Genomic DNA, 57,671 nt, shown 5'->3' on the forward strand with positions numbered 1-57,671 from the left:
CGGGGTTTGTTTATTCTAATTTACGAATTATATCGCTGATTTACAAGTATTTGTGTGTATCTGAAAGTGCCTTGTTAAAAACTATTTTTAAAAGTAGAAAACGAACACACTAAAAATAGTAAGTTGAACTCATCCCGAAGCATTTCGGAATATTATCTATCAATAATTCAATTATAGATCAAATTTTATACCCTGTGCTAATGGTAATTCTGTTGTATAATTAATGGTATTGGTTTGTCTACGCATATAGACTTTCCAAGCATCAGAACCAGATTCGCGTCCGCCACCAGTTTCTTTTTCGCCACCAAAAGCACCTCCAATTTCTGCTCCTGAAGTACCTATATTAACATTGGCAATGCCACAGTCTGAACCTAGAACAGATAAAAAAAGCTCAGCTTCGCGTAAATTATTTGTCATAATTGCAGAACTTAACCCTTGAGCTACTTCATTTTGAATAGCAATGGCATTTTCAACATCTCCAGAATATTTTAATAAATATAACACAGGAGCAAAAGTTTCATGCTGTACAATTTTAAATTCTGGTTTAGCTTCTGCAATAGCAGGCTTTACATAGCAGCCACTTTCATAACCTTCGCCAGAAAGCACACCGCCTTCAACCACAATATTTCCGCCTTCTTCTACAACTTTTTCTAAAGCATTTTTATACATATTTACAGCATCGGTATCAATTAGTGGACCAACGTGATTATTTTCATCTAACGGATTTCCTATTCGAAGTTGCTTATAGGCGTCAATAACAGCTTTTTTAACTTTATCGTAAATGGATTCATGAATAATTAAACGACGTGTAGATGTACAGCGTTGTCCCGCAGTACCAACTGCTCCAAAAACAGCACCAATTACAGTCATTTTTATATCAGCATCTGGGGTAACTATAATGGCATTATTGCCTCCTAATTCTAAAAGTGATTTTCCTAAGCGCGCCGCAACTGCTTGGGCTACAACTTTGCCCATTCTAGTAGAACCTGTTGCTGAAATTAAAGGAACTCGAGTATCTTTGGTCATAAACTCACCTACTTTGTAATCGCCATTTATCAAACAACAAATACCTTCTGGTAAATTGTTTTCTGCAAAAACCTCGGCAGCTATATTTTGGCAAGCCACACCACACATTGGAGTTTTTTCTGATGGTTTCCAAACACAAACATCGCCACAAACCCAAGCCAGAGCGGTATTCCAAGCCCAAACAGCTACGGGGAAATTAAAGGCTGAAATAATTCCAACGACTCCAAGCGGATGGTACTGCTCGTACATGCGGTGTCCTGGTCTTTCAGAATGCATCGTTAATCCATGTAGTTGACGTGATAAACCCACAGCAAAATCACAGATATCAATCATTTCTTGTACTTCACCCAAACCTTCTTGATAACTCTTTCCCATTTCATAAGAGACCAGTTTTCCTAAAGCGGCTTTCTTTTCTCTTAATTTTAACCCGAACTGACGCACAATTTCTCCACGTTGTGGTGCGGGCATTGTTCTCCAAGTCTTAAAAGCCGAAGTAGCCGCATCCATCACCTTTTCATAATCAGCCCTAGTCGTCGTTTTTACTTTTCCTATTAATTGTCCATCAACAGGTGAAAATGATTCAATAATCCCTCCGTTAGAGAAACTTTTTGAACCTGTTGAAGTGCCTTCATTTATATCTTTTACACCTAAAATTTCAAGTGCCTTATGTATACCAAAATCAGTTGCTATCGCCTCCATAATTATTGATTTAATATTTATATTGTATTTATTTGCGAATATACTAATAAAAAGTTGTTTTTGTTAAAGTTTATCCGAGATAAATCTGTTAACTTTAGTGCTCAAATTAATTGTACTTCCCATGAGAGAAATCATCCCTCTTGCCTTAACCCTGTTATTTGTTATTTCGTGTAAACAAGAGAGCACATTAGAAACACAAAACATTCAAACCGAACCTGAAAAGGCACAATTCTCAATAATAATTCACGGTGGAGCAGGGACCATAAAAAGAGAAAATATGTCGCAAGAAAAAGAAGTTGAGTATCGTAAAAAACTTGAAGAAGCCATATGCACTGGATATAATATTTTAAAAAAAGGAGGCTCAAGTCTTGATGCTGTTCAAAAGACAATAATTATACTAGAAAATTCCCCTCTATTTAACGCAGGAAAAGGTGCTGTTTTTACTTATGAAGGGACTAACGAACATGATGCGTCCATTATGGATGGCAAAAACTTAAATGCTGGTGCTTCCGCTGGAACAAAAACAATAAAAAATCCTATTAATTTAGCTCGTGCCATTATGGATAATTCTCCACATGTTATGCTTTCTGGCGTTGGGGCTGAAACTTTTGCAGAAGAACAGGGTTTAGAGATTGTAAAACCGAGTTATTTCTCTACTGAAAAAAAAATGAAATCATTAGAACGTGTTAAAGTTTCCAAAAACAATAAAGTGGCTTCGTTTTATGATGCAGACCTTCTAGATTCAAAATTTGGCACTGTAGGATGTGCTGCGCTTGATAAGCATGGCAATTTAGCTGCAGGAACTTCTACAGGAGGGATGGCCAATAAACGTTGGGGACGTATTGGTGATTCGCCCATAATTGGTGCAGGAACTTATGCTAATAACAATACCTGTGCCGTTTCAAGTACAGGTTGGGGCGAGTTCTTTATTCGTGGCATGGTAGCACATGATATTTCTGCGCTTATGGAATACAAAGGATTAAGCTTAAAAGAATCTGCTGCTTTAGTTATTCAGAAAAAATTACCAGAACTGGGTGGAGATGGTGGCATTATAGCCGTTGATAAAAATGGCAATATGGTTATGGAATTTAACACCCAAGGTATGTTTAGAGCCACTATGAATGATAAAGGCGAATTGTATATCGGGATGTTTAAAAACTAATAACACAATGTCTTGCACTTATGGGTTGAACTCAGAATAAATTATAATAAATGAAGCCAAACGCCGTTTTGAAATTTCAAATTAACGTTTTAATGCAAAATGAGCTTTAAACTCTTTTCTTTCACCTGAATTAGGTTCGTTATATTCAACAATAAACCAATAATCATCACTAGACATTTTAACCCCATTATAAACACCATTCCAGCCTTCGCCGGTAGGATTAATTTGTTTTAATAGTTTTCCATATCTATTATATATATAAATCTCTGCAGATGCTAGGGAATTTATGGGACTAGTAGGTCCAACAATATTCCAGGTCTCGTTATAGCCATCTCCATTGGGAGTAAAATATTTAGGATATCCAATAATAAATACAGTTCTACTACTTTCAATACAGCCTCTTTTATCCCTAACCGTTACTATATGCTCTCCTATAGAAACATTATTGAAAATAGGTTCGTCTTGCCATGAAGCAGCATCTAACTGATATTCAAAATCTCCAATACTTATTGTTGTAATCTCTATGGTTTGGTTTTTTGTAAAAGCATCAGTAGTAACATCTGCTTCAAAATTGGGCTCAGTAAGTACTGTTACTAAAGTGGAAACCATTTTTGAACACATAGTACTTAAATTTTGTACAATAACTTCATAATTGCCTCCAGTAATTGGTATATAAGTTCCATGATTTGCACCAGCTATTATGACCCCATTTAATAACCATGTGAAATTATACATGGTAGTATTTAAACCAGTATCAATGGTTATTGGAGATACAATAGCTGCATTTAAATCAAAACAGAGGAAGTATTCATTTTGTAAGGAAAAAATAGGGTTTTCAAACACATCAATAGTTAAACTGACCTGGGAAGGACAAAACTGAGGGTCTGGTGTAAATATATAGGTGGTTGTAATAGTGTTGTCCAAAGCAGGACTCCACATTCCTGTTATGCCTTCATTGGATGTTGTTGGTAATGCTGATAAAGTATCACCACTACAAATAGCGGGTATTTGATTAAAGGTTGGTGTTCCTATTGGATTGACTGTAATGGTCATGGTTTGATTCAAAGCACATTGTCCTATCCCTGATGTAAAGGTATATGTTGTTGTAGTTGTATTGTCCAATGCAGGTGTCCAAGTTCCAGTTATGCCTTCATTAGATGTTGTTGGAAGTGTAGCTAAAGCATCTCCATTACAAATAGCTGATACTTGAGTAAAAGTTGGAGTCGTTATCGGATTGACCGTGATAGTCATCATTTGACTCCCAGCACATTGCCCTGCATCTGGGGTGAAAGTATATGTTGTTGTAATCGTGTTATCCAATGCTGGACTCCAAGTTCCTGTTATCCCTTCGTTGGAAGTTGTTGGTAGTGCTAATAAACTATCGCCGCTACAAATAGAGGATACTTGATTAAAAGTTGAAGCGGTTATCGGATTGACTGTGATAGTCATCGTTTGACTCGCAGCACATTGCCCTGCATCTGGGGTGAAAGTGTATGTCGTTGTAGTTGTATTATCTAATGCAGGATTCCAGACTCCTGTTATCCCTTCGTTGGAAGTTGTTGGTAATGCTGATAAAGTATCTCCATTACAAATAGCTGACACTTGAGTAAATGTTGAAGCGGTTATCGGATTGACCGTGATAGTCATCATTTGACTCGTTGCACATTGCCCTGTATCTGGAGTAAATGTATAAGTAGTCGTGGTTGTATTGTTCAATGCTGGACTCCAAGTTCCAGTTATACTTTCGTTGGATGTTGTTGATAGTGCTACTAAAGTGTCTCCACTACAAATAGCTGGTACTTGAATAAAGGTTGGAGGTACTATAGGGTCAACTGTAACCTGATAAACGTCGGACAGTGTATTGCATTGTGAATTATTCAATGTAATAATAGATTCAGACACTTTCGACCTATAATACATGGTGCTTACAACACCTGAAATTGCTATAGTTTGATTTGTTTCTCCAGTAATATCTGTCCAAGTATTACCATTTGTGCTTTCTTGCCATTGATAGAAATGAGTTGAAAAAACTGAATTATCTGGAATTGCTGTCAAAGTATCGGCATATGGTGTTAGAAGTCCACAGACAATATTACTATTGTTATTAGAAGTATCTTCAACGGTTGTTAAATCACCACAAGTCTTAAACTCAATATCATCAATTGCTAAATCATTACCGCAACCTCCAGACCCATTATTTACCATCTTAAGTATAACAGTATTTTGACCGGCTAAAGTTTGAAAAACCAAACCGTATTCTAGCCAATTTGGAGTTGAAGTTTCTAAAATATTACCTGTATTCCCACTTGCCAATAAATTAGTATCTGTACTGTCGTATATTTCAAATCTTACATTTATTGGTATAGATCCTCCTGGTTGCGAGGAACAAAAAGAACCTGCTATTACCAGATTAATTAACCAAGAAGAAAACTCATAAGTTGTATTCTCACAAAGTCCTGAAACTGTTGTTCTATAAAATTCTCCAGCTGATGCTGCTGCATTTACAACAAGGCACTTACCATTAGTATCCCCAGGTGTGCGGTCTTGTATTTGATGCCAATCAAATCCATTACTAATAGTACCATTAGAAATGGTATACTGACCATCGTTAGGAAATCCGTTTAAATAATTATATGTAGTTGTTCCTGCTGGTAACGAGTTATTAGTTACTCCTACTCCAAAATTTTCTGTAAAAATAGAATCTCCTGAATTACCGGAACAAAAGCCTAATTGGGCGTAAATCTTAATTGTAAAAACACTCGATAAAACCAGACCTAATGTGATGATCTTTTTAATGATAGCTATAGTTTTTTGGATGAATTAATAATAAGGATATAATAATACCATAAAATGCTTATATTAATTGAAATAGCACCCATACAAAAACTATACAGCTTTAAAGTATTGCTAAGATTATTCAATCTTTATTTTGATAGAACGCCTTATTTATGTTCGTTTCAATGGAATAACCATAAGCTTATTTTTATTACTGTTCACTCGTTTTTAGGAAGCGAAAAAAAAGCGGATATTGAAAAGACGCTCATTAGAAGCTTATGCCATTTTGCGCTATGCAGAATTAGTATAAAATATATTCTAACATTAATAATGATAAACAATATGACCAAATTGCATTTTTATCGTAGTTAAAATCTAAAATTACTGCTTATGGTGTGTTTGATTTTGATGAGGTGTTATTCCCTGATTTATGGCAAAATAGTGTGCCTAATTTTAAAAAAACATATGAAATATTATATTTCGGACCACAGACCTATTTGGATTCAGATGGAGCTGTAATTTTAGTTTCTAACCACCGTTTTAACCATACTATGGTCTGATTTAAACGTGCTGATTTTCTCAGCATTTAAAATTTCTAAATCTTTTGAAACCCAAATATGGTCTAGAGAAAGTAACGGAATATTCCAAAACCAAGTTTCTCTAAAACCATTTCCTTTTTCATTAAAGGCATGATTAAAATTAGTTTTTATTTCTTTAAGAAATTTAGATTCATACGGTAAGTTGAAATCACCTAAAACCACTGTTTTTTCGTTTATGTCAATAGATTCGCTTACAAATTTTAGTTGCTGCTTTCGAGATATATGTAAACTTGATGAAACATCGACTGCATAAAAATTAATTTCAGAAGTCGTAAAACTAATGACCTTAGATTCATCATCTGAAATTAAAATGGCTTTTGAAATTATAGGTGTTTTAGAAAAAATTCCAATTTCGCTTTCAGGATGCCAATAAAAAAAATAGTCTGGATATTTAACTTTAATATGAGCTAGTTCCTCGGCATGATATTCAACCAAAACCACAACATCTGGTAATGTTTTAACTTTATCAAATACATGCTGGAATTCTCTTTTATGTGTAGCATTCCAAAAAACAATCTCAACATCAGTTTCTGTTATATTATCCGCACTATTAATCTTAAAGCTTCTACCAATCCAAACTATAGATAAAATTAAGGCTAAAATTAAATGATACCTTTTTTTATTCTTTCTTAAAAATGCAGAAAACAATATTATTAAACCAATAATTATTGGTAATGGAAAGATATAAAATAGCAGAGAAAAGATATAATTACTTTCTCTAAACACAAAATGAATTAATAGTAATGCAGTGATTAATATGCTATTAATTAATAAAAAATAGGGCTTACTCTTTTTAAACATTATCGTAAAGAATATCCTTTAGCAGCCCACCAAGGATGAATTTCAATTTCTAAGCGTCCTGCTATAACCATAGGGTCAGAATTGGCTAAACTGTCAGCCATCTTTAAGGTTGGTACATTGTATATAGTTACACCCCTCATCTCGCCATCATCACCAAAAGGGCCAGAAATATCGGCATAACCTAAGTCATACATTTTGGTTAAATGCTCTAAATGTAATGCTTGAAGTTCCGCAGATTCTTCTTCATTTTGTCCACGTATAGGGCCTTTTTTTAAAAATGCCATAAAGTATTGTTGCATTAAAATGGTATCTTTTGTTTTTTCATTAACAAAATCAAATGTTTTATAACCTTTAGCGGTTAGTTCTTCTTTTATTTGCTTTGTTGATTTTTTTAAAGGTGCTTCAATAATTTCGGTGGTTACTGAATCTATAACTTCTTCTATTGCTTCGGTAGTATCTTCTTTTATTTCAGAAATTGATGCCTTTGTTTCTTCTTTACATGAAAAAAGAACCATAGATAATAGTATGGATAAAAATAGTTTTTTCATAATATATGTTTAAATTATTCCCAGCTGTTATAGGGTTTTTTACTTAATTGCGAATTATAATATTTGATTTGTCCTGTAACGTCTTCACCTAACCAATTTGGTTTTTCAAAAGTTTCATTTTCACTTTTAAGTTCTACTTCTGCAACGACTAAACCTTTGTTGTCTCCAAAAAATTCATCTACCTCAAAAATATGGTTTCCTGCTTTTATGTCATAACGTATTTTATCAATTATTGTTGGTTCGCAGAGTTTTAAAAGTGATTCTGCTTCTTGTTTAGTAATTTCTTTTTCCCATTCAAACCTTGACAAACCATTATTTGTGGATAGCCCTTTTACTGTTATAAACCCTTTTTCATCTCTCAACCTTACACGAACTGTTCGTTCTTTGTGGGTGTTTAAAAATCCTTGGCTAATTCTTGTTTTTCTATATGCTTGGTCTTTAAAAGCATCAGAATTTACCAAAAATTTACGTTCTATTTCTATCAAATGTAATCGTTTTTAATTGTTTATTATGAAATTTGCTAAATGTAACCAATGCCATTATCGCTCCAATGGTTGCGTATAGCATGTCGGATTGTGTGTCCCAAATATAACCTTGGGTTCCTAAAAAAGAATCGCCACCTTCTCCCATACCTAAAGATACACCCCATTCTATAAATTCGTAAGTGGCACTAATAGCTAATGCTATACATACTACAATAAAATTTAGCCAATTGTGTTTTAATACGACCTGTTTACGAATTAGTAATTCTCTAGTAATCATGGCTGGAACAAAACCTTGGGCAAAGTGTCCTAATTTATCATAATTATTTCTGCTTTGATTAAACGTTTCTTGAATCCAATCAAACAATGGCACTTCGGCATAGGTGTAATGTCCACCAATAATTAAAATAGTACAGTGTATAAAAACAAGTATATAAATAAGGTTTGAAAACCTGAATGATGTAAAAGTGAAAACCAAAATTAATATTCCAACAATGGCAGGCAAGATTTCCAAAAACCAAGTAAAATATTCAAAAGGTTTAATGGCGGACCAAATAAGCAATAAGATGGTTAAGAAAAGAAGTGTATAAATTAGTTTCATCCTTTGGTATAATCTCTATCAAAGATATCTTATTTTTGATAGATACAACAATCAAGCATGTCTGCCGATTTACCAATACGAAAAATTATTCATGTAGATATGGATGCGTTTTATGCATCCGTAGCGCAATTGGATAACCCAGAATTAAAGGGAAAAGCCATTGCGGTTGGCGGGGGTGGTAAACGTGGTGTAATAAGCGCGGCGAGTTACGAAGCTAGAAAATTTGGAGTTAAAAGTGCTATGTCTGGAAGTTTGGCAATAAAACTTTGCCCTGAACTTATTTTTGTAAAAACACAATTTGATAGATATACTGAAATTTCTAAAAAAATCAGAAAAATATTTTATGATTATACCGATTTGGTAGAACCGCTCTCGCTTGATGAAGCATATTTAGATGTTACTGAAAACAAAAAAGGTAATCCAAGTGCGTCTTTAATTGCTCGTGATATCAGGGAACGAATTTTTAATGAAGTTGGTTTAACGGCTTCGGCAGGTATTTCCATTAATAAATTTATTGCGAAAGTAGCCAGTGATTACAATAAACCTAACGGACAAAAAACGGTAAATCCTGAAGAAGTGATTCCGTTTTTAGAGCAACTTGATATTCGAAAGTTTTATGGGGTTGGAAAAGTTACTGCCGAAAAAATGTATCAAAAAGGAATTTTTACGGGTTTGGATTTAAAACAGAAATCTATTGAATATCTAGATGAAAACTTTGGAAAATCTGGTCGCTATTATTACTACGTGGTTAGAGGGATTCATAACAGTGAAGTAAAGCCAAATCGCATTAGAAAAAGCTTAGCTGCTGAGCGTACATTTAGTGAGAATTTATCGTCTGAAATTTTTATGCTTGAAAGACTACAGCATATTGCTGAAGAGGTTTCGCGAAGATTGACCAAAAGTAAAGTGGCTGGAAAAACGGTTACTTTGAAAATAAAATACAGCGATTTTACTTTGCAAACTAGAAGCAAAACTTTGCCGTATTATATAAGCGATAAAAGCGTTATTTTGGAAACAACTAAAGATTTGTTATATCAAGAAAAAATGAGTAACTCTGTACGTTTATTAGGTATTTCTATATCTAATTTGAATACAGAAACCAAGAAAATTTCAGTAAAAAAAAGTGTGAGTGTGCAGTTAAAGTTTGAGTTTTAATGTTTAATTGGTATTATTAGTGATTAAGAAATTACTTGATTTAATAAGAAAAAAACGATAACTCAGTTTAACAGACCTCTTCAAAAATAAAATGGCTTTTGGTTTAAAAACACTAGCTAGAAAGTAGTTGCGTTAGCGATTGAAACCCTTCGACTTCGCTCAGGATAAACTTATCCTTTTAAATAGAAAAAAACTGCTTTTAGGCAGCTTTTTTCTATTTAAAAGATATAATGAAACATTTATGTTCATGAATTCTTTAATTTAAGATAAAAACCCATGAATAAAAGCGCGACCTTTAGGTAACGCCCAAATATTTATAATGCTTTTAGAAGTTACAGGTTTCAATTTCGGTAACACGCAACGTGTTTACCATGCCTTTTTCTTTCATTGGCATAGCGGCTAAACTAATTAGCATATCGCCAGCATCTAAATAACCCATTTTACAGGCTATAGCATTTACGTCTTCAATAGTTTCGTCTGTACTCACAAATTTGTCGTAGTAAAAAGCACGAACGCCCCATAGTAAACTCAATCTAGTTAAGATACGTTTGTTTGATGTAAACACTAAAATATGACAAGATGGTCTCCACGCCGAAATTTGAAATGCCGTGTATCCACTATTTGTAAGTGTAGAAATTGCTTTGGCGTTAATTTCGTTTGCCATATTAGCAGCGTGGTAACATATAGATTTTGTAATGTAACGGTTGGTACGAATATGAGGTGGCAGTTGTGGAACTTGAATTAATTTTGAGTTCTCTACACTTTTTAAAATATTTGCCATTTGCCTAATGACCTCAACAGGATATTGACCTACAGATGTTTCACCAGAAAGCATTACGGCATCTGCACCATCCATAACCGAGTTTGCAACATCGTTTACTTCGGCTCTTGTTGGTGTTAAGCTGGAAATCATGGTTTCCATCATTTGTGTAGCAATAATTACTGGAATTCTAGCTTTTTTAGCACGTAATACCAATTGTTTTTGAATAAGAGGCACTTCTTCTGCTGGAACTTCTACACCTAAATCACCACGGGCAACCATTAAGCCATCACAATGTGCAACAATTTTATCGATATTTTCTACCGCTTCTGGTTTTTCAATTTTTGCTATGATAGGAATTTTATGCTCGCCATGTTTTGCTATTAAATCACGCAATTGCATTAAGTCTTCTGCATGACGAACAAAAGAAAGGGCAATCCAATCTACATCTAAGCTGATGGCAAAAATAGCGTCTTCAATATCTTTTTCCGTTAAGGCCGGTTGCGAAATATCTGTATTTGGAAGGTTTACACCTTTTTTAGATTTTAAAGGGCCACCTTGAATAACTTTTGCCTTTACTTCTGATTTTTTATCAGTAGAAACGACCTCGAAAAGTAATTTTCCATCATCTAAAAGAATCCGCTCACCAGGTTTTGCATCTTGAGGAAACCTATCGTAGGTCATGTAAACACGCTCTTTTGTGCCTTCAAAACGCTCGCCAGTTGCAAATATTATTTCATCACCTGGGTTTACAACAACTTCCTCTTTCATTACGCCTACACGCAATTTAGGGCCTTGTAAATCAGCTAATATTGCTGCTGTAAAATTATGCTCTTCGTTAAGTTCGCGTATCATTTTTATACGCGCTTCTACATCTTTATAATCGGCATGAGAAAAGTTAATTCTAAATACATTTACACCTTCTTCAAGCATGGCTTTTAAAACTGCTTTAGTGCTTGTTGCGGGTCCTAAAGTGGCTACTATTTTGGTTTTTTTTCCTATTGACATTAGCTAAAAATTAAATTGTCTTTTGATTTTAATTGACTAGAATCTATGCTGTAAGCTGTTGCAATCTGTGATATGTTTAATATACTATCTAAAATATATTTTTCTTTACTGAAACTGAACTCGCTATCTATTTTTAAAAAATAATTTACAGTCTTATATTCTGTCAATAAATGACTTGTTTTTATAATATTTTGTTGTGTGTCGAATAACGACTTATAATCTATTTGTTGAAGTGTTTCTGTTTTACTTATATTAGAAACCAAACTCCATGTTACTAATTGTTTTTCATCTTCCCATTCATAAATTGAATATGATGCCTTTCCGTTATTATAATCTAAATCTGATGTTCGGATAAGCGCAATACCTAAATGTTTGTTTAAAAGATAAGCTAAACGGTAATCCTCAAGCGTGCAATGCATTCCGATTAAAGTGTACAACACTTCATCAAAAGCATCATCAAGATTAAGTTTGTGAACAGCCATACCTATTATTTAAACTTGGTAAAGATAGTATTTATAAAATTTAGTTCTATTAAGTTTGTCTAATCTTGATATGAAATGTAACTAAATCGTTGTAGTTGATTCGTTAGAAATCAGGATAGTTTAAATCATTTTAGACATCCTACTTTGGAATACAAAAAAAGCACGTTTTGAAGCTTTTTCTTCTGCTTTTTTCTTTGAAGTGGCTCTGGCTTTTGAAACAATTTTTTCGTCTATGGATAGTTTAACAGAAAAATGTCTAACATCATCATTCCCGGTATCTTCATAAACATTATAGCCAAAAGTTTTCTTTTCTTTTTGACACCACTCTATAAGCAAACTTTTGTAACTAATCACTTTGCCTTCTAAAGTTTCAATGTCCACATAAGGAATAATAACTCGTTTGAAAATGAATTTTTCAGCGTATTTGTAACCCTTATCTAAAAAAATAGCACCTACTAAAGCTTCAAATAAATTACCATGAATGTTATCTCCAAATTGTCCTTGCGGTATTTTACTTTCTACTAAATCAATTAGTTTTAAGTCTTTACCTAACTCATTTAAATGCTCTCTGCTAACTATTTTAGAACGCATTTTGGTTAAATAACCCTCATCGCCACTTGGAACTTCAAGATATAAGTGTGATGCAATAACCGAACTAAGCATGGCATCACCCAAAAACTCTAAACGTTCATAATTAAAGGGGTTTCCTTTCCCATCTCTTATGTTCATGGAACGATGTGTAAAGGCTTTTTTGTAGTATTTAATGGCTTTGGGTTTAAACCCAAGGATTTTAGTTAATTCCATAAAAAAATTCCCGTTGCGTTTAAAACGGGAATTTAATATGTTACGAATGTTTTTCATCTGATAAATAATATTTTATTTTAATGTCAGATAGAATAAACCATGTTTCATTTTACTGTAAAAATTAATTTATCATTATGGTTTATTTCATTCGGGAATTAATCTATTTTTTTGAATATTACACAAGCGTTGTGACCGCCAAATCCAAATGTATTACTCATTGCTACTTTTACGTCGCGCTTTTGTGCCTTATTTAAGGTTAAATTTAATTCAGGATCAATGTTTTCATCTACTGTAGTGTGGTTTATTGTTGGAGGCACAATACCGTGTTCCATAGCCAATATAACCGAAATAGCTTCAATAGCTCCAGCAGCACCTAAGAGGTGTCCTGTCATTGATTTGGTTGAATTAATATTTATGTTCTTAGCGTGACTTCCAAATACCTCTGAAATTGCTTTAAGTTCTGCAACATCACCTAAAGGTGTAGATGTACCATGTGTATTAATATGGTCTACATCTTCCGGCTTTAAGCCTGCATTTTCCAAACAATTCTTCATTACCGCAATAACACCAATACCATCTGGATGTGGAGCCGTCATATGATAAGCGTCAGAAGATAAACCTCCTCCGATACATTCAGCATATATTTTAGCGCCTCTTGCTTTTGCGTGCTCATATTCTTCTAGAATTAGTGCGCCTGCACCTTCACCTAAAACAAAACCATCTCTTGTGCCATCAAATGGACGAGAGGCTGTTTCTGGGCTTTCATTTCTAGTAGAAAGTGCATGCATGGCATTAAATCCACCCATACCAGCAATAGTTACTGCTGCTTCGCTACCTCCTGTAACAACTACATCACAATGTCCTAAACGTATAGAGTTTAAGGCATCAAACATAGCGTTTGCAGAAGATGCACATGCAGAAACCGTTGTGTAATTTGGCCCCATAAAACCATGTTTTATAGAGATGTTTCCTGGTGCAATATCAGCAATCATTTTAGGAATAAAGAATGGGTTAAATCTTGGTGTACCATCACCAGCAGCAAAGTTTAAAACTTCTTGCTGAAAGGTTTCCAATCCACCAATACCTGCTCCCCATATAACACCAACACGCAGTTTGTTAACGGTTTCTAAATCTAGTTTAGAATCTAAAATAGCTTCATCTGCTGCCACCATGGCATATTGTGCAAACTTATCCATTTTTCGAGATTCTTTTCTGTCAATAAAATCGGTAACAGTAAAGTTTTTCAATTCGCAAGCGAACTTTGTTTTAAACTTTTCGGTATCATAATATGTTATAGGCGCAGCACCACTTTTACCACTTATTAAGCCTTCCCAGTATTCATCTTTGGTATTGCCTATTGGTGTTAAAGCCCCTAATCCTGTGACTACAACTCGCTTTAGTTCCATAAAATTAATGCTTATTTAGCAGCTTCTATATACGATATAGCTTGACCTACTGTTGCAATGTTTTCAGCTTGGTCGTCTGGAATTTGAATATCAAATTCTTTTTCGAATTCCATAATTAATTCTACAGTATCTAAAGAGTCTGCTCCTAAATCGTTTGTGAAGCTCGCTTCCGTTACAACTTCGTTCTCATCTACTCCTAATTTGTCCACGATAATGGCTTTTACTCTTGATGCAATGTCTGACATAATCTTTTAATTTTAAGTTTTAATTAGTTGGCAAAAATAAAAAACTTTATTTTTAAAACACATCTTTACTTTAAAAATGTGGTCGTAATTTACTAAAATAACTTTTAAGTATTTAGATTTTACCTGCTAATTGTTAATATTTATTCTTTTTTTTGTTTGAATAAACTAACATTATTGTCTGTAAAATGAAACGAATAGTAATTTTTGCGTCCGGAAGTGGTACTAATGCTGAAAATCTAATTAAGTTTTTTCACAACAGAGAAAATGCGTCTGTTATTCAGGTACTCAGTAACAATCCCCATGCCAAAGTTTTGGAGCGTGCCAAAAAACTAAAGGTCAGTGCGCTGTCTTTCAATAAAATAGCACTCTCACAAACAGATGATGTGCTTAATATCCTAAAAGTTTCTAATCCAGATTTAATTGTTTTAGCAGGATTTCTCTGGAAATTTCCTGATCATATTTTGAATGAATTCCCAAATAAAGTCATAAATGTGCATCCTGCTTTATTGCCAAAATATGGCGGAAAAGGAATGTATGGCATGAACGTGCATAAGGCTGTTGTTGCGAATAAAGAAAGTGAAACGGGCATAACAATTCATTATGTAAATGAACATTATGATGAGGGAGCCATCATTTTTCAAGCTAAATGTGATGTTAATGCTTCTGATACAGCTGAAGATGTTGCAGCAAAAATCCATGAATTGGAGATGGCCCATTTCCCGAAAGTAGTGGAGAGCTTATTAAAAAAGTAGATTTTTTAAATTAAATTCAAATGGTTCTCACTTTCGCGAGAATGACAAAAAATGTCAAAAAAGAAAAATAAATACTATACAGTCTGGAAAGGGCATCTCACAGGTGTTTTTGAATCTTGGAACGACTGCAAAGCCCAAATAAAAGATTTTCAAGGCGCACAATATAAATCGTTTCCCACTTTTGAAGCTGCTAAGGCCGCTTTAAAAGGTAATTATTTTGATTATATTGGAAAAAATAAAGATTTTAAAAGTGAATTATCGCATGAACAGCTTAAAAAAATAGGGCGACCCAACTATAATTCTATTTCAGTGGATGCCGCTTCAAGTGGAAATCCAGGAATAATGGAATATAGAGGCGTGGATACCAAAACCAAAAAACAATTATTTATTCAAGGTCCGTTTGAAGAAGGGACTAATAATATAGGTGAGTTTTTAGCTTTAGTACACGGTTTGGCTATTCTTAAAAAAAATAATAGTGATAGAATTCTTTATACCGATTCTAGAACAGCCATGAGTTGGGTAAAAAAGAAAATCTGCAATACAAAGCTACAACGTAATGAAAAAAACAAGCCGCTTTTCGATTTAGTCGATAGAGCCATAGATTGGCTAAAAAATAACACATATAATACGGTTATCGTCAAATGGGAAACCAAGGCTTGGGGAGAAATACCTGCCGATTTTGGAAGGAAATAACGCAGCTTTTTGCCGTACAACTCATTCAAAAAATATTCTTGAATTAGTATTTAAAAGACTTATATTTGCAGCTTAATTTCATGCTTTTTTATGAGTAAATTAGTAATTGTTGGTACCGTAGCCTTTGATGCTATTGAAACACCTTTTGGTAAAACCAATAAAATTCTTGGTGGCGCTGCAACTTATATAGGTTTATCTGCTTCTTACTTTAATATTGATGCTGCTGCTGTTTCAGTTGTTGGTGGCGATTTTCCAGAGGAATATCTGGACTTATTATCCAATAAAAACATTGCTATTTCTGGTATTGAAATTGTTAAAGATGGTAAAACGTTTTTTTGGAGTGGCCGCTATCATAATGATATGAATTCTCGGGACACTTTAGTAACAGAATTAAATACCCTTGCGGATTTTAAGCCTGTGGTTCCAGATAATTATAAGGATGCCCAAGTGGTTATGTTAGGAAATTTACATCCTATCGTCCAGTCTAGTGTTTTAGATCAAATGAATAGCAAGCCAAAGTTGGTGATTTTAGATACCATGAATTTTTGGATGGATTGCGCTTTAGAGGATTTACATAATGTTATAAAGCGTGTAGACGTAATAACCATAAATGATGAAGAAGCGAGACAACTTACAGGAGAATACTCTTTGGTTGTTGCGGCTAGAAAGATTTATGAAATGGGCCCGAAGTTCGTAGTGATTAAAAAGGGAGAGCATGGGGCATTGCTGTTTCATAAAGAGCATGTGTTTTATGCACCTGCTTTACCACTAGAGGAAGTTTTTGATCCAACTGGAGCAGGAGATACATTTGCTGGTGGATTTGCTGGTTATATTGCTCAAACAGGTGATATTTCTTTTGAGAATATGAAGAACGCCGTTATATATGGTTCAACGTTAGCGTCCTTTTGTGTTGAGAAATTTGGAACTGAACGCATGCAAAATTTGTCAAGTGATGAAATACATAAACGCTTGCTACAGTTTAAGCAACTAACGCAATTTGAAATAGAATTAACATAAACCAACGCGCTCTAAAATAGAGTGCGTTTTTGATTAAAAATAAAACTCCAAAATGATTTTTTATTTTGGTATTAAAAAACTTATCATTCCTGCGAAGGCAAGAATTAAAATAATTTAAATTCCGCTTAATTAAAGATTCATGAATACATTAGTATTCGAACTGAATTAACGAGAAAAAGCGAAAACATTTACAATATGAGTGATGCCTTAAAACACGAATGTGGAATAGCTGTTATTAGACTTTTAAAACCGTTAGAGTATTATAAAGAAAAATACGGTAGCGCATTTTATGGTGTAAACAAAATGTATTTAATGATGGAAAAACAGCACAACCGCGGTCAAGATGGTGCTGGATTAGCAAGTATTAAATTAGATACAAAACCTGGGGAACGCTATATAAGCAGGGTGCGTTCTGTGGCACAACAGCCTATTCAAGATATTTTTGCGCAAATTAACGATAGAGTTAATAAAGAATTTAAGGCACATCCTGAATATATGGATGATGTAGCGGCGCAAAAAAAGAACATTCCTTATGTGGGAGAACTTTTATTAGGTCATGTGCGTTACGGAACTTTTGGGAAAAATAGCGTAGAAAGTGTTCATCCGTTTTTAAGACAAAACAACTGGATGCACAGAAATTTAATTATGGCGGGAAACTTTAACATGACTAATGTTAAAGAGTTATTTGCCAATCTTATTGAATTAGGGCAGCATCCAAAAGAGTATACGGACACCATTACTATAATGGAAAAAATAGGTCATTTTTTAGATGATGCCGTTAGTAAAATATATAAAGATTTAAAAAAGGAAGGTTATAATAAACAACAGGCGTCACCACTTATTGCCGAGCGTTTAAAAGTAGCTAAAATTTTAAGACGCGCTGCAAAAAATTGGGATGGAGGTTATGCTATGGCAGGGCTAATTGGTCATGGTGATTCGTTTGTTTTAAGAGATCCTGCAGGAATTCGTCCTACTTATTATTATCAGGATGATGAAATTGTTGTTGTAGCATCAGAGCGCCCAGTGATTCAAACCGTTTTTAATGTAAAATTTGAAGATGTAAAAGAATTAGGGCCTGGTCAAGCTATTATTATCAAAAAATCTGGAGAAGTAAGACTAAAACAAATATTGGAACCTTTAGAAAGAAAGTCTTGTTCTTTCGAACGTATTTATTTTTCAAGAGGAAGTGATGCCGAAATATATCAAGAGCGTAAAATGTTGGGTAAATTATTAATGCCCAAAGTGCTTGAAGCTATTAATAATGATACTAAAAATACGGTGTTCTCTTATATTCCTAACACCGCTGAAACGTCATTTTATGGAATGGTTGAAACTGCTGATGCATTTATCAATAAAACAAAAACAGCAGCGATTTTAAACGGGCAACGCTCTTTATCGGCTGCTAAGGTTAAAGAAATTTTATCTGAACGCGCTAGAATAGAAAAAATAGCAATTAAAGATGTAAAGCTTAGAACTTTTATAACGGAAGACAGTAGTAGGGATGATTTAGTGGCGCACGTTTATGATGTTACCTACGGCGTTATTAAACCAACAGACAACTTAGTAATTATTGACGATAGTATTGTACGAGGCACGACTTTAAAAATGAGCATCTTAAAAATGCTAGACCGCCTAAGCCCTAAAAAAATTATTGTAGTGTCTTCTGCTCCACAAATTCGTTATCCGGATTGCTATGGAATTGATATGGCTAATCTCGAAACATTAGTGGCTTTTAGAGCAGCTTTAGAATTGTTAAAAGATGCAAACTCATACCATATTGTTAAAGACGTATATAATAAATGTATTGAGCAAACTGATTTGGACGATAAGCATGTTCAAAATTTTGTTAAAGAGATTTATGATCCTTTTACAGATGAACAAATCTCGGATAAAATTTCAGAATTACTAAGTGATGAATCCATTAAAGCTGAAGTGAAAATTATTTTTCAACCCGTAGAGAATTTACATAAAGCATGCCCAGAGCATTTGGGCGATTGGTATTTTACAGGAAATTACCCAACGGTGGGCGGAAATAGAGTTGTAAATAGAGCATTTATCAATTTTTATGAAGGCAACAATGAACGTGCCTATTAATTATCAAATTGTTGATTTTTATTAACCAAATCTGGTAAAAACACATTTAATCTGATAAATTTGCGGTTTGTCTAAAAAATAGTCAGAATATCTAAAATACACATAAATTGGTCTCACCATAACATAAGTAGGTTAAGTTCATGGTAGATTTGGGGCAAAAAAAGGTGAACATCTGTTCGCCTTTTTTTATGCGATTTATGGATCAAGCAATATTTTTAGGAAAGCAGTAAAAATTAAGCATATAATTTAGGGAACCTATAAAGGAAGATTTGGACACCTCTAAACTGTGCCCTAAACTCTTTAATTTTGGACTTGAAACAAAAAAGTGGACAATTAGTTGCGGGATTTAAGAAGCTACATTTTGGTTATACATTTCTGTTTCAATTTCATTAATAGTTTTATACCCTAAAGTAGAGTGTATGCTTCTTTTATTATACCAAGTTTCAATCCAAGAAAGGATTGATAATTCGGCTTGACACCTATAATTGTATTTATGGATGCTATTTGTGGATATCTTAAAATTACGCTTTCTTCTAGCTAACAAATCATTTACTTTCATTAGTCTGGCTACTCTAGGTCTTAAAATTTGAATTTATGATGTTTTATAAACTTAAATTTTACATGTCGCTCTTGGAGAAGATGCTCACCATCTTTTCTAATATCTCGTGTTCTTCTGAAATATCTTTTAATTGTTTCTTTAAATAAGCTATTTCTTTTTGTTCGTCTGTCAATTTTGGCTTAGCTCAATTTGGAAAGCTGTTCTTGCCAGAATCTTATGGTTCTTTTTGCCAACGATGCAATACCTAATAAGGAATGTCCAATTCTTCGTAAACTTGTTTTACATGACCACTGGATTAACTCAACCCTACTGCCATTTGCTTAAACGATGTACTGTAATTTCTGTTTCTTTTTTTTATGATTCAAAGTTAATTCTTGTAACTTTAAATCTCGCAACTTTATGTCCAGTCTAATATAGTAAGTCCACGCAAACTATTTCTGAAAAATTAAACTTCTTATTATTTCAACAAAGTTATGGGTGGTGGACACGAATTATGTCAAATTCCGTTTGACCAATTAGATACCATAATGCAGTTTTTTGAGAAAACAATATTTAATTCTGAAACCATTCAAACAAAAAAAGGTATTTAAAAACTGATGTTAATTTAATAACATATCTAGCGTAGCTACTGTTCTAAACCCAACATGTTCTGCCGAGGAATCTAAACTTGTTCCCATTCTAGAAGATATTCTATAACTGGCACAATAGGAATCACTACATAAAAAAGAACCACCTTTTATGACTTTCTCTTGCGAATATGGCTGACTTGGGTTGTAGGCTTTATCTGCACCTTGTGGATTAATTACCTGAGCGTTTCTAGCTGCAAGTTCCTTATAGTAATTCATATTATACCAATCTGACGTGAACTCCCAAACATTCCCAGCCATATCATACAAGCCAAAATTATTGGGCGAATATGCTTTTACAGGTGCTGTTCTTTCAAAACCATCTTCTAATGTGTTATTTACAGGGAACTCACCTTCCCAACTATTTGCCATTTTAGAAAGCAGAGATCTATCATCTCCCCAAAAATAAGTAGTACTTGTTTTGTTACCTCTAGCGGCATACTCCCATTCTGCTTCCGTTGGCAAACGTTTTCCTGCCCATTTGCAAAAGGCTTGTGCATCTTCATAACAAATATGCACTACAGGATGATTGTCTTTACCTTCTAAAGTGCTGTCAGGACCACTAGGGTGTCTCCAATTCACACCAATAGACCAGCGCCACCATTGCGAAAAATCATATAAATTAGGGACTGAAGATTTTGTCTTTTTAAACATTAAAGAACCAGGTTGTAAAATGCTATCATGTGGTTTTGGTGTGCCTTCAGGAAGTTGTTTTTTCATGTCTTCCCAATCTATCTCGCGTTCAGCAACCGTTATATAATCAGTTTCATCTACAAATTTTGAAAACTCTGCATTGGTTACCTCAGTAATATCCATGAAAAATCCATCTACAGAAACAGGATGTAGTGGTTTTTCATGACTCATAGCCATTTTATCTTGAGGTACTGCGCCCTGTAAAAAAGAGCCAGCAGGAATCCACAACATGCCATTTGGAGGATTAGCAATAAGACTATCCTTTATTTTTTGCGAAACAACTTCATCTATGGTAGTTTCATCATTTATCTGATTCGCGATGTTAGCTTTGTCTTTTTTTTCTTTACAAGCCAACACCATCAAAAATCCAATAATAGCGAAACTTATATATTTTATGTTATGCATTAGTAATCTTTAAAAAAAATATTTTCGTAAAAGTATCTATTATTTGTTTAAAACCCACTTATACCTATTTAATTTTAAAATGTCGTATTAATACAATTAAAGTATTTATTTTACATCCACTTATCTGTTTTCTATACATATGGTTTTAATTACCTTTGCATAACTTAATACACTCGTTTATGATATATTCAATGACAGGTTATGGAAAATCTGTTTTGCAATTGCCCACAAAAAAAATAACTATAGAACTTAAATCTTTAAATAGCAAAAATTTAGATTTAAATGCCAGAATGCCTTCCATTTATAGAGAAAAGGAATTAGCAATCAGAAAAATTCTTGCTGATAAATTGGAACGTGGTAAAGTAGATTTTTCTATTTATGTGGAAGCTACTGCTGAAGATACCTCTACACAAATAAATACGCCTGTTGTAAAACAATATATTGCACAATTGAAAAATGTAGTAGATGGTGATGATATTGATTTTCTTAAAATGGCCGTGCGTTTTCCTGATGCATTAAATACGGTGCGTGAAGAAATTGATGAGGATGAATGGAAAACAATTGAAGGTGAAATCAATACCGCTATAAACGATTTAATCAATCACAGATTAGATGAAGGCAAAGTACTGGAGCAAGATTTTAATAACCGTGTGGTTTCTATTGAAAATATTCTAGAACAAGTTGTAGCCATGGATCCTGAACGTGTTGAAGGTGTGCGTGAGCGCTTATTAAAAGGGGTTCAAGAATTAAGAGAGAAATACGACGAAAACAGATTTGAACAAGAGTTGGTGTATTACATTGAAAAGTTTGATATTACTGAAGAAAAAGTGCGTTTAAAAAACCACTTAAATTATTTTATCGAATCTATAAACTCTAAAGATTCTAACGGTAAAAAACTGGGATTCATCAGTCAGGAAATGGGAAGAGAAATAAACACCATTGGCTCTAAAAGCAACTATGCGCCCATGCAACAGTTGGTGGTTCAAATGAAAGATGAATTGGAAAAAATTAAGGAACAATTATTGAATGTGCTTTAAAAATAGTTGGCAGTTTTCAGTAAAATCAAATATGGATAAAAAATCAAAACAAGGTAAACTCATAGTATTCTCAGCACCTTCAGGTTCTGGGAAAACAACCATTGTAAGACATTTATTGGGAATTGAAGATTTAAATTTAGAGTTTTCAATATCGGCAACTTCTAGGGCCAAACGTGGCAAAGAAGAAGACGGAAAAGATTATTACTTCTTGTCTGCTGAAGCATTCAAAAATAAAATTAAAAATGATGAATTTTTAGAATGGGAAGAAGTGTATCGCGATAATTTTTACGGCACATTAAAAACCGAAGTAGAGCGTATTTGGGCAAAAGGAAAAAACGTGATTTTTGATATTGATGTTTCTGGCGGACTACGGATAAAACGTAAATTCCCAGAACAAACTTTAGCCGTTTTTGTAAAACCACCAAGTATTGATGAGTTAAAAATACGTTTAAAAAAACGCAAAACAGAAAGTGAAGATAAAATTAATATGCGTGTTGCCAAAGCATCTGCAGAATTAGCCACAGCACCTTTATTTGATACAATTGTTGTAAATGATAATTTAGAAAAAGCACTTGAAGAAGCTGAAATTCAGATTAGCAATTTTATAAATTCCTAGACTTTAAAAAGATGAAAATCGGTTTATATTTTGGTTCTTTCAATCCCATTCACATTGGGCATTTGGTTATTGCTAATCATTTGGTAGAATACAGCGATTTAGATCAAATTTGGTTTGTAGTCACACCTCATAATCCCTTTAAAAAGAAAAGCAGCTTACTCGATAATTACCAACGTTTAGAAATGGTATATCGTGCTACTAAAGATTACAACAAACTAAAACCAAGCGATATTGAGTTTAATCTACCGCAACCAAATTACACGGTTAATACGCTTGCCCATTTACAAGAAAAATATCCCGATCATGAGTTTGCATTAATTATGGGTGAGGATAATTTAAAGAGTTTTCATAAATGGAAAAACTATGCCATTATTCTAGAAAATCATCATATTTACGTGTATCCTAGAATTTCAGAAAATAATCCCGATAGCTATCGGGATGAAACCCTATTTGATGGGCATAAAAAAATACATTTTGTAAATGCGCCTATCATGCAACTCTCCTCTACTTTTATTCGTAAGGCTATAAAAGAAGGTAAAAACGTTGAACCTATGCTTCCCAAAAATGTTTGGGAATATTTGGATGAGATGAATTTTTACAAGTAACCAGGATTTGACTTTGTAAAATTTTCAGTTACCTTAGCTTAACGTCGAATGTAATTCATTAAAACAGAATCATATTCGCTATATTTTATGTAGTATTAAAACAACAACATGGAAACATTTAGGAAATTTCTGGAATTTGAGCTTATTAGTTTAGGCGAAAACAGTATACGGGTTTATACATTAGTGACTATTTTAATAATTTTTCTGATTACAAAATTAATATTATGGTTGATTAAGAAAGCACTTTTTCGCAAACGTAAGTTTAGAAAACTTGATAGAGGGAGTGTTTATGCTTTATTTCAAATCATTAGATATGTAATATGGGTTATTGCTATTGGGCTTATTTTAGAAAGTATTGGTGTTAAAATTACTGTTTTATTGGCTGGTTCTGCCGCCCTACTTGTTGGAATAGGATTAGGCCTACAGCAAACATTTAACGATGTTATATCAGGAATAATTTTACTTTCGGAACAATCTATAAAAATAGATGATGTCTTGGATATAGACGGCGATATTGTTAAAATTCAAGGTATTGGATTACGAACATCCAAGGCCTTAAATACAGATGATGTTTCTATTATAATTCCAAATTCATTAATTACAACCAATAAAGTTATAAACTGGAGCCATCAGACCATGAAGACGCGCTTTAGAATTGAAGTTGGTGTTGCTTATGGGAGTGATATAGATTTAGTTATAAAGATTTTGGAAGAAAGTGCATTTAAACATCCTGATATATCTGACCGTGAATCGACTGAAGCGCGATTAGTCAATTTTGGAAATTCATCATTAGATTTCCAAGTTTTGTTTTTTAGTCAAAATATATTCCGAATAAGCAAAGTAAAAAGCGATATACGTAGAACTATTAGTCAGAAATTTGTTGAAAACAGTATCGCTATCCCTTTTCCTCAAATGGACTTACATATAAAATCCAATGGTACTGAAATAATGAAGAAAGATGGACAATAACACCATAAAACAACTAAGCTTTATGGTATACAAATTATCAGTGTAAACTAAATTTTATATTTTCTCTTATTTAAAAGCAATGACACAAAAAAGCCAACTTTTTAAGTTGGCTTTTAATCTCTTTCATTCATTCAATTATATTTATTCCCTTTACTACTTTCAAGTAAAATTTAATATAAAAAGCGGGTTCTTGCTCTTAAAACCTTAAAAAGGAGTATTCCCTCCATCATCATCGTCTTCATCACAATCAGTAAGATTAGCTTCAACAAACATGGCCCAACTTTTTCCGCCAAAATCCTCACCTTGAGCCCAAGCAGTTTCTTCTGATGGCCCACTTACCTCTGCGTGAGCGGCAAAACATAATTCGCCATTAATGTTAATCTCATTTAAATCGAATACATATGTTACCTCGGTTACATCTTCATCATGACTACTTGAATATTCAAAATTACCAATTTTAGGGTTATTGCTTCCCGTTAAAGGAAAACCATCTTCTTCGCAATTAGTAATATGTAAGTGTGTCGCATCAATAGTCCAGTCGGAATTTGTTTGATAGGTAATTATTAAATTATTGCCATCAATATCTATGTTTACAATACCAGCTGTATAGTGTTGGCCGGCTATAAGGTTTACTGTTTTGCAATGCTCGTTTGAATCTTCAGTAGATGTATTTGAACCTTCAGTAATAGTTACACCTTTACTTTTATTTTTTATTTGCTTACTTAATATAGAGTTTTCATTTACAACATTTTCTACATTACAACTAAATAAAGTAGAAATTAAACATACCGCAATCAAAAAAGTACTTTTCTTCATAACATGAATCTTTTGTAGGTTAAGATTGTAAATATATATTTTAAAGAATGAAACACATAATATAATCGACGTACAGCGATACATTTGTATATTTAATCGATTAAATCAATTTTTTTATAAAAATTTTCTTTCTTTTCATATAACTTAATTAGCTATTAAATAGGTTCTCACGTTTTAATCTAAAGCTGGGATTCTTAATCCTTGCCCTAGGTATATTTTATCTGGATCAGTAAGCATGGGTTTATTGGCTTCAAAAATAACTGGGTATTTCATAGCGTTTCCATAATATGTTTTTGCAATTTTCCCTAAAGTATCCTCACTTACAACCGTATGAAATTGCGCTTCAGGCTCAATATTCTCAACAGTCATTTGGTCTTCAACGGTAGCAATTCCATTGGAGTTTCCAACAACTAAAATTACTTTTTCTCTCGTAGCTTGATCAAAAACTAAAACAGAGATTGTAGCAGCAGCATCGTCAATAAAAATATTTAAGTTTTCAACTTGCAGTTGTAAATCGGTAATTATGCCTTCTAGTTTTCTAGCAGCAACTTCTTCTAGTTTAAGTTTGGCAGCGGCAGCTTCAGCAGCTACTTCTGCATCCGTTTTTCCAATTCCAAATACTTTAGCTCCTGCATTTTTAAAAAATAAAAGTAGTCACATTAAAAATCCACAAAAAAAAAGAAACCGTCTAAAGTTGAGTACTTTAAACGATTTCTACACTAAATAACCAACCAAAAACTTTAGTGAAACTTTAATTTGTATTGTTTGAAAAAACAAACTCAAATTAATTAGTTGAACTAATCCCGCTATAAAGCGGGATTTCACTTAAGTATCTTTACTATTAAACCCTAGTGTTTTCTCTTGGGTTTGCTACTTTATCTTTTTTAAACTTACGTTTTTTATCTTCTGAAACTTTTACCTTTCCTTTAGTATTGCTTGTTTTTAAATACTGAATATATCCTCTGCCTTCAAATTCGTAAACCGTTTCAGATGCGGGATGAAATAATTCTATCTTACTATCATTTATAACGCTCAATTCAAAATATTCATTGTCCAAGAAGTCATAATCTAATGTTAAAATTTTTAAAAACTCATTGCCACTAACATCACCAATACCATAAACCCCTGTATAATCCCAAATAAGATTGTTCGGATTAAGGCCATTATCATCTTGAGAACTTCTAAAGGTTGAATCGTTTCCACCAGCTAAAAACTGCAAATAGTTTTCGTTATCAAATTCATTTATAGCTCCAAACTCACTTGTATATGTTTTTTCCCAAGCGTCATATTCTTGTAAGAAATAATGGATATTATCGTAGAATACAAAGTCATAATCAAAATTACTGCGTTGGTAACCATCTAAAAAGTATGAGGTATCGTTGTTTGGGTTATACAATTCAATCGTGTTACTATCTACTTGAAATACATCAAACGTTGAAAACCCATCAATATCATGTTGCACATCCAAAATCATATCATAAGCGTCATATTCGCCAACATCAATACCAAATCCATCACCATTAGCACCTAATCCTGCAATATTATTATTAGCATACAAGACACCGTTAATAAAAGAAATCGTAAAAGCCTTTTGTAGAAACGGCGTTTCGCCATAGCCAACAGTGCTATTAATATCTACGTACCACAACTCATGAGAGCGTAATAATTGATTTAGAGATATAGACTGTTCGTCATCAAAATCATCTACTAGCACTTCTGTATAACATGATGTAAAAAGCGTTGCTGTTAAAGCAAAACTTAAAAGTATTTTTATCATCTTCATAATATAATATTTTAGGGTTCTTTCTTATGAAGTTTCAAAACGCGTGCCAAAAATTTTTCAGTCGTAGATTACAGTCGCAGTTTTCAGGTATTTGTTTCTATTAAAGTATATCGGTATTATTCAAAACTCTATTTCATTCTTTTAAAGGACAATTATCAAATAGGAAAATATTTATGTATTTTTGAAATAGAAAATGATTTAAAATCTATGGACAAACCTTTAAAATATGCGGTTTTTGGTGCAGGGAGTTGGGCAACGGCAATTGTAAAAATGCTTAGCGAGAATTTAGATGAAATTGGATGGTACATGCGCAGTGTATACACCAAAGAGCACTTGTTGAGAGAGCAGCACAACCCTAATTATTTAAGTTCAGTTGAATTTCATTTAGAACAATTAAAACTGAGCAATGATATTAATGAAATTGCGGATTGGGCAGATGTTTTAATCTTTGTAATTCCCTCTGCGTTTATGTACAGCGAATTAGAAAAGTTAACTATTGATATTACTAAAAAAACCATAGTCTCGGCAGTAAAAGGGATTGTTCCTGAAACGGGATTATTAGTAGGCGAACACTTTAACGAGCATTACAAAGTGCCATTTGAAAGTATTGCTGTTATTGCTGGTCCATGTCATGCTGAAGAGGTTGCTTTAGAGCGCTTATCATACCTAACCATTTCATGTTGGAACGCCCAAAAAGCGCAACATATAGCCGATAGTTTATCTAGCGATTATATAAAAACAAAAATAAGTGATGATGTTATTGGTGTAGAATACGGCGTCATGCTTAAAAATATTTATGCTATAGCAGCTGGAATTGCACATGGTTTGGGTTATGGTGATAATTTCCAGAGTGTTTTGATGAGTAATGCTATTAGAGAAATGAAACGCTACATTAAAAAAGTGCATAAAATGAAACGTAACATTAATAATTCGGCTTATTTAGGTGATTTATTGGTAACGGGCTACTCTGTTTTTTCACGAAACCGTATGTTTGGCAATATGATCGGCAAAGGCTACACCGTAAAATCTGCACAAATGGAAATGAATATGGTTGCCGAAGGCTATTACGCCACAAAAAGTGCTTTTTTAATCAATAACAAAAACGAAAAAAAGGCAGATACTCCAATAATAGATGCTGTTTACGCAATACTTTACGACAATAAAAATCCTAAAACGGTATTTAAAAAACTGACCGAGAAGCTGGATTAAAAAGTCCTTTGAAAAAAGAAATCTTATTATTTTATAAAAGTTTTTTGGGCGTTACCCTATCGGGTCAGGCTATCCGTTACAAGTCCTCGCTCGTCCCGATAGCTATCGGGACTCGTTGTGGGCTTTCCACTACTATCCTTAAAGCACTTACCGGCTAAAGTCATAGTTTACCAAATGGATTTAGCTTATTTTGCTATGAGATTCCTGTTTTCACAGGAATTTGCTACTTCACCAAAACCCCTTTTACATCCATTAAAGGAACAGCTCGTAAAGCTTTTAAATTAATCGTGTTTTTTCTAAATAAATAGGTTTTATCAAACATGGTGTTACCTACAAAAAAAGAAACTTTAAAGATATTGTTTAACGCAAATAGTTCTTCTTGCATCAACTCAATCTTAGCATAGCTTTTTTTAGGAAGTCTATCTAACTTTTTCCTAAAAACTGAGGTTGTCTTATTTTCGGAATAGCCACTGGTAACAATAAGTATCATTTCTAAATCGACATCTTTATTGTTTATGATGTAAGCGTTCCAATCTTGAGTTTTGTAAATATCGTTGTATTCGTTTACTATAGCAATGTATACGTTTTCAACTTTTGGAATAATGATATCGTCTTTCATAATAAACAAGGAAATTCAATTGGAAAAGATTCCTGCCTTCGCAGGAATGACAATTATAAAGCAGACTTAAACTGCTCTAAAAACCTAACATCATTTTCACTAAGTAAACGGATATCTCCAATTTGATGTAGCAACATAGCAATTCTATCAATTCCTACTCCAAATGCAAACCCTGAATACTCAGCGGTATCAATATTACAATTTTCAAGTACATTAGGATCTACCATACCACAACCACCAATTTCTAACCAGCCAGTACCCTTTGTGATTTTATAATCGGTTTCCGTTTCTAATCCCCAATACACATCAATTTCTGCACTTGGTTCTGTGAAAGGAAAGTAGGATGGGCGTAAACGAATTTTACTTTTCCCGAACATCTCTGTTGTAAAATGTTGAAGCGTTTGTTTTAAATCTGCAAAACTAACGTCTTTATCTACATACAAGCCTTCCACTTGATGGAAAAAACAATGTGAACGCGCAGATATGGCTTCGTTTCTGTAAACTCTACCTGGTGAAATAGTACGGATAGGTGGTTTATTGTTTTCCATATAACGTACTTGTACAGAACTGGTGTGTGTACGTAATAATATATCTGGATTGGTTTGAATAAAAAACGTATCCTGCATATCGCGTGCCGGGTGGTATTCTGGTAAGTTTAGTGCTGTAAAGTTGTGCCAATCATCCTCAATTTCTGGCCCTTCGCTGACGTTAAAACCTATACGGGAAAAAATATCAATGATTTGATTTTTCACTATTGAAATAGGATGACGTGCCCCAATTTGAATAGGCTCGCCTGGACGTGATAAATCGCCATAAACACCTTTTACTTCTTCCTTGCTTTCTAACTCTTCTTTTAAAGCACTGACCTTATCTTCAGCCGTTTTTTTAAGTTTATTTATGGTTTGACCAAATTCTTTTTTCTGGTCGTTTGCTACATTTTTAAACTCAGCAAAAAAGTCGTTTAGTAGTCCTTTTTTACCTAAATATTTTATCCGGAATGCTTCAACCTCTTCTTTTGATTGGGCTTTAAAAGCTTCTGCTTCTGCTATGAGTTCTTTTATCTTATCTATCATGACCTATTACAAAATGATGGCAAATTTACTGTTTTTTACGTGAATTGCGTTAGGGATTGAAGAGGAAATCCATTTTTGTGCTAACTGATATTTTGATTAAAACTAGAACTTTTATGAATCTAAATTTTTTGATGGGATACTGAAACAAGTTCAGCACAAGAAAAGATTGTAACCTTTATACTATGCTCAAGATAAACTTCAAGCCCGACCTCCCGATAGTTATCGGGAGTGGTAACCTGCCTAGCGGCAGGCATGCGCCCAAATTATTTTAATTGATATACTGGGTTTCTAAAAAGTAGTTCACAATAGCCTCTTTCATTAACACACTTTGCTCCCCTGCTTTTAAATAAGGTAAGGCTTCTAACGTTTTGTAATGTGGCCAGCCTTCTTCATCCACAAAATCGAGTTCGTAGTAGCCATAAGGCTTCAGTAGTTTACAAATGGCAATATGCATAAGGTCAAGTTTTTGGTCCTTTTTAAAGGTTTTTTCCAACTGACCGAGCTCTTGCACTCCAATAAGATAAATGATGGCATCGAGATCTAAAGTATCTCCATCTGCAAATTGATCGGATAGTTTTTGTACTACCATTTCCCAACGTTCTTTTAATTGTTCGTCTCTAGCCATTATTCATATCGTAATTATGATGAGTCCCGATGGGTACTGAAATAAAATCAGAAAAAGAATCAGGATTAGTTCAACTAAAATAATTATTAAACAATACATGTTTAATAATATATGTTTCACTAATTTGAATGTCGCAAAGTTAATAAACCTAAGTGTTAGTATTATTTTATATTTGTTTTAAATTACAAAAATATGAGTGTTATTGATATTGTTCTAGGGGCATTAATTTTATTTGGGTTGGTTCGTGGTTTTATGAAAGGGCTTTTTGTTGAAGTGGCTTCTTTGGTGGCTTTGGTTGCTGGGGTATATGGCGCCATACATTTTAGCAATTTTGCTGCCGCATTTTTACAAACCAAAACAGAATGGAACGAAAAAACGATTAATATTACGGCTTTTGCTGTAACCTTCGTCATCATCGTTTTGGCTATTGGGCTAGCGGGAAAAGCATTAACCAAATTAGCTAATTTTGCTGCTTTAGGGATCATTAACAAGCTTGCTGGTGGTATTTTTGGGGCATTAAAAATTGCCTTGATTTTAAGTGTGATTTTAAACGTTTTTGATAAACTGAATAACACCATAACCCTTTTAGATGATGAAACGAAACAGGAGTCCGCAACTTATAAACCCGTAAAATCTTTAGTGCCGATGATTTTTCCGAATATATTGGAACCTAATGAAGATGAAGCCCCTAAGACTGAAATATAAAAAAAGCCACTTTAAAAAAATGGCTTTTTTGAATTTAATCTAAATGATAGATTTCCATAATATCTTTTAAATACTTTTCAAAATTGATTTTTAAATCAATTAATTTTCCTGTGTGCACATCAAACACCCAACCGTGAACTACTAAACCTCTATCTCTATAGGCTTTTTGTACCGCAGCGGTTTTAATAAGATTTACACATTGTTCTTTTACATTAAGCTCAACTAATCTATCATATTTTTTATCTTCATCTTCAATGGCATTTAATTCTAATTTATGAATTCTATACACATCGCGAATGTTACGTAACCAAGGGTTTAAAATACCTAAATCTGCTGATTGCATTGCTGCTTTTACACCACCACAGGCATAATGTCCGCAAACCACAATATGATTTACTTTTAAATGATTAACCGCATAATTAACAACTGACATCACATTCAAATCTATACTAATAACCATATTGGCTATGTTACGGTGCACAAATACTTCACCAGGGCCAAGTCCCATTAAATCTTCAGCAGTAACCCGACTATCGCTACAACCAATATATAAAAGTTCTGGGTTTTGACCTTTACCAAGCTCTTCAAAGTATTTTTCATCTCCAGCTAACCTGTCTTTAATCCACTTTTCGTTATTTTTAAATACTTTTTTTAAATCCATAATCTTTATTTTAAATTTTGTCTTTAATATTTTGTTTTATCCATTGCATACAATCATTGAACTTATTAAATATATGCTCATTTGGAATTAAATCTGGAATAATATCAATGCGTTCCATCATATACTTAGGCTGTTTTAGCAATCCAACAAAAACAACTTCAATCCCTTTTTTATTTAAATCTTGAAGCATGTCTTCCATGGCGTAAAGCCCTGATTGGTCCATATATTGCATACGTCCTAATCTTAAAATGACGGTTTTAGCAGTTTCTGGTATTTGAAGTGTTAAAGCTTGAAAATCACTAGTAGAGCCAAAAAACAAGGGGCCTTTCAAGTGTTTGATAAACACTTCTTCTTTTAAGTTTGAAGGAAATTCTCCCTCATCTGCCCATGCTTCCTCTTTAAGCGCTTTGACATCTGAACGTTCAGCAGTTAAATCTCCAATTTTCTTCATAAACATTAAAGAGGCTATTACTAACCCAATGCCAACAGCATAAACCAAGTTCCAAAATGTAGAAAGTAATAATACTACAATCATTATTAATACTTCTGAACTCATTTTAAATGGTCCAATTTTAACATCTCTTGGAAGTGCTGGTATCGCTTTCAAGCCTTTATAATCCATTACCCCTATACCTACTGTAATTAATATTCCAGCTAGTACAGCCGCAGGGATTTGAGACGCCACTGGCCCTAAGCCTAAAAGAATAATTAATAGCATAACTCCTGCAATCATCCCCGATAGTTTTGTTTTTCCACCAGATGTAATATTTACTACGGTTCTTATTGTTGCTCCTGCTCCAGGAATTCCGCCAAAAATAGCGGCGATACTATTACCAATACCTTGACCTACCAACTCTTTATTTGGTTTATGTTTAGTTTTTGTCATGTTATCTGCCACCACACTAGTAAGCAAAGAATCTATGGCACCTAAAAGCGCTAAAGTCAACGCTGTAAAAACATAAGGCGTTATACTACTTATACTAAAACTTGTAAAAATCTCTAAATTTGGAATAGGCAATCCACTAGGGATTTCTTCAATGGGTCTATAATTTAATCCGAAGCCTACAGCTATACCAGACATGACCACCAACGCGACCAAAGTACTCGGCACTGCTTTAGTAATCCTTTTAAATCCGTATATGATAAAAATGGTTCCTAAAGCTAAAATTAACTCCAACCAATTAATACTTTGAATAGCCTTTGGAAAGGCCTTTATAGCTCCCAAGGCTCCAGAAGCCTCCTTTGCAGCTAAAGTTTGAGATTCTTTTAATATAGCTTCTTGAGAAATTTCATGAGCACGATTTAAGGTTTCTTTAAAATCCTCAAGTACTAAAATACCTTCTCCTGCTTCTTCTTTTAAAATATTTTCGAGAATAACTTCTTCTGCTTGAGGTTTAAAAGTATCAACAAACTCCATATCTTCTTTTGGATAGTACCCTAAAGACGGTAATATTTGAGTTAGTAAAATAATAACGCCAATAGCCGTCATAAAACCTGATACAACTGGATACGGAATGTATCTAATATACTTCCCTAATCCTAAAACCCCTAAACCAATTTGCATTAATCCTGCTAGTAAAAATACAGTAAGAATTACTGGTAATGCTTTATTAACATCACCGTCATTTGTTGCAATGATACCTGCAATAACGATCATACTTACAGCAGTCATTGGAGCTGTTGGTCCAGAAATTTGTGTGCTTGTACCACCAAAAAGAGCAGCAAAGAAGCTTATAAAAATAGCACCATAAAGACCAGCTGTTGGACCTAAACCAGATGAAACACCAAACGCTAGAGCTAACGGTAAAGCTACAATTCCTGCAGTAATGCCTCCAAAGGCATCTCCCTTTATATTTGAAAATAAGTTTTTCATATGTGAAATTAAGTTAAGAAATACCAAGATAATCCAACTTTGTTCAAAAAAAAAGCCAATATCGAAAAGTATTAGCTTTTTTACTTTAGTTTAATTTTTAAACTAAGGAATTTTCCCTTATTATAATATTAGATTAATTTCTACTTGTGTTTCAACTCTGTATTTTGTTTACATTTTTACCAATACAAAAGAATCAAAATTACCATCATGGAATTAGTCAAATAATGATAGTAGTAATCATGGGATTAGTGCTATCACATTAACTGTCTTATTCATACTAATCTTTCCCAATAATTTGGTTATTCATAAAAATCAACGGCACCTGTATTGATGTCATACATAGCACCAATAATTTTTATCTCACCACCCTTTTCCATTTCAGAAAGAATTGGGCTTTCTTTATATATTCTATCAATGGTTAACTCTACATTCTTTTTTGATACTGTATCAACAAAATCTAAGTTTTTAGAGTTTCTTAAAGTTTCATCTTTAGGTTCTGATACGGCATTTACTGCTGGTGTGATTTTTTCAATAAGCTTGGTTAAATTACCCATCTTCGCATCGTCACAAGCTCCTTTTATAGCCCCACAACTTGTGTGACCTAAAACAACAATTAGCTTTGTTCCTGCAAGTTTAGAGGCAAATTCCATACTCCCTAAAATGTCTTCGTTTACAAAATTTCCGGCAATTCTAACACTAAAAATATCGCCTAAACCTTGATCGAAAACTAGCTCTGCAGATACTCTAGAATCTATACAGCTTAAAATGGTTGCAAACGGAAATTGCCCATCACTAGTATCGTTAACTTGCTCCAATAAATTTCGGTTCGCTTTTAAGTTTTGTTGAAATCTTTGATTTCCTTCTTTTAAAAATTGTAATGCCTTTTCAGGCGTCATTGTTGATTGTGTTTCTTTTGTATGTGCTTTCATGATATTTTATTTAATGGTTTATATTTACGCCTATTTTAATTGTTAACGTATCTGGCTGTTAACAACATTGACACGTTTATTTTGTTTACTATGTTCTTAATATCTGATTTTATCAATGCGGTATTTCCGTTATTCACGCTTCTATCTACACACAATAAGTTTATACTGCTTTTTGATAAATAGTTTGAAAGATTGCTAATTGTATTGTCGTTATGCTCAAATACATATTCAACGGTTTTTTTAGTTGCTGGGTTGTCTGTCTCTATTGGTGTATTGTTTGAACTGTTAACAATTCTGAATGATTTCAATGGTTCGTCGGTTTGCTTTATTAAATCGTCAGCAAATGCTACATTAATTAACTGTTCCGCATCACTAAGCAACCCTATTGACAACTTTTTATTTGGCTCTAAAGTATTTTTATCATCAACTATCATAACCATACCGTCGTATTTTTTTAAAATAAAATTGATCACTTTATCGCCTATTAAGCTAATTGGCATTGATTTCCTTTTTCCTAAAACAATGACATCTGGCTGATTTTCTTTAATATATTGCTTAATTTCATTTTTTACATTTCCAAAAGCATAACTGTAGTCTATAGCTACGCCATACGCTTTAGACGCAGAATCTACAAATTTTTCAATGCCTTTTTTGGTTACCGTATGTTGTTCATTTATGGTTCTAAAAGCTGATAATTGGCTTTCTCTCTCAACAACATCTGTTGGTTTTTTTACATGGAAAAACTTAACTTCTCCGCCTATTATTTTAGCAAGACTTACAGAACTTTTTAGTATTTCAGTTGTATTCTCTTTTAAGTCTGAAAGAACTAGTATTTTATATTTATTATTTTTCATAATTCTTGGTATTAACTTAAACTCATTTCTGATTTTGGTCTTTCATTAAAAAACTTAATAAAACTGGATGGATTTTCAACAATACCACGTTTTGAAACCAGCTTAATATCAATATTTCTTTCTTTCGATTTATAAAGAAAATCTTCTAGAATTTCGATAATATCATTATCCAAATACCTGGTTTTAAGCAAGTTTATTTCTAAAAAGGTGTCTCTAGGCAAACTGTCTAATTCCTTTAGAATAGCACCTTTGTTAAAAAACGTTACTTCTTCTGCAAGTGTCATGCTTATTCTATGCTTTCCATTACTTTTATCTTCAATGTGAAGGAAATGAGAATTTTGGTAGCTTTTTAATAAAATAACAACAATACCAACAGCAAGACCTAAACCTATACCCCAAAGCAAATCAATAAATACGATTCCTAAAACAGTAACATTAAACGGAATCCATTGTTTCCATCCTAAATCATACATTTTCTTAAACAACCCTGGTTTTGCAAGTTTATAACCAACGACAAGTAAAATAGCAGCTAAAACTGAAAGCGGAATCATATTCAACAACCTAGGAATTAAAATAACTGAGATTAATAAAAAGAAGCCATGAATAATAGCAGACATTTTAGAGACACCACCAGATTGAATATTTGCCGAACTACGTACAATAACTTGGGTTATAGGTAAACCTCCTATCAATCCAGAAAGTATGTTTCCTGTTCCCTGAGCCAATAACTCTCTATTAGTTGGAGTTACATTTTTGTGAGGATCTAGTCTATCGGTAGCTTCAACACACAATAGTGTTTCTAAACTTGCTACTAAAGCTATGGTAAAAGCTACAATCCATATATCTGGATTTGTTATAGCGCTAAAATTTGGAAAACTAAACTGACCCAAAAAGGATGCAGTATCTTCAGGAACGGGAACACTAACTAAATGAGACTGTGATATTGATAAGGCCTCATTTGATTGTGTTACGGCATAAAACACAATTCCAACAACAACTGCTACTAACGGTCCCTGTACTAATTGAAATATTTTGCCTTTTTTTGATAGAACCTTTTCCCATAGTATTAAAATCCCCAAACCAATAAACCCAATTAAAGCAGAGCCTGGAGTGATAAATTTTAAGGTTTTATAAAGGTCAGAAAAAGTATTTTCTCCATCAACCTGAAAGAAGGCAAAATCGCCTTCTGGATCTGCATCATATCCAAAAAAGTGAGGTATTTGCTTTAAAATAATAATAATACCAATTCCTGTTAGCATACCTTTAATAACAGAAGACGGGAAATAATATCCAATAACCCCAGCTTTTAAAATACCAAACAGAATTTGAATAATGCCTCCTAAAACAACGGCAACTAAAAAATTCTCATAGCCTCCTAAGGTACCAATAGCCGTTAATACGATAGCCGCTAAACCAGCTGCAGGACCACTAACTCCAATTTTAGAGCCACTTAATCCACCAACTACAATTCCTCCAATAATACCTGCAATTAATCCTGAAAAAAGTGGTGCACCACTTGCTAAAGCAATACCTAAACATAACGGTAATGCGACAAAAAATACGACTATACTCGCTGGCAAGTCATTCTTAATAGTTTTAAACATATTATAATAATTTTCTACTCTTGGTATATAAATATCAAAAGTTGTTAAAATGAATTCGACTTAAAAGTCTATAAACCGGAAATTATAATATGTTACACTCTGGGGGTGGGGAAATTAAATTTAAGTGAGGTTTAGGATAATTTTTAAAATAGTATCCTAAATTATTTTCAACTTCTGAAGAAGCAAAATCTAAATCTGAATTATTTAATTCTAAAAACAAAAGTTCTATTTCTTTGTTTTTTTCACTTGCTTTTTCTTCTTCTTCAGAAGACGCATAGAAAGCAGAAACATCAACAGAATCGTCTACCAAAAAAATAATTGTTGGTGCCGTTAAAAACAACAAAAACAATGAAGATAATAATATAGAAACAATTCTCCTTGACATGTATTTAAAATTAAAAAAGCAAATATAGCGTTTTGTTAAAGAATAATCAAAAATCCTTCAACAATTTAATGTCATCTGAAACGACCCAACCTGTTTTTCCATCAGAAAGTTTTATTTTTTTCCAATCGTTATACGCTTCAACAACCTGAACTTTAGTCCCTTCATGTAATCTAAAAGATTCTTCACTTCTAGTATTAGGGTCGCTTTTTACTTTGCTTTCCTGAGCAAACACAATGGCAGGGTTATCTTTTTTATCTAAATTATACTTATGAAACGCAAAGGCTAGAGTTATACAAACGAATACTAATGCTGTTAAACTACCAATAAATGCCATGCGTTTATTTATAGTTGAGTACGTAAAATAATAGATTAAAAATAAAATAACAAAACAGAATACCAAACCAACGGAGGCTATTGCCCAATCATCAAAAGACATTTTATTTGTTGTACTTTTTAATAGTTTAGAAAATCCTGCATCTGGAATAACATCTATAGCATCAATAGTCATGTTTTTAGCAAAAGCCGCATTGTTTATTATATCAGTATCATCTGGAGCTAATTGTAATGCCTTTTCATAATAATAAATACTAGGTGCAATATTATTTAGCTTGTAATTGGCATTAGCTAAATTGAAATATAGATCTGCAGAATGGTTTCCACTTTCTAAAATAGCACTATAATTATCTATAGCTTCGGCATATTTACCATCATTATAAAGGGCATTTGCTTTTTCAAACAAAGCTTCGTTTTGTGCAAAACCCAAAAAGCTAAATAATAATGATAGTATGTAAAAAGTCTTTTTCATCTTAACGTGCTTGTTTATCAATTAAAGAAATTGTTTTTGCAGCTTTTCCATAATCTTCTTGCATGGTTGCAATATCAATAGGCGTATAGCGCGCCAGTTCACAGTTTTCTAAAATGCCGCCAAAACTCTTAATAACTTCATCATCTACTTGTTTTTCTTTTAGCAAACTATTGATTTTATCTTTACTTAAATCATTGGTTTCTATATGTAATTTTGCTTTTAAATAATTATGTAATGCTTTCTCAAGGGCAATATAAAACGCTTCTTTTTTACCCAAAGATTTTTTGGCATGGCTCAAATATTTTCTGGCTAATTTATCTGCCTTTCTGATTCTGTTGCCATAAACATCAGCATCTCTACTTGCCTTTTTCTTTCTGATAGCAATAGCCAATGGAATTGCTAAAAAGGGCAATAACAACAAGTTCCAAAATAAATTGGTTTTAAAGAAATAGTTTGGCTTGATAGTTGAAAATTCTGTTTTTGTTTTAATAAAAGCAAACTGGTCACTATTCAAAACTACTGCTTGTTTATTATTATTTGAAACGGTACTTCCTTCATTAGCATTTGTGCTATTTGAAGGTCCATTTAAAACATTAATCACAATTTCATCAGAAGATAAGCGCTTATATGTTGCTGTTTTTAAATCGAAATATGAAAAGGAAATGCTAGGTATCGGGTATTTTCCTTTATACTGAGGCACCACCGTATAACTATCTGAAATACTACCTTTCATGCCCGATAAATTAGTGTTTACATCCTCTTTATGTTCTGGCTCATAAACCTCTAAAGAACTTGGCAATGATATTTTAGGAAGCTTAAAGAGCTTTAAGTTTCCGTTTCCTCTTGCGCTTACTTTTAGCTGTAAAGATTCCGAAGCGTCTAACTCTGTTTTTGAAGCCACCACATCAAAACTAAAATCACCAACAGCACCAGTAAAATCGACTGGTTTACCAGCTTCGGGTAAAGGTTTTACTTGTATTGATTTATTTCCTGCTGAAACCGTTTTGTTAACACGGGTCATTAAAAGACTTCCAAAAATATCACGTCTTTTGGAAGGCACGCGCAATGCTATGTTTAAGCTTAATGGCTCTATATTTAATTTGCCTGTTTTTTGAGGATATAATACTGCTTTTCGTAATACTAAATAGCGATAATCTTCGCCATTATAAGTACCGTTTTGAACCTTCTGCCCTTGTGTGTTTATGGCTTGGCTCCAAAAATCATTGTAGCGAGGGCTATCGATTTCATTCCAATTATCAACTGCTATTTTAGGCGATACATATAATTTGTAAACCACCGTAATTGCTTCGTTTAAATAAGGATTTGATTTTGAAACCTCAGCGACTAAATGAATGTTTTCTGAGGCTAAATAAGTGGGATCATTCGGGTCTTTAGGAATATCAACAGCTCCGGTAACTATAACTTTTACAGGTGTTGTTTTAAAGTTTTCTCCTTTAATTGTTATGGTTGCTTGCGAAATGGTGAAGTTCCCTCGCTGTTTTGGTGCTAAAAAGTAACTGTATGTTTTTTTATAAGAACGCACCCCATTAATCCATGAATTACTAACCGATTGATTTGGTCCGCCAACAACCGTAAAGCCCGAAAAACTTGGCGGATTAAAATTATCTCCATCTTGGTTCATTTCAAAATCAACACGTAAACGTTCGTTAACCCCTAGCTTTTGCTTGCTTACTTTGGCTTCAAATTTTACTTGCGCAGAAACGATACTTGTAGTAAGTATGAATAGTAATATGGTTATGTGTTTTATTAAGTTCATTATATATTTTAGATTTACGATTTACGATTGCAGTATTAGTTAAATCAACATTCGTAAGTCGTCTATCGTAATTCGTTTTACCAGTCCTTATCAGTCTTTATTTTTACGCCTTTTTGTTTTTCAGCATTCATTTTTTCTTGAACTTTCTGTTCTTGATTATTCATGGCTTCTAACAAACTCTTTATTTGTTGTGGAGACAGTTGCCCGGGTTGAGGCTTAGGTTTTTGTTCTTCTTTCTTTTTTTCATCATCTCCTTTATCCTTTTTTTCATCTTTAGGTTTACCCTCATCCTCCTTTTTCTCGTCTTCGTCTCCCTTATCTTTTTTATCCTCTTTATCGTCTCCTTCTTGATCTTTATTATCTTGATTCTCCTTTTTGTCTTCGTTTTCTTTCTGATCTTTATTATCCTTATCCTCGTCCTTTTTATCTTTATCGTCTTTATTCTCCTCTTGCTGTTTATCTTCTTGCTCTTTCTGTTTTTTCTTAGCTACGGCCAAATTATAACGTGTTTCTTCATCAGTAGGGTCGTTTCTTAAAGCATTTTTATAAGCTTCAACGGCTTCTTTATATTTTTCATTTTTCATTAAAATATTACCAATATTATGAAATGCTTTATGCTTTTCTACTTTTGAAGTAGCCCTTTCCGCAGCTTGTTGATGCCTATATAAAGCCTCTTCATAATTTCCTTTTTCGTAATAGGAATTCCCTAAATTGTAAGCCCCTGTAACACTAGAAGGCTGTTCTGAAATAGCTTTTCTATATGCCATTTCTGCGGAGATAAAATCGTCTCCTTTCGCTAAAGCATTTCCTTGGTAAACATAATTATTAGCTTTCTTTAAAGCCTGCAGTTGTGCCTTATCTTCTTCTTGGGCAAAAGAGATTGAAGTAACACACGCCAATAAGATTAATAATATATGCTTCATTTTTTTATTTTTAAGGTATAAAACCTTGTGTTTTTTGTTCGTTAAAAAATTTATAAAATTGTTAATTACTTCAATTTATGAGATTTCCTCCCGATAATTATCGGAATCGCGGAAACTAAAGGTTTTCATTAAATAAATTCAATTTTTTCAACCATGCTGTTTTTCGTTCTAACAAGAAAACATCTAATAGCAAAAAGAAAATACCAAAACCTAAAAACCATTGAAACTGGTCCTTAAATTCCGCAAATTGTTTTGCTTCAAATTCTGTTTTATCCATTCCGCTTAAAATCTCGCGGATATTTGCGACTACATCCTTTGTGTTTTTTCCATTAATGTATGCGCCGTTAGCTTGGTTAGCAATATTTTGAAGCGTTTCTTCATTTAACCGCGTGATAACGGTTTCGCCTTGATTATCTTTTTTATAGTTTAAAACAATCCCATTTCGCTTTTCTGGAATAGGACCGCCTTTTACATCTCCAACGCCTATAGTAAAAATCCTAATACCTTCTTTATGAGCTTCTTCTGCTATAGCGGCGGCTTCTTGACTATGGTCTTCGCCATCTGAAATAATAATAAGTACTCTATTTGTTTGCTCTTCATCATCAAAATAAGTTTTAGCCAATTTAATAGCTTCGTTTATTGCTGTTCCTTGTGATGATAGCATATCGGTATTCATGCTTTGCAAAAACATTTTAGCCGATGCATAATCTGTTGTTATTGGCAATTGCGGAAATGCTTTTCCTGCATAAGCGATAATACCAACACGGTCACTAGCCAAATTATTAATGATTTGTGTAACGAGTTGTTTTGATTTCTCTAATCGGTTAGGTGCAATATCTTCGGCTAGCATACTTTTAGAAACATCGACGGCAAAAACAATATCTACCCCCTCGCGTTTAACAGTTTCTAATTTTGTACCAATTTTCGGGTTTACCAGAGCAATCGTTAAGCACAAAAAAGCCAAGCTTAAAACAATAATTTTTAGAACTGCTTTGAATATAGACCTATTTGGGCTTAACCTTTTTAGCAATTTTTTATCTGCAAATTTGTTCTGTGCTCTATATCTCCAAAATTGAAGCAGCAAAAAAAGCAGGATTATTACTGGAATAATTGCCAATGCCCAAAACCATATTTTTTCTTCTAATTGATACATTTTTTAGTCTTCAGTAAACAGTCTTCATTTGGCAGTTTGCCATCGATGTCCTGTATATCTTTAAATTTAAGATTTCCGCTTCCGCGGAAAAGAAAAAAAGCAACACTTATACAAAACTCCTAAATACTGTAAAGCGTAATAATAATTCTAAAAGCAATAATAACCCTGCCAAAATGACTAACGAGCGATATTTTTCTTCGTAATTATAAAACTTAAATTCTTCTATTTCTGTTTTTTCTAGTTTATTAATTTCATCGTAAATCTCTTCAAGTTTCTTGTTGTTTGTTGCTCTAAAATATTTACCACCGGTAACTTCGGCTATTTCTTTAAGTAAGGCTTCATCAATCTCGACTTGTATACGTCCGTATTGAAAATTACCATTTGGCAAAATCGCAACAGGAGATAGTGCCATCCCGTTAGTTCCCAAACCAATAGTATACGTTTTGATACCGTATTCAACAGCCAATTCACTCGCTATTTTTGGATCTATAAAACCTGAGTTATTTACGCCATCAGTCAATAAAATAATAACCTTACTTGTGGCTTTACTATCTTTTAATCTATTAACCGATGTTGCTAAGCCCATACCAATAGCGGTACCGCCTTCAATTATTGTATTGTACTTAATGCTCTTAAGCGACCTTAACACTATAGATTTATCGCTTGTAATAGGTGTTTTAGTATAGCTTTCTCCTGCATATTCTACTAGACCTATTCTATCATTTGGTCTGCCTTTTATAAATTCTGCAGCTACTTTTTTTAAGGCTTCTAACCTATTTGGCGATAAATCTTTAGCTAACATACTAGCTGAAACATCTATGGCCATGACTATATCTATACCTCGTGTGGTTTTCGTTTTAGTAGACACATCAACAGATTGCGGTCTCGCTAAAGCTGTTATAAGTATTGCTAGCGCTACTAACCGCAAAGCAAATAAAAGATGTTTTAATTTTGGCAACCAAGAATTGGTAACTTTAAAGCCTTTTAAACTTGATATTTTAAGTTCTGCTGTTTGTTTTTTGTGTTTAAAAACATACCAAAGTACCGCTACAGGAAGCGCCAACAGCAACCAGAAAAACCCTATATTTAAAAATTCTATGCCCTCAAACATTATTCTTCTACTTCTTTAAGTTCAACTGAATTTAGAATGCGTTCTGTCATTTTTTCGGCGTAAACATCATATTCTTTATAAGCTACCAGCACTTGCTGTATTACATTTTCGGATGTAAAGCCCAAAATAACATAATTGCTTTTTTGAAATTTATCAGTATTTGGAACTGGTATTTCCATAGTGCCATACACTTTCAATCCTTCCGCGCCGTTTGGTGTGGTAAACTCATCTGTTTTTGTTATTATGTTTTGAGCCCCAACAGATTCAAACATTTTTAAACTTCCATCTATAGCTTGTTTAATATCTATTTTATTATCCCCAAGATTTTTTAATCTGGTTGTAGCCGCCGTAATTTGAAACTGACCAATTAGGCTTCCGTATTCAAATTGCGTTAAGTCTATTTGCTGAGCCATTTCTTCTGGTAACTCAGGCGTTGTTCTTTTTAAAACCTTTGGTGTTGTAATCGTTATTGGTGGAAATCCGTATGCGCTGGTAACCCATTCGCCTTCTAGAAGTTCTTTACTATCATGACCAATAACCGTATCTTTCACATAATCAAAGCCATATTTTATTGAAAAACCAACAACAGCTGCTGTAATTAAAAATAAGCTTAAAAGAACTGTAATAATTATTTTGTTCCGCTTCTTTTTACGGGCTTGTTCTTCTCTATATTTTTGATCTAAAAGCTTTTCTTCTTCGGTAGGTTCTGGCAATGCCTCTTTTACGTGATCTATCTCTAAATCAATAGTATCTCTATCAATTTTTGCGAGTTCAATATCTGGAGCAGACTTTGCGAATTTCACTAAATCGGCACGTTTTAAAATGCTTTCTAGGTTTTTAATATCGTCTTTACTTAAATCTACTTGATTGCCGTCTTTAAGCAAATTAAGTCGGTGGATTAATTCGTCTGTAGTACTCTCTAAAGCATGATCATATACTTTTTCATCAAGATATTTTCTGATGATGAATGTCAGATCCGAATAATAATCTTTTAAATTTTCATGTTCTAAATAATGACTTTCATCTAGCTTTTTTAATGCTAATTTAGCTCTATCATAAGGTGGTAACAAAGCAATTTGTTCTTCTTCCGTCAACGGCTTTTTTCGCCAAATAAACCAATATATTAAAGCCCCTATAGCACCAATAATTAACAGTGCGTATAATACATATTTCCACCAATTGCTTCCTGTTTTTTTAACTGCGATAATGGGTTTGATATCATAAAGTCCTTTTGTAGTATCTACCACAATATCGTTGACTTCAACTTGTAATGAATCTGTAAAAAAAGTTCTATCTCCAATAATAATTTTTTGCCTTGGGATGGTATATGAACCCGAATCAAACTGTATTAAACCATATCGTCTTATCAGGTTATATTTATCCTTATTTTTTGTAGTATCAATTTGATATGCTTCTATCATTTCCAAAGGCGAAAAGGTTTGCCCTTCTGGGAACACAACTAGCTTTGTGGTATCTGCTTCAACTTTTATTTCGTAAGTAATCTGTTCTCCAATTTTTATAGAATTGGTTTCTACAGATGATGTTACTTGAGAAAATGAAGCTAAAGACGATAGACAAAAGAGTATAGAGAAAAAGACCGATAACTGGTGACTGAAGACTGAAGACTGAAGACTGTATCTTGTTTTCATAAATCGTAATTCGTTAATCATAAATCGTTAATCTTTTTATCCTCTTCTTTTAAAATAGCCCAATAACTTTTTTACATAGCTTTCATCAACTCGACAATCAATCGCTCCCGCACCAGATTTTGTAAAGCTTTCTTTGTAATACTTCACTTTTTCATGATAGAATTTGCCATAATTACGTCTTACCTTTTTCGAAGATGTATTTACCAGCATGAGTTCCCCTGTTTCTTCATCTTGCATTTGCACCATCCCAAGGTTTGGAATTTCGGTTTCATACTTGTCATAAACTCGAATGCCCGTAACATCGTGCTTACGTGAAACAATTTTCATGGTTTGATGATAATCGTCGGCTATAAAGTCAGACAATACAAATACAATAGCCTTTTTCTTCATTACGTTTTGCATGAATTTTAAAGCTTCTGCTAAATTGGTTTGTCTACTTTCTGGATGAAATTCAATTAATTCTCGAATAATTCGTAATACATGTGAACGTCCTTTTTTTGGCGGAATATACAATTCCACTTTATCTGAAAATAAAATCAGTCCTATCTTATCATTATTCTGTGTTGCTGAAAATGCTAAAGTTGCAGCTATTTCAGTAACAACTTCATTTTTAAATTGCTGTTTAGTACCAAATAATTCAGAACCCGAAACATCAACCATAAGCATCATGGTTAATTCTCGTTCTTCCTCAAAAACTTTTACGTAAGGCTCATTATAACGTGCAGTAACATTCCAGTCTATACTTCTTACATCATCACCAAACTGATACTGTCGCACTTCACTAAAAGTCATACCTCGTCCTTTAAAGGTTGAATGATATTCGCCTCCAAAGATATGATCAGACAACCGACGCGTCTTAATCTCTATTTTACGTACTTTTTTTAGTAATTCTTTAGTATCCATGTTTTGATTTACGATTATAGATTTTTGATTTACGATTTCTCGAATCGAAAAAATCACAAATCATAATTTGTCATTCTAAAATCTGAAATTCTATGGTACCTCTATCTCATTAACTATTTTATTGATGATGTCTTCTGAAGTTACATTTTCGGCTTCAGCTTCATAAGTAATACCTATTCTGTGCCTTAACACATCATAAACTACGGCACGTACATCCTCTGGAATTACATAACCACGACGCTTAATAAAGGCATAACATTTAGCTGCAGTTGCTAAATTGATGCTTCCACGGGGTGATGCGCCAAATGAAATCAATGGTTTTAAATCAGGAAGTCTATATTTTTCTGGGTAACGTGTAGCGAATATAATATCCAGTATATATTTTTCAATTTTTTCATCCATGTACACCTCGCGAACAGCTTCTTGGGCTTTTAATATTTGAGATACAGATACCACAGAATTTACTTTATCCCAAGCCCCTTTAAGGTTAGCTCTCATAATGAGTTGTTCTTCATCAATTTTAGGATAATCAATAACTGTTTTTAGCATAAAACGGTCTACCTGAGCTTCTGGCAAAGGGTATGTTCCTTCTTGCTCAACTGGATTTTGCGTTGCCATAACTAAAAATGGTTTGTCTAACTTAAAAGTTTCATCACCAATAGTTACTTGCTTTTCTTGCATGGCTTCTAATAAAGCCGACTGCACTTTTGCTGGAGCTCTATTAATCTCATCTGCTAATACAAAGTTTGCAAAAATGGGCCCCTTTTTTATAGAAAAATCATTAACCTTCATATTATAGATTAATGTCCCTGTAACATCTGCAGGTAATAAATCTGGTGTAAACTGGATTCTACTAAAACTTCCGTCCACAGCCTGTGCCAAGGTATTAATAGCTAATGTTTTTGCTAATCCAGGAACACCTTCTAACAAAATGTGCCCTTGTCCTAATAAACCAATAAGCAAACGTTCTACCATATGCTTTTGACCTACTATAACTTTATTCATTTCTAGCATCAGTAAATCAACAAAAGCACTTTCCTTTTCAATTTTCTCGTTAATCGTCTTAATATCAATTACACCTGTTTCTTCCATTATTTTTATAATTTAAAAGCCCGAATATACAGTCCTTATTTGAGCATTGCAAATTGTTAAAATTTTTATTGATACCATGTTAAAAATTGGTTAAAAAAAAGAATAAATACAACGATTTCGGCGTTTAACGTATAATTATGATAACTTTATCTTAAATGTGATTTTATCTTTAAAAACAAAGCGCAATACCTTTCGATATTGCGCTTTGCATTTAAAAATATATTTATTATTATTCCAAAACTAAAGTAGTATTTACAATTTCCTCTTCAGCTGGTTCTAAAGTAATCAAGAATTCTTGTGCAACATACCCAATAGCACCTATAGTTACTGTATAATCATTAGGCGCAACTCCTTCAATAATATATTCTCCACTAGCATTGGTTTCTATACTTGTTGAAGCATCATCATTTATAGATACAGTTGCAACAATTCCATTATCTAAACCGGATACTGTACCACTTATTTTACCAGGTTTAAGCATAAGTTCAATTGGGTCTGTAATGGTTGTAGTTTCTCCATTGGTAACTAAAACATCTATTGCGCTTCCATAGGCGTAGTCTGATTCTTCATCAATTGGCATTGCTATAACTTCATAGGTTCCTGCAGGAACGCCCCAAAGGGCAAATGCTCCTGTAACTTCATCGGTGTATGCGGTAATAACAAAATCATCTTCGATTTCTGGCGTTCCTTTATCATCAATCAATACAGATACAATACTTGAAACATTGTTTGGAGAAACCGACCCTTTAATAATTCCTGAACTGGCTTCTGCACTTACATAAAGTACAGGTTTCAAAATAATATTACCCGAGTTACCTGCATGTACGATTGATTTTTCAACATCAAAGTCTAGTACAAAATCATATGTAAAACCCTCTTCAATTAAAGTATTAACTTTAAGTTTTAAGCCAGACTGTTGAGCACTTGGAGTTTTTAGGTCGAACGCTTCGCTTTCATTATTTTCTCCTTCTATAACTATTGTGTTCCCATCACCTAGCACCAACCTCATTTGACTTAAAGTACCTGCTGGAATTGGAAATCTTTCAACTAAAACTTTACTAAAACCGCCAGTAAAATCCAGCAAATTAACTGTTTCATTATTAGCTTCAAGTGATAACCATCCGTTATCATCATCATTGTCATCATCCATTTTAATCATAACGTCAATAATTTCAACATTAACAGCTTCATAATCTCCTGGAGCATCTACTAATCTTATCGAAATCGTTGAAGCTTCTTTAGCTGCATCACTTGATTTATTGTCATCACAGGACATTAAAAATGTGAGAACTAATAGCGGAAAAATTAATTTTAGTTTTTTCAAAGTTTTCATTTTTTTTTATTTTTAAGTTTATACATCTTATTTACGAAGGTTTAGTCAGTTTAGACTAATCCATTTACCATTTTGTGAAAGATTTTTTTAATTATCGTTTACCACAATAATAAAATATTATCGTGGTTTTTAAGTATTTTTATACGTGAATTACAAAAAAAAGCATATAACCTGTAATCTCTAAAAAATCAAAGAACTAAAATATAATGAAAAAGACCGCCCTAATTACTGGAGCAACAAGTGGTATAGGAGAAGCCACTGCTTATGAGTTTGCAAAACAAGGTATTAACTTAGTACTCTGTGGAAGACGCTTAGAACGCCTAAACACCATACAAAAAGCTTTAGAACGCTTAACCGATGTGTATATTTTAAATTTTGATGTTCGCAATAAAAAAGAAGCATTTAAAGCAATAGAGTCGCTACCGGACAAATTTAAAAACATTGATATCCTGATAAACAATGCAGGAAATGCTCATGGTTTAGACCCAATAAACGAAGGCAGTATTGATGATTGGGATGCCATGATGGATATCAATGTAAAGGGATTGCTGTATGTAAGTAAAGCTATTATCCCACAAATGACGGACCAGAAATCTGGACATATTATAAATATTGGTTCTTCCGCAGGAAAAGAAGTATATCCAAAAGGCAATGTGTATTGCGCCAGCAAACATGCTGTTTTAGCAATTACCGAAGGCATGCGTATTGATTTAAACCCCTATGGAATTAAAGTAGGGGCTATAAATCCCGGTCTGGTAGAAACCGAATTTTCTCAAGTGCGTTTTAAAGGCGATAAAATGGCGGACTCCGTATACAAAGGTTTTAAAGCACTACAAGCTAAAGATATTGCTGAAGTTATCTATTTTGTAGTATCAAGACCAGCTCATGTTAATATTGCCGATGTTTTGATGTTTTGTACGGCACAGGCTAACTCAACACTAGTAAAGAAATCTTTGTAGATTTCTTTACTAGTGTTGAGCATTATTTATTTTTATTATTTATTCAAGTAATATGGCACATTACAGTTCGTTTGAAAATTTAGAAGTTTATAAAGAGGCTACCATTTTTTGTGATGATATTTGGGAGATAATTGTAAATACTTCTCTCAACAAAGACTATAAATTAAGAGAACAAATAAATGGTTCGTCAGGTTCTGTAATGGATAATATTGCTGAAGGCTTTGGAAGAGGTGGTAATAAAATTCATTATGTTTTTGAGTTACTCTAGAGGTTCTTGTAGTGAAAGTAAAGCTCAATTGTTAAGATGTTATAGAAGAAATCATATTGATGAAATAACTTATCAAAAATTAAATACTAAAGCTGAAGAACTTATTAATCAACTTTCAAAATTCATGAATTATTTAAAAAACTCAAATCGCAAGGGGCCTAAATTTGATTAGACTTGAATAAAAAAATAATAATGAACAATAGACAATATCTTAAATGATTAACAAACGCCTACTCATAAAACACTTACTAGCTCATAATGATGAGAACAGTTTTTATGACAAAAAGCGAAAAATTGATATTAGTTATAAGGAAGGAAAAGCTAAGTTTTTAAAGCATATTTGTGCGCTTTCGAACAGCAACCCTAAAAACAATTCGTACATTGTTATTGGGGTTGAAGATGAGGACAACACTATTATTGGAGTCGATTTTTTTGATGATAGTAAAATACAGAACCTCATCAATGCGTATTTAAGTCATCCGCCCATTGTTCAATATGAAAACATTCCGTTTCCTCATTTACCAGACGATAAGGTTGTTGGTTTAGTAACCATTAGACCTACTGGAAAAATCACGTCTCTCAGAAAAAACATCTGGAAATATTATGGAGGTTCTGTGTTTTTCAGAGATGGCAGCATGAGCATGCCCAAAGTTTTTGATATTGAAATAAAAGATGTGAACTCTAAAATTGTTGAAGCCATTGAAAAAAATGCGCAAAATAATATAGAGCATACTTTAAATGGCGTGTTCGATTTTATGAATAACCGAAAAGATTTTAATGCTCAGTACAAAGTTTTTAAAGAGTATTTTGTGGTGTGTTGGGCCGGGCAAAAAAAGACTGTAAAAAAAGAGGTGTTCTTTTCTAGAGTTGATATAGAATTGATTAACGAGCAAGTACGCCTGTTCTTCTCGACCTTAGATGAAGTATCAATTTCGCTTGACGATGACAATTTTAAAATTATTGAATATGTTAATCTAGGGCTTCAAGGCTCTAACAAATATTACCCATTAGAAGAAACTATTATTAGTTTTGAAGACAATGCCCAATACAATATAGAAACAAAACTTTTATTTGAACCACCACAATTTGATAAAAAAGTACTGCATCATATTTACAATACCAATAATGCTATTTTAGAAAAACTTAAAAAAGGGTTTTCACTTACTAAAAGAGAAACCTTAGATTTAAAAAACTTACCAGCTACTTATCTGATTTGTTACCTTAACTTATTCCATGAAGCTATTGATAAATTGAATGAATCAAAAACATATTTGAAAGCTTATAGCCCTGAAATATATAGTTTATATAAAGAATCTTTAAGAATTTTAAGAAAAGTGAAATACAGTTAACATTTGTTAATAATTTAACCTTAAGTTAACTTTAAAATTTTTTTTTGTTAGATAAAAGAGTCATTTTTGCACCGCTATTAATCATTTTAATTAAACCTTGTGCCCCAAATCGTAAAGATTGGTTCAAGGTTTTTTTCATGTCTAAATTTTATTCTAAAAGTATATATTAAAACTATGCTTGCGTTAGGGATTACAGCGGCATCCTTTTTAAAATGGGATAGTACTAAAAACTCCCTTTCAAGTAAACAATAAACAAATAGCCACGTCGCTCACTCCTCGCTGTGACGTTTTAAAAAGATATAGCGGAAAGCCCGACCCTTGCGGTAACGCCCAAATTATTTTATATAAAATCGAGTTGTTTGAATGATTTATTTAAGATTTTTTCATCATTAACATCTAGCCATTTATTTAGAACCGTTGCGTATATCGTTCTAAAATCTATTTCAAATTTTAAATCGCCATTATCGTCTAAATCACTTAAACTGGCCATCTTATTATACAAGCCTTGTTCTTTTAATTGGTCGCCTATGATGAACACGTTATTTGCTGTACCATGGTCTGTACCAACACTTGCATTTTGTTTTACACGTCGCCCAAATTCCGAAAAAGTTAAAATTAAAGTATCTTTAAAGGTGTCATTATCTTTTAAATCTTGGACAAAAGCCTCCATACCATCCGCATAATTTTTCAATAATCTTTTTTGAGTATTCAGTTGGTTTACATGGGTATCAAAACCATTTAATGACCCATAAAACACTTTGGTATCTATGCCTGAATTAATAAATTGTGCTGTAGTTTTTAATTGTTTTCCAAAGGGATTATTTGGATACTCTATGCTAGTTGAAACCGTTTTACTAGTTTCATAAATATATTTAGCTGAAGATTGAGCAGCAATCATAGACTTGTATAAATAACCCAAATTATGCTCGCTTAAATGCACATCATTTTGATGGTTATGGATGTTCTTGAAATACGGGTCTTTCGATAAATTATAAAAAGCTTTTGGGTCTTGAGTTGCAATAGCGTTCATGGTTTCTCCTTTCATGGCTAACGATAAACTTTCGTCAATTTCAATAGCGCTATGCGGATGTTTCCCATAATGGTCTAAATAACGTCCTAACCATCCACTTTGCAAATACTTATCTGAATCTGTAGCGGTTTGCCAAATATCCATAGACCTAAAATGCGACCTAACAGGGTTTGGATATCCTACGTTGTTAATTATAGATAAATGACCATCATCATACAAACGCTTTAAAGGGGTTAGATTAGGGTTAAGACCAACTTCATCTGTAAGTTTAATGATATCATTCCTGGGAATTGCCAAGGTTGGTCGCTCTTTGTAATACAAATCATTTCTAAAAGGAATTACAGTATTTAAACCATCATTTCCGCCAGATAATTGTATGATAACTAATCTTTTATAGCCTAAGCTACTACTCGCCACTTGCTCAAAAGCTTTTACAAAACTTGGAACAAAAAACAAGCTACTCGCTAAAGATGACTGTTTTAAAAATTTTCTTCTGTCCATAATTTAGTGTTTGGTTGTCATCAGACTATTATTATAATTTGATTTATTTTTGATGTCATTTTTATTTACTTTTTATGAGATGACCCTAATTAACACATTTGATATTCTGGTAACGACATAAGCTGCACACAATACTCTTGTCTTGAGACTTTACTTAACGATTGTAAATATGCGCTGGCACTCTCATTAATATTACAGGCCAGTATGTGGTTTTCCAAATCGTTTATGTCCACATTTTTAAACTGATTGTTAAAATAGTTCCAATTGCTTTCTGTTTTAAAGCGTTTTCCAAAGTTCTTTTTAAACGCCTGTTTTTTCATGTCCATAGCAGCATCAGATGTGCCTGCTTTAGCTTTAGAAATATAGGCATTGTTCAAAATAAGTGATGATAATTTTAAACGCATCACAATGGTATTGCTATCAATCCAATTTCTACCTCCTTTCCAACCTGCCACATTTGGTGGGCTCAATAATATCTGACCTAATAATTTTTGAATGTATAATAACTGCTTTGGGTTTTTAAAATCTACAGGAACCACGTTTTTTATCCCTACCAATAATTCAATAGGCGACTTTATTTTAATGCCTATATTTTTTTTATCATAAAACCAATCTGAAAGCATCATATAACGCATCACATTTTCAATATTATAATCTTTATAAAACATATTTGCCATGTTGTTTACATGGTTTTCGTCTATGGTATCATTAACAAAATACCGATATATTTTTCCACAGATATAAGTTGCACATTGTTTGTTTTCTAAAATGATATCAATAATATCATCACCATTAAAATTCCCTGATTTGCCAAAAAATGCTTTGACGCCTTCATCATGTGCTCGTTTTCTAAAAACAAATTCACCCTGTAAATTGTGGCTATAGCCCGTAAAAGCTCTGGCACTTTCCTTTATATCGTCTTCAGTGTAATTGCCCACACCCAAAGTAAATAACTCCATAAGTTCCCGTGCAAAATTCTCGTTAGGTTTTTGTTTACGATTTTGCTTGGTGTTTAAATATTTGGTCATCGCTGCTTCTTTTGAAATAGCAACTACAAAGTCTTTAAAGTTTCCTAAAGCATGTGTTCGTAACGTATTATGAAACTTTTGACTATACACATAATTATTATCTTGACACACAAAATGATTGGCCCAAAACAAGGTCATTTTTTCTCGCAATAATTCTTTAGGGTCTGCAAGTCTTTCAATCCAAGCTACATTCAATACCTTAATTTTTTCTCTACTTATTTTTTGAATTTTCATTCTGTTTTCTTTGGACTTTTCATAAGAACCACCCATTAAATCATCAAGTTCTGATGTATCTAATGTTAAAGGCGTTGCTTCTTTTGAAGCTCTAAGGAGATTATCAACTACAGCTTTCTTATTTTGTTTGGAACGTTTTTCGAGTGCGTTTGGTAAAATCCCAAAACCTATGCGCCAATATAAATGCTGAATATGTTTTTGCTTCATCTTGATGAATTATTTTGCAATTATCAATTACTAGTAATAACGCTTGTTGTGCATGTTTAGACTTCAAATTATCAAAAAGGTTTAATCTAAACCATGAAAGTACAAAAATTATGTATTGGTAAATGGCTTGTATCAACTTGTATCAACCTTAAACTGAACGTAACGCTTCCAATAAAATTTTAAGTATTTTTACAATCATTCAAAAAGAACAAGGCATTGCATCTTTCATACTGGGAAATAAAAAGTTGGTTAACACATATCGATTTCACTATTGTAGGCAGTGGTATTGTAGGGCTTAGCTGCGCGTTGCAATTAAAAAAGCGTTTTCCTAAAGCAAACATTTTAGTGCTTGAAAAAGGTATCTTACCACAAGGTGCAAGTACAAAAAACGCGGGATTCGCATGCTTTGGGAGCCTGAGTGAAATACTTGACGATTTACAAACTCATGCACAACAAGACGTTTTAGAACTTATTAAAAAACGAGTAGAAGGTCTAAAACTTTTACGAAAAACTTTAGGAGACAAAACTATAAACTATAAAAACCATGGTGGTTATGAATTGTTTACTGAAAACGATTCAGAATTATTCCAGCACTGTTTATCAAAAAGGGAATCTATAAACAACATGCTTCAACCCATTTTTAAAGATGATGTTTTTAACCTGCATGATAATATTTTCAACTTTAAAAACATAAAAAATCAATATGTTTACAATCCATTTGAAGGTCAAATTGATACCGGAAAAATGATGGAATCCTTGATGCATTTAGTATTAAAAAAAGGTATTAAAATTTTAAATAGTATTCAAGTTGAACGTTTTTCTGAGGCCAATAATTCAGTCAAACTAAAAACCAGTGCTTTTGAGTTTTCAACCTCAAAGTTACTTATTGCAACTAACGGCTTTGCATCGCAACTCATTAATGAAAAAGTAAATCCAGCAAGAGCACAGGTTTTAATTACCAAACCCATAAAAGACTTGCATATAAAAGGTACATTTCATTTAGATAAAGGCTATTATTATTTCAGAAATATAGACAATAGGGTTTTGTTTGGAGGTGGGCGGCATCTAGATTTTAAAGGTGAAGAAACTATGGATTTAAATGAAACAACATTGATTCAAAACAAATTAGAAGCCCTTTTAAAATCCACTATTCTTCCAGAAACACCGTTTGAAATTGACCAGCGCTGGAGTGGTATTATGGGTGTTGGTTCCCGAAAGCTTTCGGGGCAAAAGAAAACCATAGTAAAACAACTAAGCAACAATGTGTTTTGTGGTGTCCGGCTTGGCGGAATGGGAATTGCTATAGGGAGTTTAGTTGGTAAAGAATTAGTTGATTTAGTATAAACATGTCATTCCAGAGTTTATACTGAGCACAGTCGAAGTAAAGGCAGGAATCCACTCTAAAAAATTGAATATTGAATATAAAAGAACAACTATATAACCAATGTGTTGCATTTGTTGAAAATCGTTTCCAAACCATTCAAAATACGATTAATGAAATTCAGGTTTCATTAACTTCAGAAACTAAAAGTAGTGCAGGCGATAAGCATGAAACAGGACGTGCTATGCTACAACTAGAACGAGAAAAAGCAGGGAATCAACTAGCAGAAATTCAAAAAACAAGAGAGTTACTTTCTAAAGTAAACATCTCTAAAACTTCTAAAATTATTGGTTTAGGCAGCCTAGTTTATACATCTAACTCAAACTACTTTATTGCCATTAGTGCAGGGGCAATAAAAGTTAATGATGACTTGGTTTTTGCTATTTCGTCAAACACACCTATTGGGCAATTGTTAATGGGTAAAACGGTTGGAGATACTATTATTTTTAGAAATCAAAAATTCACCATTGAAACCGTTTTATAGACAGTTTTTTTCAATTGAAAGATTTACTTTTTGACCTATATGCAATATTTCAAAATGTTCAAAAAACACTTTTTCCGCATTCAATTCTGCTTCAATTAAAAAATAATGCCCTTTGTAATACGATTGTTTTACAACTGCCATTACATCTGATTTTTTAACTACTTTCAACTGATTCGCATAAATAATTCTATCATCAATCACATTAAACTCACCAAAGAAAGAGGCAATAAGTTTATCCTTTGGGCTATTGTATAAATGCTTAGGCGTATTATTAGCTGTAATTTTGGTGTCATGCAAAACAATCATCCTGTCAGAATAAGATAACACATCATCCTTATCATGAGTAGCCACTATACAAGTAATGTTTTTTTCTTTTAAATATTTAAAAAGGCTTCTACGTAAAGATTGTTTTTTAAAATTATCGATATGGCTAAAAGGCTCGTCTAATAAAATAATTTCGGGTTGCTTGGCAATGGCTCTTGCAAGTGCCACACGCTGTTTCTGTCCGCCACTTAATTCTTTAACTTTCGTTCTAGCAAATGCGGTTAATTCTACAACTTCTAGAAGCTCTTTAATGCGTTCTCGTTTTTCTTCAGGATAAAAATTAGAAAGAAAGGCCCCTATGTTTTCTGAAACTGAAATGACAGGCATTAAATCAAATTCTTGAGCCACATATTTCATAAAATTAGGGCCCGTAATTAGATTGAATTTTGGCCCTAAAATTTCTTCGCCATTCCAGAATACTTGTCCTTGGTTTAAATCATAAGTACCATAAAGTAATTTTAAAAGCGTACTTTTTCCTGATCCACTTTCACCAATAATAGAAACGTGTTCGCCTGCTTTTGCACTAAAGCTAATGTTCTCTAGAATGTTATGCTTTTTATAACGAAAGTTTAAATTCTGTACTTCTAACATATTAGGCTAATGGGTTTATCTTGTTTTTCTCAAATACTTATCATGACAAAGAAAAGCATTGGGCACCTTGTTTGTGGCATTTTCAAAATAAATTATTATCGCCAACCATCATAATCTGTAAAAAGGACTTTAATATTTTTATCTTTAAGATTCTTTTTTAGTCGATTCAAATACATATATTATCCTTTAATTTTTTCATGGGTTTTACTTGGCAAAACTTTAAATCCCATATTGTAAAGCGTAAAACCAAAAATATCAGCATATTGATCAATCGTTTTACTTACAGGAGTTCCTGCACCATGACCAGCATCGGTTTCAATACGGATTAAGGTTGGGTTATTTCCTGTTTGCTTGCTTTGTAATTCGGCGGCAAACTTAAAACTATGGGCTGGTACAACACGATCATCGTGATCGCCAGTTGTTATTAGAGTCGCCGGATATTGTAGACCAGCTTTTACATTATGCAAAGGCGAGTATCCTTTTAAATAATCGAACATGACTTTACTGTCTTCAGCAGTTCCATAATCATAAGCCCAACCAGCTCCAGATGTAAAGGTATGATAACGTAACATATCCAAAACACCAACTGCTGGCAATGCTACTTTTGCTAAATCAGGACGCTGTGTCATTACTGTTCCCACTAATAAGCCCCCATTAGAACCACCTCTTAAGGCTAAATATTCTGATGATGTGTAATTTTCAGCAAATAAATATTCCGCAGCCGAGATAAAATCATCAAATACATTTTGCTTTTGCATTTTGGTTCCAGCTTCGTGCCATGTTCTACCATATTCACCACCACCACGCAAATTAG

Annotated in this window: 54 protein-coding genes and 2 pseudogenes (1 of these 56 running past the window's edge); 18 read left to right on the top strand and 38 right to left on the bottom strand. The window is 33.2% G+C overall.

Annotated elements, in window-relative coordinates:
* Positions 1-171: 171 nt before the first annotated feature.
* Positions 172-1,725, bottom strand: a complete 1,554-nt coding sequence (gene amaB / locus ABD935_RS02415) for an L-piperidine-6-carboxylate dehydrogenase (RefSeq protein WP_345189966.1) — start codon at positions 1,723-1,725, stop codon at positions 172-174.
* A 121-nt stretch (positions 1,726-1,846) separates the two neighbouring features.
* On the opposite strand from amaB, the gene ABD935_RS02420 reads away from it, so the two are divergent.
* Positions 1,847-2,887, top strand: coding sequence for an isoaspartyl peptidase/L-asparaginase family protein (locus ABD935_RS02420; protein WP_345189967.1), 1,041 nt, complete (start codon positions 1,847-1,849; stop codon positions 2,885-2,887).
* A gap of 81 nt (positions 2,888-2,968) precedes the next feature.
* Here the strand turns inward: ABD935_RS02420 and ABD935_RS02425 are convergent, their stop codons facing one another.
* The 5 genes from ABD935_RS02425 to ABD935_RS02445 form a co-directional block, all read right to left on the bottom strand.
* Positions 2,969-5,200 carry a T9SS type B sorting domain-containing protein gene (locus ABD935_RS02425; protein WP_345189968.1) on the bottom strand — a complete coding sequence of 744 codons (2,232 nt, stop codon included), beginning with the start codon at positions 5,198-5,200 and terminating at the stop codon, positions 2,969-2,971.
* A 983-nt stretch (positions 5,201-6,183) separates the two neighbouring features.
* Entirely contained in the window at positions 6,184-7,062 is an 879-nt protein-coding gene (locus ABD935_RS02430) for an endonuclease/exonuclease/phosphatase family protein (protein WP_345189969.1), read from the bottom strand.
* Complete coding sequence (locus ABD935_RS02435; protein ID WP_345189970.1) at positions 7,062-7,610, bottom strand: YciI family protein; 549 nt, start codon at positions 7,608-7,610, stop codon at positions 7,062-7,064. Before ABD935_RS02435 ends, ABD935_RS02430 begins: the two co-directional genes overlap by 1 nt.
* Before the next feature lie 14 nt (positions 7,611-7,624).
* On the bottom strand, positions 7,625-8,095 hold the full coding sequence (locus ABD935_RS02440) for a CYTH domain-containing protein (protein WP_345189971.1): 471 nt from the start codon (positions 8,093-8,095) through the stop codon (positions 7,625-7,627).
* Positions 8,076-8,693: a DUF2238 domain-containing protein gene (locus ABD935_RS02445; RefSeq protein WP_345189972.1), complete on the bottom strand. Its 618-nt coding sequence runs from the start codon at positions 8,691-8,693 to the stop codon at positions 8,076-8,078. The genes ABD935_RS02440 and ABD935_RS02445 overlap by 20 nt, the downstream gene beginning before the upstream one ends.
* Before the next feature lie 57 nt (positions 8,694-8,750).
* Between ABD935_RS02445 and dinB the strand changes: the two genes are divergently transcribed.
* On the top strand, positions 8,751-9,848 hold the full coding sequence (dinB, locus tag ABD935_RS02450) for a DNA polymerase IV (protein ID WP_345189973.1): 1,098 nt from the start codon (positions 8,751-8,753) through the stop codon (positions 9,846-9,848).
* A 325-nt stretch (positions 9,849-10,173) separates the two neighbouring features.
* Here dinB and pyk read toward each other — a convergent pair whose 3' ends face one another.
* The 5 genes from pyk to ABD935_RS02475 all read right to left on the bottom strand — a co-directional run bounded on the left by pyk (position 10,174) and on the right by ABD935_RS02475 (position 14,553).
* Positions 10,174-11,616, bottom strand: coding sequence for a pyruvate kinase (gene pyk / locus ABD935_RS02455; RefSeq protein WP_345189974.1), 1,443 nt, complete (start codon positions 11,614-11,616; stop codon positions 10,174-10,176).
* The gene (locus tag ABD935_RS02460) at positions 11,616-12,098 is read right to left on the bottom strand and encodes an IPExxxVDY family protein (RefSeq protein WP_345189975.1); all 483 of its coding nucleotides are present in this window, start codon (positions 12,096-12,098) and stop codon (positions 11,616-11,618) included. The genes pyk and ABD935_RS02460 overlap by 1 nt, the downstream gene beginning before the upstream one ends.
* Before the next feature lie 120 nt (positions 12,099-12,218).
* On the bottom strand, positions 12,219-12,959 hold the full coding sequence (gene rnc, locus ABD935_RS02465) for a ribonuclease III (RefSeq protein WP_345189977.1): 741 nt from the start codon (positions 12,957-12,959) through the stop codon (positions 12,219-12,221).
* A gap of 98 nt (positions 12,960-13,057) precedes the next feature.
* The gene (gene fabF, locus ABD935_RS02470) at positions 13,058-14,308 is read right to left on the bottom strand and encodes a beta-ketoacyl-ACP synthase II (protein ID WP_345189978.1); all 1,251 of its coding nucleotides are present in this window, start codon (positions 14,306-14,308) and stop codon (positions 13,058-13,060) included.
* A gap of 11 nt (positions 14,309-14,319) precedes the next feature.
* A complete protein-coding gene (locus ABD935_RS02475; RefSeq protein ID WP_007647141.1) occupies positions 14,320-14,553 on the bottom strand; it encodes an acyl carrier protein in 234 nt (77 codons plus the stop codon).
* 185 nt (positions 14,554-14,738) lie between these two features.
* Here ABD935_RS02475 and purN point away from each other — a divergent pair, with 185 nt between their 5' ends.
* From purN to ABD935_RS02495, 4 genes are all read left to right on the top strand, one after another.
* Positions 14,739-15,305 (top strand): phosphoribosylglycinamide formyltransferase, encoded by a 567-nt coding sequence (gene purN, locus ABD935_RS02480; protein ID WP_345189979.1) that lies wholly within the window; start codon positions 14,739-14,741, stop codon positions 15,303-15,305.
* Positions 15,306-15,356: 51 nt separating this feature from the next.
* Positions 15,357-15,998, top strand: a complete 642-nt coding sequence (locus ABD935_RS02485) for a ribonuclease H1 domain-containing protein (protein WP_345189980.1) — start codon at positions 15,357-15,359, stop codon at positions 15,996-15,998.
* Between the two features lie 90 nt (positions 15,999-16,088).
* A complete protein-coding gene (locus ABD935_RS02490) occupies positions 16,089-17,015 on the top strand; it encodes a PfkB family carbohydrate kinase (RefSeq protein WP_345189981.1) in 927 nt (308 codons plus the stop codon).
* Positions 17,016-17,210: 195 nt separating this feature from the next.
* A complete protein-coding gene (locus ABD935_RS02495) occupies positions 17,211-19,109 on the top strand; it encodes an amidophosphoribosyltransferase (RefSeq protein WP_345189982.1) in 1,899 nt (632 codons plus the stop codon).
* Positions 19,110-19,455: 346 nt separating this feature from the next.
* On the opposite strand, the gene ABD935_RS16580 is transcribed toward ABD935_RS02495, so the two are convergent.
* Together ABD935_RS16580 and ABD935_RS02505 are read right to left on the bottom strand one after the other, a co-directional pair.
* Positions 19,456-19,668 carry a hypothetical protein gene (locus ABD935_RS16580; RefSeq protein ID WP_425550190.1) on the bottom strand — a complete coding sequence of 71 codons (213 nt, stop codon included), beginning with the start codon at positions 19,666-19,668 and terminating at the stop codon, positions 19,456-19,458.
* Between the two features lie 599 nt (positions 19,669-20,267).
* The gene (locus ABD935_RS02505) at positions 20,268-21,392 is read right to left on the bottom strand and encodes a formylglycine-generating enzyme family protein (protein ID WP_345189983.1); all 1,125 of its coding nucleotides are present in this window, start codon (positions 21,390-21,392) and stop codon (positions 20,268-20,270) included.
* 179 nt (positions 21,393-21,571) lie between these two features.
* Here ABD935_RS02505 and ABD935_RS02510 point away from each other — a divergent pair, with 179 nt between their 5' ends.
* From ABD935_RS02510 to ABD935_RS02525, 4 genes are all read left to right on the top strand, one after another.
* Entirely contained in the window at positions 21,572-22,429 is an 858-nt protein-coding gene (locus ABD935_RS02510) for a YicC/YloC family endoribonuclease (protein ID WP_345189984.1), read from the top strand.
* A gap of 31 nt (positions 22,430-22,460) precedes the next feature.
* On the top strand, positions 22,461-23,045 hold the full coding sequence (gmk, locus tag ABD935_RS02515; protein WP_345189985.1) for a guanylate kinase: 585 nt from the start codon (positions 22,461-22,463) through the stop codon (positions 23,043-23,045).
* Positions 23,046-23,056: 11 nt separating this feature from the next.
* A complete protein-coding gene (gene nadD / locus ABD935_RS02520; RefSeq protein ID WP_345189986.1) occupies positions 23,057-23,650 on the top strand; it encodes a nicotinate (nicotinamide) nucleotide adenylyltransferase in 594 nt (197 codons plus the stop codon).
* A 108-nt stretch (positions 23,651-23,758) separates the two neighbouring features.
* The gene (locus ABD935_RS02525; protein WP_345189987.1) at positions 23,759-24,619 is read left to right on the top strand and encodes a mechanosensitive ion channel family protein; all 861 of its coding nucleotides are present in this window, start codon (positions 23,759-23,761) and stop codon (positions 24,617-24,619) included.
* A gap of 204 nt (positions 24,620-24,823) precedes the next feature.
* Here ABD935_RS02525 and ABD935_RS02530 read toward each other — a convergent pair whose 3' ends face one another.
* Positions 24,824-25,435, bottom strand: a complete 612-nt coding sequence (locus ABD935_RS02530) for a hypothetical protein (RefSeq protein WP_345189988.1) — start codon at positions 25,433-25,435, stop codon at positions 24,824-24,826.
* Positions 25,436-25,609: 174 nt separating this feature from the next.
* On the bottom strand, positions 25,610-26,047 hold the full coding sequence (gene lysM / locus ABD935_RS02535) for a peptidoglycan-binding protein LysM (RefSeq protein WP_345190043.1): 438 nt from the start codon (positions 26,045-26,047) through the stop codon (positions 25,610-25,612).
* Here lysM and ABD935_RS02540 point away from each other — a divergent pair.
* The gene (locus ABD935_RS02540) at positions 25,959-26,162 is read left to right on the top strand and encodes a hypothetical protein (RefSeq protein WP_345189990.1); all 204 of its coding nucleotides are present in this window, start codon (positions 25,959-25,961) and stop codon (positions 26,160-26,162) included. The genes lysM and ABD935_RS02540 overlap by 89 nt on opposite strands.
* A gap of 114 nt (positions 26,163-26,276) precedes the next feature.
* Here the strand turns inward: ABD935_RS02540 and ABD935_RS02545 are convergent, their stop codons facing one another.
* Positions 26,277-27,218, bottom strand: coding sequence for a nicotinic acid mononucleotide adenyltransferase (locus ABD935_RS02545; RefSeq protein ID WP_345189991.1), 942 nt, complete (start codon positions 27,216-27,218; stop codon positions 26,277-26,279).
* Positions 27,219-27,425: 207 nt separating this feature from the next.
* On the opposite strand from ABD935_RS02545, the gene ABD935_RS02550 reads away from it, so the two are divergent.
* On the top strand, positions 27,426-28,427 hold the full coding sequence (locus ABD935_RS02550) for an NAD(P)H-dependent glycerol-3-phosphate dehydrogenase (protein WP_345189992.1): 1,002 nt from the start codon (positions 27,426-27,428) through the stop codon (positions 28,425-28,427).
* 223 nt (positions 28,428-28,650) lie between these two features.
* On the opposite strand, the gene ABD935_RS02555 is transcribed toward ABD935_RS02550, so the two are convergent.
* The 3 genes from ABD935_RS02555 to ABD935_RS02565 form a co-directional block, all read right to left on the bottom strand.
* Positions 28,651-29,046, bottom strand: coding sequence for a hypothetical protein (locus ABD935_RS02555; RefSeq protein WP_345189993.1), 396 nt, complete (start codon positions 29,044-29,046; stop codon positions 28,651-28,653).
* A 53-nt stretch (positions 29,047-29,099) separates the two neighbouring features.
* The gene (gene pheS, locus ABD935_RS02560; protein ID WP_345189994.1) at positions 29,100-30,119 is read right to left on the bottom strand and encodes a phenylalanine--tRNA ligase subunit alpha; all 1,020 of its coding nucleotides are present in this window, start codon (positions 30,117-30,119) and stop codon (positions 29,100-29,102) included.
* Between the two features lie 268 nt (positions 30,120-30,387).
* Positions 30,388-30,744, bottom strand: a complete 357-nt coding sequence (locus tag ABD935_RS02565; protein WP_345189995.1) for a hypothetical protein — start codon at positions 30,742-30,744, stop codon at positions 30,388-30,390.
* 192 nt (positions 30,745-30,936) lie between these two features.
* On the opposite strand from ABD935_RS02565, the gene ABD935_RS02570 reads away from it, so the two are divergent.
* A complete protein-coding gene (locus ABD935_RS02570; protein ID WP_345189996.1) occupies positions 30,937-31,449 on the top strand; it encodes a CvpA family protein in 513 nt (170 codons plus the stop codon).
* A gap of 34 nt (positions 31,450-31,483) precedes the next feature.
* On the opposite strand, the gene ABD935_RS02575 is transcribed toward ABD935_RS02570, so the two are convergent.
* The 15 genes from ABD935_RS02575 to ABD935_RS02645 all read right to left on the bottom strand — a co-directional run bounded on the left by ABD935_RS02575 (position 31,484) and on the right by ABD935_RS02645 (position 48,492).
* Complete coding sequence (locus ABD935_RS02575; protein WP_345189997.1) at positions 31,484-32,110, bottom strand: carbonic anhydrase; 627 nt, start codon at positions 32,108-32,110, stop codon at positions 31,484-31,486.
* A 10-nt stretch (positions 32,111-32,120) separates the two neighbouring features.
* The gene (locus ABD935_RS02580; protein ID WP_345189998.1) at positions 32,121-33,983 is read right to left on the bottom strand and encodes a SulP family inorganic anion transporter; all 1,863 of its coding nucleotides are present in this window, start codon (positions 33,981-33,983) and stop codon (positions 32,121-32,123) included.
* Between the two features lie 299 nt (positions 33,984-34,282).
* The gene (locus tag ABD935_RS02585; protein WP_345189999.1) at positions 34,283-34,912 is read right to left on the bottom strand and encodes a carbonic anhydrase family protein; all 630 of its coding nucleotides are present in this window, start codon (positions 34,910-34,912) and stop codon (positions 34,283-34,285) included.
* A gap of 35 nt (positions 34,913-34,947) precedes the next feature.
* Positions 34,948-35,766, bottom strand: a complete 819-nt coding sequence (locus tag ABD935_RS02590) for a universal stress protein (RefSeq protein ID WP_345190000.1) — start codon at positions 35,764-35,766, stop codon at positions 34,948-34,950.
* Positions 35,767-35,777: 11 nt separating this feature from the next.
* Positions 35,778-37,370, bottom strand: a complete 1,593-nt coding sequence (locus ABD935_RS02595) for a SulP family inorganic anion transporter (protein ID WP_345190001.1) — start codon at positions 37,368-37,370, stop codon at positions 35,778-35,780.
* An 82-nt stretch (positions 37,371-37,452) separates the two neighbouring features.
* On the bottom strand, positions 37,453-37,755 hold the full coding sequence (locus tag ABD935_RS02600; RefSeq protein WP_345190002.1) for a hypothetical protein: 303 nt from the start codon (positions 37,753-37,755) through the stop codon (positions 37,453-37,455).
* Between the two features lie 46 nt (positions 37,756-37,801).
* Positions 37,802-38,560 carry a tetratricopeptide repeat protein gene (locus ABD935_RS02605; RefSeq protein WP_345190003.1) on the bottom strand — a complete coding sequence of 253 codons (759 nt, stop codon included), beginning with the start codon at positions 38,558-38,560 and terminating at the stop codon, positions 37,802-37,804.
* A gap of 1 nt (position 38,561) precedes the next feature.
* Positions 38,562-40,337 carry a BatD family protein gene (locus ABD935_RS02610; RefSeq protein WP_345190004.1) on the bottom strand — a complete coding sequence of 592 codons (1,776 nt, stop codon included), beginning with the start codon at positions 40,335-40,337 and terminating at the stop codon, positions 38,562-38,564.
* A gap of 77 nt (positions 40,338-40,414) precedes the next feature.
* Entirely contained in the window at positions 40,415-41,260 is an 846-nt protein-coding gene (locus tag ABD935_RS02615; protein ID WP_345190005.1) for a tetratricopeptide repeat protein, read from the bottom strand.
* Positions 41,261-41,375: 115 nt separating this feature from the next.
* Positions 41,376-42,413: a VWA domain-containing protein gene (locus tag ABD935_RS02620; protein WP_345190006.1), complete on the bottom strand. Its 1,038-nt coding sequence runs from the start codon at positions 42,411-42,413 to the stop codon at positions 41,376-41,378.
* A 106-nt stretch (positions 42,414-42,519) separates the two neighbouring features.
* Complete coding sequence (locus ABD935_RS02625) at positions 42,520-43,524, bottom strand: vWA domain-containing protein (protein WP_345190007.1); 1,005 nt, start codon at positions 43,522-43,524, stop codon at positions 42,520-42,522.
* Entirely contained in the window at positions 43,524-45,173 is a 1,650-nt protein-coding gene (locus ABD935_RS02630) for a hypothetical protein (protein WP_345190008.1), read from the bottom strand. Before ABD935_RS02630 ends, ABD935_RS02625 begins: the two co-directional genes overlap by 1 nt.
* Positions 45,174-45,209: 36 nt before the next feature.
* Complete coding sequence (locus ABD935_RS02635) at positions 45,210-46,076, bottom strand: DUF58 domain-containing protein (protein ID WP_345190009.1); 867 nt, start codon at positions 46,074-46,076, stop codon at positions 45,210-45,212.
* 90 nt (positions 46,077-46,166) lie between these two features.
* On the bottom strand, positions 46,167-47,168 hold the full coding sequence (locus ABD935_RS02640; RefSeq protein ID WP_345190010.1) for an AAA family ATPase: 1,002 nt from the start codon (positions 47,166-47,168) through the stop codon (positions 46,167-46,169).
* Between the two features lie 229 nt (positions 47,169-47,397).
* Positions 47,398-48,492, bottom strand: coding sequence for a DUF4382 domain-containing protein (locus ABD935_RS02645; protein WP_345190011.1), 1,095 nt, complete (start codon positions 48,490-48,492; stop codon positions 47,398-47,400).
* A 215-nt stretch (positions 48,493-48,707) separates the two neighbouring features.
* Here ABD935_RS02645 and ABD935_RS02650 point away from each other — a divergent pair, with 215 nt between their 5' ends.
* The 3 genes and pseudogenes from ABD935_RS02650 to ABD935_RS02660 all read left to right on the top strand — a co-directional run bounded on the left by ABD935_RS02650 (position 48,708) and on the right by ABD935_RS02660 (position 51,077).
* Positions 48,708-49,460 carry an SDR family NAD(P)-dependent oxidoreductase gene (locus ABD935_RS02650; RefSeq protein ID WP_345190012.1) on the top strand — a complete coding sequence of 251 codons (753 nt, stop codon included), beginning with the start codon at positions 48,708-48,710 and terminating at the stop codon, positions 49,458-49,460.
* A gap of 52 nt (positions 49,461-49,512) precedes the next feature.
* Positions 49,513-49,900 (top strand): annotated as a pseudogene (locus tag ABD935_RS02655) (four helix bundle protein).
* Positions 49,901-49,943: 43 nt separating this feature from the next.
* Positions 49,944-51,077 (top strand): ATP-binding protein, encoded by a 1,134-nt coding sequence (locus tag ABD935_RS02660; RefSeq protein ID WP_345190013.1) that lies wholly within the window; start codon positions 49,944-49,946, stop codon positions 51,075-51,077.
* A 340-nt stretch (positions 51,078-51,417) separates the two neighbouring features.
* Here the strand turns inward: ABD935_RS02660 and ABD935_RS02665 are convergent, their stop codons facing one another.
* Positions 51,418-52,608 (bottom strand): DUF1501 domain-containing protein, encoded by a 1,191-nt coding sequence (locus ABD935_RS02665; RefSeq protein WP_345190014.1) that lies wholly within the window; start codon positions 52,606-52,608, stop codon positions 51,418-51,420.
* 89 nt (positions 52,609-52,697) lie between these two features.
* Positions 52,698-54,077, bottom strand: coding sequence for a DUF1800 domain-containing protein (locus ABD935_RS02670; protein ID WP_345190015.1), 1,380 nt, complete (start codon positions 54,075-54,077; stop codon positions 52,698-52,700).
* A gap of 216 nt (positions 54,078-54,293) precedes the next feature.
* Here ABD935_RS02670 and ABD935_RS02675 point away from each other — a divergent pair, with 216 nt between their 5' ends.
* Together ABD935_RS02675 and ABD935_RS02680 are read left to right on the top strand one after the other, a co-directional pair.
* Complete coding sequence (locus ABD935_RS02675; protein ID WP_345190017.1) at positions 54,294-55,421, top strand: NAD(P)/FAD-dependent oxidoreductase; 1,128 nt, start codon at positions 54,294-54,296, stop codon at positions 55,419-55,421.
* Between the two features lie 71 nt (positions 55,422-55,492).
* Entirely contained in the window at positions 55,493-55,942 is a 450-nt protein-coding gene (locus ABD935_RS02680; protein ID WP_345190018.1) for a 3-oxoacyl-ACP synthase, read from the top strand.
* Here the strand turns inward: ABD935_RS02680 and ABD935_RS02685 are convergent.
* Together ABD935_RS02685 and ABD935_RS02690 are read right to left on the bottom strand one after the other, a co-directional pair.
* A complete protein-coding gene (locus tag ABD935_RS02685) occupies positions 55,937-56,857 on the bottom strand; it encodes an ABC transporter ATP-binding protein (RefSeq protein WP_345190019.1) in 921 nt (306 codons plus the stop codon). The genes ABD935_RS02680 and ABD935_RS02685 overlap by 6 nt on opposite strands.
* Positions 56,858-57,036: 179 nt before the next feature.
* Positions 57,037-57,671: pseudogene (locus ABD935_RS02690) on the bottom strand (prolyl oligopeptidase family serine peptidase); it runs 1,475 nt beyond the window's last position.

This window comes from Algibacter agarivorans, from assembly GCF_039543245.1.
GTDB classification, from domain to species: Bacteria; Bacteroidota; Bacteroidia; order Flavobacteriales; family Flavobacteriaceae; genus Algibacter_G; species Algibacter_G agarivorans.

Coding starts and splice junctions, on each gene's coding strand:
- ABD935_RS02460 (WP_345189975.1), bottom strand. CDS start 12,098: ATGGCTGTTCACAAACTTAATCTTGATGATGCTTTTGATGAAGTGTTG.
- ABD935_RS02570 (WP_345189996.1), top strand. CDS start 30,937: ATGAGTGTTATTGATATTGTTCTAGGGGCATTAATTTTATTTGGGTTG.
- ABD935_RS02490 (WP_345189981.1), top strand. CDS start 16,089: ATGAGTAAATTAGTAATTGTTGGTACCGTAGCCTTTGATGCTATTGAA.
- ABD935_RS02665 (WP_345190014.1), bottom strand. CDS start 52,608: ATGGACAGAAGAAAATTTTTAAAACAGTCATCTTTAGCGAGTAGCTTG.
- ABD935_RS02635 (WP_345190009.1), bottom strand. CDS start 46,076: ATGGATACTAAAGAATTACTAAAAAAAGTACGTAAAATAGAGATTAAG.
- ABD935_RS02640 (WP_345190010.1), bottom strand. CDS start 47,168: ATGGAAGAAACAGGTGTAATTGATATTAAGACGATTAACGAGAAAATT.
- gmk (WP_345189985.1), top strand. CDS start 22,461: ATGGATAAAAAATCAAAACAAGGTAAACTCATAGTATTCTCAGCACCT.
- purN (WP_345189979.1), top strand. CDS start 14,739: ATGAAACGAATAGTAATTTTTGCGTCCGGAAGTGGTACTAATGCTGAA.
- ABD935_RS02485 (WP_345189980.1), top strand. CDS start 15,357: ATGTCAAAAAAGAAAAATAAATACTATACAGTCTGGAAAGGGCATCTC.
- pyk (WP_345189974.1), bottom strand. CDS start 11,616: ATGTCAATAGGAAAAAAAACCAAAATAGTAGCCACTTTAGGACCCGCA.
- ABD935_RS02620 (WP_345190006.1), bottom strand. CDS start 42,413: ATGTATCAATTAGAAGAAAAAATATGGTTTTGGGCATTGGCAATTATT.
- ABD935_RS02545 (WP_345189991.1), bottom strand. CDS start 27,218: ATGAAGATGATAAAAATACTTTTAAGTTTTGCTTTAACAGCAACGCTT.
- ABD935_RS02600 (WP_345190002.1), bottom strand. CDS start 37,755: ATGTCAAGGAGAATTGTTTCTATATTATTATCTTCATTGTTTTTGTTG.
- ABD935_RS02475 (WP_007647141.1), bottom strand. CDS start 14,553: ATGTCAGACATTGCATCAAGAGTAAAAGCCATTATCGTGGACAAATTA.
- ABD935_RS02580 (WP_345189998.1), bottom strand. CDS start 33,983: ATGAAAAACTTATTTTCAAATATAAAGGGAGATGCCTTTGGAGGCATT.
- ABD935_RS02420 (WP_345189967.1), top strand. CDS start 1,847: ATGAGAGAAATCATCCCTCTTGCCTTAACCCTGTTATTTGTTATTTCG.
- pheS (WP_345189994.1), bottom strand. CDS start 30,119: ATGATAGATAAGATAAAAGAACTCATAGCAGAAGCAGAAGCTTTTAAA.
- ABD935_RS02590 (WP_345190000.1), bottom strand. CDS start 35,766: ATGAAAAATAATAAATATAAAATACTAGTTCTTTCAGACTTAAAAGAG.
- dinB (WP_345189973.1), top strand. CDS start 8,751: ATGTCTGCCGATTTACCAATACGAAAAATTATTCATGTAGATATGGAT.
- ABD935_RS02505 (WP_345189983.1), bottom strand. CDS start 21,392: ATGCATAACATAAAATATATAAGTTTCGCTATTATTGGATTTTTGATG.
- ABD935_RS02550 (WP_345189992.1), top strand. CDS start 27,426: ATGGACAAACCTTTAAAATATGCGGTTTTTGGTGCAGGGAGTTGGGCA.
- rnc (WP_345189977.1), bottom strand. CDS start 12,959: ATGAAAAACATTCGTAACATATTAAATTCCCGTTTTAAACGCAACGGG.
- ABD935_RS02670 (WP_345190015.1), bottom strand. CDS start 54,077: ATGAAGCAAAAACATATTCAGCATTTATATTGGCGCATAGGTTTTGGG.
- ABD935_RS02625 (WP_345190007.1), bottom strand. CDS start 43,524: ATGTTTGAGGGCATAGAATTTTTAAATATAGGGTTTTTCTGGTTGCTG.
- ABD935_RS02630 (WP_345190008.1), bottom strand. CDS start 45,173: ATGAAAACAAGATACAGTCTTCAGTCTTCAGTCTTCAGTCACCAGTTA.
- ABD935_RS02435 (WP_345189970.1), bottom strand. CDS start 7,610: ATGAAAAAACTATTTTTATCCATACTATTATCTATGGTTCTTTTTTCA.
- ABD935_RS02495 (WP_345189982.1), top strand. CDS start 17,211: ATGAGTGATGCCTTAAAACACGAATGTGGAATAGCTGTTATTAGACTT.
- ABD935_RS02525 (WP_345189987.1), top strand. CDS start 23,759: ATGGAAACATTTAGGAAATTTCTGGAATTTGAGCTTATTAGTTTAGGC.
- ABD935_RS02530 (WP_345189988.1), bottom strand. CDS start 25,435: ATGAAGAAAAGTACTTTTTTGATTGCGGTATGTTTAATTTCTACTTTA.
- ABD935_RS02510 (WP_345189984.1), top strand. CDS start 21,572: ATGATATATTCAATGACAGGTTATGGAAAATCTGTTTTGCAATTGCCC.
- ABD935_RS02650 (WP_345190012.1), top strand. CDS start 48,708: ATGAAAAAGACCGCCCTAATTACTGGAGCAACAAGTGGTATAGGAGAA.
- amaB (WP_345189966.1), bottom strand. CDS start 1,725: ATGGAGGCGATAGCAACTGATTTTGGTATACATAAGGCACTTGAAATT.
- nadD (WP_345189986.1), top strand. CDS start 23,057: ATGAAAATCGGTTTATATTTTGGTTCTTTCAATCCCATTCACATTGGG.
- ABD935_RS02685 (WP_345190019.1), bottom strand. CDS start 56,857: ATGTTAGAAGTACAGAATTTAAACTTTCGTTATAAAAAGCATAACATT.
- ABD935_RS16580 (WP_425550190.1), bottom strand. CDS start 19,668: ATGAAAGTAAATGATTTGTTAGCTAGAAGAAAGCGTAATTTTAAGATA.
- ABD935_RS02605 (WP_345190003.1), bottom strand. CDS start 38,560: ATGAAAAAGACTTTTTACATACTATCATTATTATTTAGCTTTTTGGGT.
- ABD935_RS02610 (WP_345190004.1), bottom strand. CDS start 40,337: ATGAACTTAATAAAACACATAACCATATTACTATTCATACTTACTACA.
- ABD935_RS02565 (WP_345189995.1), bottom strand. CDS start 30,744: ATGGCTAGAGACGAACAATTAAAAGAACGTTGGGAAATGGTAGTACAA.
- ABD935_RS02575 (WP_345189997.1), bottom strand. CDS start 32,110: ATGGATTTAAAAAAAGTATTTAAAAATAACGAAAAGTGGATTAAAGAC.
- ABD935_RS02585 (WP_345189999.1), bottom strand. CDS start 34,912: ATGAAAGCACATACAAAAGAAACACAATCAACAATGACGCCTGAAAAG.
- ABD935_RS02555 (WP_345189993.1), bottom strand. CDS start 29,046: ATGAAAGACGATATCATTATTCCAAAAGTTGAAAACGTATACATTGCT.
- ABD935_RS02615 (WP_345190005.1), bottom strand. CDS start 41,260: ATGAAGCATATATTATTAATCTTATTGGCGTGTGTTACTTCAATCTCT.
- ABD935_RS02595 (WP_345190001.1), bottom strand. CDS start 37,370: ATGTTTAAAACTATTAAGAATGACTTGCCAGCGAGTATAGTCGTATTT.
- fabF (WP_345189978.1), bottom strand. CDS start 14,308: ATGGAACTAAAGCGAGTTGTAGTCACAGGATTAGGGGCTTTAACACCA.
- ABD935_RS02540 (WP_345189990.1), top strand. CDS start 25,959: ATGCCTTCTAGTTTTCTAGCAGCAACTTCTTCTAGTTTAAGTTTGGCA.
- ABD935_RS02430 (WP_345189969.1), bottom strand. CDS start 7,062: ATGTTTAAAAAGAGTAAGCCCTATTTTTTATTAATTAATAGCATATTA.
- ABD935_RS02660 (WP_345190013.1), top strand. CDS start 49,944: ATGATTAACAAACGCCTACTCATAAAACACTTACTAGCTCATAATGAT.
- ABD935_RS02445 (WP_345189972.1), bottom strand. CDS start 8,693: ATGAAACTAATTTATACACTTCTTTTCTTAACCATCTTATTGCTTATT.